Consider the following 56832-nt stretch of genomic DNA (forward strand, 5'->3'; position numbering starts at 1 on the left):
GTTATATACTTTTCTGCAGCAGCACCGGAAAAGCTGCAGTTATTGATCCGGGGTCGGATGAGGAGATGATTCTTTCAGAACTGAGCAGCCTCGGACTGGTCCTGGAGTATATTCTCCTTACCCATTTTCATTATGATCATACAGATATGGCTGCATCCTTGAGGCAAAGAACCGGAGCCCGGGTGGCCATACATGAGGCCGATGCTTCATTTTACGAAAAACAGGTGGATGAGCCCCTCAGGGACGGGGATATTATTCAGGTCGGTCAGGAGATCCGGCTGCAGGTTCTGCACACCCCTGGTCATACTCCTGGCGGGGCCTGTTATTATGGACACGGCCAGATATTTACCGGGGACACCCTGTTTGTGCACGACAGCGGACGCACCGACTTTGCCTACAGCCACAGGCCCACACTGGGGGCTTCCATCCGTAGAATCATGGAACTGCCCGAGGAGACTATTCTTATGCCCGGGCATGATTACGGCCCCACACCAACATCAACCCTTGGTCAGGAAAAAAAGCATAACATAAATGCTGTGGAGTATAGATTCCACAAGCCGTAAGATTATTCTCTCCTGCCATTTGCCTCCTGAAAATCTGTCACGATATAAGTGTTATATTTGTCTTATTGTTCCCACGCTCTGCGTGGGAACATTCCCTGGACGCTCAGCGTCCACAATGACCGCAGGAGCGGTCGGGCTACGCTCCCACGCAGAGCGTGGGAACGATAAACCCCCCAGATTATGCAAGCATTATGTAACACTTATTTTATGACAAACCCTGACTCCTGCGACTGAAAAAAGGAGTTTTTGCAGTCGATTAATTATAGTGATTACCAGCAACTATTTCATCATTTGTAAATTGGATTTACAATTTATGAAATTGGTCTTTAGGCCCTCCCTGAACCCCTGTTTGTCTCCTGCATCCCTGTCCCGTTAAACTTTCTTCAATTTAACTGGGCTTCTTCCAACTCACCGTAGTCCTAAAAAAAAGAAAATTCTCACGCAAAGACGCCCCGGTTGAATGCCCTTCGGGCTTGCTCTTCGAGCAATTCAACTGGGCAGGCAAAGTACGCAAAGTCAAAGACACCCACCTGTTCGGCGGAAACATCAATCCTCATCATTCAACTGGGCAGGCAAAGTACGCAAAGTCAAAGACGCCAAGCAGGTGTATTGTTCAAAACCGGGGCACGGTTTTGGACAAGGCTGCCTTCCTTAGCGATCTTTGCTTGCCCGGTTAAATGCGTAAGCACCTCGAAGAGGATTTAACTGGGCGCCTTTGCGTGAAAAAAATGGGTTGCGGGTGTAGCAAGCTTTACTGACTTACTCCTGAAACCCTGTCATAAAAAACAATAACCACGCGCTTCGCGTGGCAGGCCTTAGACAGGATTAACAGGATGGATAGGATAATCAGCCACCGGCCTGATGCCGCTGACTGAATTTACCATCCAGCACTCACTTTCTTCCGACATTCATGAGTGCCGGAAAAAAGTGAGTGCTGGAGTGATTACCTTTTGGCCTGGCTTCCGCCTGTCCCGTTTTACCCGGTTAAACACGGCTATGCCGTAGACCAGAGGTCTGTTTAACTGGGTGAATTGCTCGCAGAGCAAGCCCCAAGGGCATTAAACCGGGAGCCAGGACAAAAATGTTTTTCTCTTAATCAATCTCTTAATCCTGTTAATCCTGTCAAAAAAGCTCTTTTCTTTATTGGGTTGCGGGCATGGCCCGCGCTAGTTTTTTTCCGCCTTCTTGATTTAAGTCAAGGAACGGCCATTGCTGATGAGGCATAACTTATTCACGCCGGGCGGGAAAGTCCTGTTTGGAGCAGGTGCAAACCGTCCTGCCCGGTGAAGTATTAAGTTGTTCGTATTTCAAAACAGGGAGGAAAAAAACTTGGCCAGAGAAATTAGAGATATTGTCAAAATCGATGAGGAACTTTGCGACGGTTGCGGACTGTGCGTACCGGGATGCGAGGAAGGAGCCATTGAGATCCGGGACGGCAAGGCCAGACTGGTGGCGGAAAAGTATTGCGACGGGCTGGGGGCCTGCCTGGGCCACTGCCCCAGGGGGGCTATCACGGTCATTAAGCGCGAGGCGGATCCCTTTGACATGGAAGCAGTGGAAGAACGCCTGCGGGAGCAGGAAGCAGCTGGACAGTCACCACAGGAAAAGCCGGAAACAGCCTCTCGGCTTGGCTGCGGCTGCCCCGGTTCAGTCATGGCTGACTTTGCTCCGGATAAGGCACATACACCGGCGCAGGGCACTGAGAACATCCAGTCAGCTCTTACTCACTGGCCGGTACAGATCAGGCTTGTCCCCCCGCATGCGCCATTTTTAAAAGGAGCACATCTTTTGATTGCAGCTGACTGCGTACCTGTTGCCTATCCCGGACTGCACCAGGATCTTTTGCCCGGCAGGAAGATAATGCTTGGATGCCCCAAGTTTGATGACGGCCATGATTATGTTGAGCGCCTTACGGAAATATTCAGGCAGGCGGACATCAAAAGCGTAACAGTTGCCTCCATGGAAGTCCCATGTTGCGCCGGAATGGTCAAAATTGTTGAAAAGGCGGTTGTCCAGGCAGGCAAAGGCATGGCTGTTGAAGAAGTGGTCATCTCCAGGCAGGGTCAGGTTATGCCTCAGGGCAGACCCGGGGCAGAACAGTCCAGACAAAAGCATGTCCAGGTACAGCAGGGCAGTTGTGCCTGCATGTAATTATTCCACATGGGAGCGATGGTAACCATTCAGAGGGGGCAGTTGATGATTGCTTCACATTTTGCGTCAAGCGCGAAATGTGAAGATGTTGAGGCATGAGATACAGGCCTGGTGGACAGTTTTTGCAGCATTTTCCTGCATTAATCAATTATAAACAAGAGGTTACGATATTCGCTGAATGGTAACCATTCAGGGGATGCCGGAACTGGCCAGGGGACAGTCCCCGCGACACCTTTTACGCACAATTACAAAAATTACAGACGCGAAGTTTTGTGTACAAACACAGCCGGTACTTAGCGGGGGACAGTCCCCAGGCCTCGTGCCAGTAATGACCATCGAGTCCCCCCTGAATGGTTACGCTGAATGGTTTCGAGCTATTGGCTGAGAAATAATAAAAAAATGTTAAATGTTGTTAGTTTTGACTTAAGTCAAAGATTTTAAAAATACATGCGCTATTTGTATTTATACGGGAATATTCCCCAAACCAGAAAAACAATTTAAAGGAGGCTCATTATGTTTTGTTATCAATGCGAACAGACTGCCAAAGGCGAAGGGTGCACCAAGATAGGAGTGTGCGGAAAGCAGCCGGACACTGCCGAACTTCAGGACCTGCTGGTGTTTGCCCTCAAGGGCCTGTCCCAGGTGGCCATGGCCGGCCGGGAAAAAAATGTAGTGGACACCAAAGTGGGCCGGTTCATCTCCGAGGCCATGTTTTCCACCCTGACCAATGTCAACTTCGATCCGGAGCGTATTGCCGGACTGGTCAAGGATACCGTGGAGCTCCGGGATGAACTCAAATCCAAGGTGTCCCAGGCCGGCGGCAATGTCCCTGCCTCTGAAGCCGCCAGCTTCGTCCCGGAGAATACTGTGGAGGGCATGGTGTCTCAGGGGGAAAAGCATGGAGTTGTTGCTGACAAGGATCCCAACGAGGACATTCATTCCCTGAAGCAGACCGTCACCTACGGCATCAAGGGTATCTGCGCCTATGCCGATCATGCGGCCATACTGGGACAGGAGGACGACGCTGTGTACGAATACGTCCAGAGGGCCCTGGCTTCAACCCTGCGTGAGGACCTGAGTCTGGAACAGTGGATTGAACTGGCCATGGAATGCGGGCGTACGAATATCCGGGCCATGGAACTTCTGGATGCGGGCAATACCGGAACTTATGGTCATCCCGAACCTACAAAGGTGCCCCTGGGACCCAAAAAGGGCAAGGCCATCCTGGTTTCCGGGCATGATTTGAAGGATCTGGAAATGCTCTTGAAGCAGACCGAGGGCAAAGGCATAAACATTTACACCCACGGTGAGATGCTGCCCTGCCATGGCTATCCTGAACTGAAAAAGTATTCCCATTTTCATGGTCATTACGGCACTGCCTGGCAGAATCAGCGCAAGGAGTTTTCACAGTTCCCCGGACCCATTCTCATGACCACCAACTGCATCCAGAAGCCTCAGGAATCCTACAAGGACCGCATCTTTACCACCGGCCTGGTGGGCTGGCCTGGAGTGGCCCACGTCAATGGTGACCAGGAAAGCGCGTCCCTGCTGGAACGTCTCAAAACAGTGGTGGGCATGGCCAGCAAGGGAGAAAGTGAAAAGGACTTTAGTCCGGTTATTGACAAGGCCCTGAGCATGGATGGATTTGCAGCTGATGAAGACAAGGGTCATGTCATGGTGGGTTTTGGCCGCAATGCAGTCATGTCCGTAGCTGGCACTGTCATTGATGCAGTCAAGGATGGCAATATCCGGCATTTTTTCCTGGTGGGCGGCTGCGACGGAGCCAAGCCAGACCGCAACTACTACACAGAGTTTGTGGAGAAGGTGCCAGGTGATTGCGTAGTCCTGACCCTGGCCTGCGGCAAGTTCAGGTTCTTTGACAAGGATCTTGGGGAAATCGGGGGTATACCCAGGCTTCTGGACGTGGGGCAGTGCAACGATGCCTATTCCGCGGTAAAGATCGCCATGGCCCTGGCCGAGGCCTTTGAATGCGGAGTAAACGACCTGCCTCTGTCCTTAGTGCTGTCCTGGTATGAACAGAAGGCTGTGGCCATTCTATTGTCCCTGCTGGCCCTGGGTGTCAAAGACATCCGCCTGGGGCCTTCACTGCCGGCTTTTGTCAGCCCCAACGTCCTCAATTATCTTGTGGAAAATTATGACATAAAGCCCATAAAAACCCCTGATGAAGACCTTAAGGCCATCCTGGGATAAACCGGCTGTAAATAACACTACAGCGAAACTTATGACTGACCTCCGGGGACTGGCTCTCCCCGCACTTATTTTAAAACCTGTCAATCTTCCTTTAGAAAAATAAGTGCGGGGGTGCCTGTCCCCTGCTTTCCTTCTCTTACGAGCCGGAAGCAGGGCTGGAAGCCAAGCCGATTTCTCACACTGTTGGGATGTGGTTAAGAGATCAAGTTTATTCTTTTTATTGATGGGAATAGGTGAAAGCCCCTGAAATCGGTGGAAACGATTCGAGATATGCCTGCAGAAGAATAGGTCGCGGGTAACCATTCAGGGGTTCCTCGGTATTGATTGCTGGCACCAGGCCTGGGGACTGTCCCCGCTATGTACTTTTATGCAGGTTCACACACCTTAGCTTTTGACAAATTTAATCTGTGCAGGAAAGGTTTCGCGGGGACTGTCCCCGGGCCGGTTTCGGCACCCCCTGAATGGTTACGGTCGCGGCAAGCATGGTGTCCAGAATCCTCTTGCGGCCTATATTGAATCTGCTCCTCCAGTCATTAAAGATAACCACTGTTTGGTGGTCGGGAAAAATACGCTTGACTTCCCGAGCCTGCCACCACCTGGTGCTGCGCTGCAAAGCTTCCTGCATGGAAAGAGGCCTGGAGAATCTCCTTGAATCAGTTGTTACATAAATTCCGAAAGAACTTGAGGAGCCAGCGCAAATCCGAGGTCTGAATTGCTGGCTGCAAAATTTCTCGCTTCCTGGCATTGCGGATGTTCAGCGATTTCAAATGCCACCATAAAAGAAGTATCAATACCTGTCATTCAAGCATCTCCTGGAGCAGATCATCTTCAGGGGTTAAATCTTTCAGTATAGATCCAGCGTTGGCAGGAGGGGCGTCAAAAATACTCTGATCTTCTCTCAGGTAACTACGGCGGTATTCTTCCATGGCATTGCGGATAAGCTCCGAGGCAGTCCGGTTATTCTGAGCGGCATATTCCTGAAAGGCGTGGTAGGTTTCTGAGGATACATTTATGGTTATGGTTTTCATAGATATCTATTCTATGTAAATCAGCAACAAGGTCAAGCTTCGATATAAGAAGTGGATGTGCCTGCAACCTTGAAAAAAATAACGAACACCTAAGTTCCGAATTCTGTACAATAAAGGTAGGTAATTGATGGCAAAAATCCTGATCGTGGACGATGTACCGGCTAATATCAAGGTCCCGTGCCGGTTGCTGAAAGAATACCATCAGCTTATGGTGGCCAGCAATGGGGAAAAAGCCAGTTTCATAAGCACGGGTATCACCACCAGGGTGAAGTCAAGAATTCTCTTGACGCATAAAGGATACTGGTTGAAAATCAAATTTCAGAATTATATCTACAAAGGAATTTTTTTCATGGCAAGGAATCAATTTTCAGGCCCTGCGACCTTTTTTCAGGACAGGCGGCTTCCGGTAAAGGCAACTCCGGCAGGTTACAGTGCTTTAATCGATTATTTTGATCTCAGGGTCCCTTTACCCCGGACCCTTTTTGCCATCGGAGACAGGCACAGAACCATTCAGGAGCAGGGTTGGCATATACTTACTCCACGCCACACCCCATCTCCCGATATACAAAGCCATCTCAAGTTTGCCATCAAGTACGAGGGCCTGGATTTGGCCGTCCTCAAACGGCTGTTTCAGGCAACAGGTCCCAAACCCATAGAAGCAATGGTTAAATCCAGGCCCACCGGCTCATATGCCAGGCGTAGCTGGTTTCTTTACGAATGGCTTTTGGGTGAAGAGCTGAATCTTCCGGACGCCCGGACCGGCCGTTATGTTTCAGTGGTGGATCCAAACATGCAGTTTGCTATGCAGGGAAAGGGCTCACCCCGGCACCGTGTGCGCAACAACCTGCCTGGAACCAGTGCATTCTGCCCCATGGTCTTCTGTACGCAAGTTCTGCAGGAATTCATGGACCAGAAACTCAAACAGAAAACCCTGGAAATAATCGATGACGTGCCCAGGGACATCCTGGCCAGGTCATCAGTGTTTCTGTTGCTTAAAGACTCTAAGGCAAGTTACGCCATTGAAGGAGAAGGACCTTCCCATGACCGTGTTCAGAGATGGGCCAGGGCTATCGGGGAGGCCGGACAAAACGATCTGGATCAGGATGAGCTCGTCAGGCTGCAAAAAATTGTCATAGGTGATTCCCGCTTTGTGGATCTGGGGCTGAGAACCGGTGAAGGCTTTGTCGGCGAGCATGACCGGAATACTGGAGAGCCAATTCCTGTACATATCAGTGCCAAAGCTGACGATCTGCCTGAACTTGTGCAGGGACTGATTGAGTTTGAGCATAGCTCCGGACTGGAGCTTGACCCTGTAGTGGCTGCGGCGGTACTGGCTTTTGGTTTTGTGTATATCCATCCATTCGAGGATGGGAACGGAAGACTGCACCGCTACCTTATGCATCACGTGCTTTCCTCCCGGGGGTTCAACCCTCCTGGTCTTGTCTTTCCGGTTTCAGCAGTGATCCTGGAAAGGATAGAGGAATACAGGAAGGTCCTGGAGGACTATTCTGCCAGACTTATGCCCGCTATCGAGTGGAAGCCCACGGATAAGGGGAATGTGCAGGTGCTGAACGATACGGCGGATTTTTATCGTTATTTTGATGCCACCCCGCATGCTGAGTTTCTCTACGATTGTGTACGCCGGACCATTGAAAAGGATCTTCCTGAAGAAGCCCTTTTCCTTCGCCGCTATGATCAGTTCAAGGCCCGGGTGCAGTCTTTGGTTGATATGCCCGAAAATACCTTAAACCTGCTTTTCCGTTTTCTGCGCCAAAACCAGGGGAAATTATCCAAGCGGGCCAGATCAAAAGAATTTAATGCGTTGACAGATGACGAGGTCCAAAGCATTGAAGAAATTTTTCAGGAGAATGCAGGAAACGCAAGCCCAACTCTAAAAAGGAGGGCACAGGATGGATAATTTTGAAGCAAGGGGTTTGTAAATTTTGCAGCCAAGAACTTAACCCCCTGAATGGTTATGTTGGAATTTATCAGATAATTATTAATAAAGGAATAAACCAGATGAACAGACAGGAACTGATAAAAAAGGCCGCTGAAATCAAGACGCCCTCAAAGCAGGCCGCAAGGCAATTTCAGGAAGCCAGCCCTTCGCTTGTGGACGAATTGAACCAGATCATGTGTTCCAGATCAGACCTGGAAAAACTCATAGGCAAGAACAACCGGGAGATGATGCTGGACAACCACAACAATCATGCCCGTTTCATGTCCGCTCTGCTTGTGGACTACCGCCCCGAGGTCCTGGTGGATACGGTTTTCTGGGTCCTGCGAACTTACAGGGCTCACGGATTCCAGCCTGCATACTGGCCTGCCCAGCTTAATGCCTGGCTGCAGCTTTTTCAAAAGCACTTAAGCCCGGAAGCCTATGAAGAAGTAAGCCCTGTTTACAATTTTATTATAGTTAATCAGGCCTTTTTTGACAGATCAAACCCGGCCTGCCCTGAAGATCTGTAGACAGCAGGACATCCCGGATGGAACAGCTTTTCAAGGATGATGAGTATGGGAGGTATTATGGCCAATGGAGCATTTAAAGTAACCATAAATCTGCCGCATAACCTGGTAGTGGTTGCTGATGTAACCTGGTAGTGGTTGCTGATGAAGTTGCGCGTGAAAGAAAGACCAGTCGCAGCAAGGTCATCACTTCTTGCCTGCAGAGTTTAGCTGCCGAGCGTTTACATAATGAAATGGCAGAGGGATATAGGACGCTGGCAAAAGAGAACTTGAAGTTTGCTGAAGGGAGCGCCCATTTGGCTAATGAGCTACTGCCCGAGCCGTAGAGCAAGGCAGGAGACCCAGTTGTCGCCTCGGAGAATAGAGGTTTAGAACTGCTTTTTTCACATCAAAATGGCGGTTCTAAGACTGAAAATCAAGCAAAAAACGAGATGTTCTCAAATATTTTCAATATATTGTCTTGGTCCGACCCGAAAACTAAAAGAAAACTAAGCCGCTAAGCCAACAGATCCAGGATTCTCTGACGATCCCAGCCCCGGGCAAAGAGAATGCGGATCAGGCGAATCTTGGCTGCGTATCGCTCCTCTGGTTTGCCCTGGGTCTTTTTGGTCAACAGGTGCGCTGCTGTAACCAGAGCAAAAGCATTATCCGATTCAAGCAGCTGATCTATTTCCGATTCCCAGTCCAGAAGTTTGACAGCTGGAAAATCAAACCTCAGCCGGCAGCCGTAGAGTTCGTAGCCAAAGCTGTCCGGATGCCAGCCCGGACTGGTATCAGCCAGCACCGCAAGGCTGGCCAGGGGCTTGTCGTACTGATCAAAAAGCCGGTAATGGTAGGTGAACATCCGCCTGGCAAAAACATCCTCGGCTTCTCCCTGCACCTCAATATGTACGCATACCCAGCCTTCATCTCCACTCAACCTGTGTACCCGCACCAGCTTGTCCACATACCTACGCCCGAGTTCAGCATCCTTAGTCACCTGCTGTAATTCTTTGTCCAGAAAATCATACCCTGAACTCCAGTCTATGTCAGCAAAAATTCCAGGGAAATAAAACTCCATAAATTCCGGGAAATATCTTTCCAGCGCAACTTTCCAGGGGCTGTCGTATTCATCGCTCATAGGTTCTACCTCAAATTTTTAGCAACGTCGGCTGAAGCAACGATTGCTTAGTTCGCTGAAGTCTCTTGAGTCGTGCTTATCATATAATCCGTTGTTTGCCTGGGGGTCAAGATATTTGTATTCGTTTGTTTCATCACACCAGGGGCGTGACTGGCCGGCGGGTTTTCCGTTCTCGACTTGGGAGTTCGCCTGGTGTCAACTCTCGGTGGTGATTGCTGGCACCCTCTGACCAGGAGCAGTTACTTAAGGCCGGCGTGGATGACTACATGGTCTACACACTGTAATCAGTCTGCCTGAATGATATTGCAAATGCCAGTATTTCTATCGCAATCTGCTTTTCAATGCGCTCAAATTCACGTATCAGGGTAGCAACGTATTTGTTCACGGCTATCAGGAAGGTGTCATGGCCAGGTTTAGGTTTGTGACGGCGGAGCGGGCATGGACCAGAACACAGCGGCCAGGGTGTTTTCCATAGATCAGAGCAGATCTCCTCAGGTACTGATGGTGGAAAATGAACCTGTCTGCGCCTTGATCTGTGTAAAGAGTTTTTGGAGAAGTACTTGGGACGGATCTGGATAGGCCTTCAGCACGGTAAGGGCACTACCCAATCAGCTGCCCATGAAGCTTTTACTGGAGAAATGCGGACATAAGGTGAGCCTGGCCGAAGACGGACAGCAGGCCCTGGATTTGTTTGCCTCCCTGGATTTCGACTGCATTTTAATGGACATACACATGTCGGTCATGGATGGAGTGGAGGCAATCCCCGAATCTCAGACTCCCCGAATTCCCATAATAGCTTTAACCGCCTACGCCATGGACGGTGACCGGGAGAGGTTTCTGGATGCCGGCATGGATGACTATTTGGCCAAGCCGGTGCAGAAAGAGGACTTGGAAAAGGCTCTTGCCAGATATGCAGAACGAGGCTTGATGAGCTTTTGAGGACTTGTGCAAAAGAGGTGAGGGTGCCAAGGTGAGCAAAATAAAAGGCCACCTGGAAAAAAGCTCCCAGGTGGCCTGATAAAGGAGAGGGGGGTGCAAACTGATTCTGTAACCGTTGTTATAGAATCATGGTTACCAGAAAATTATAGTATAACCCCTTGATTTTATTGGCGTCCCCAGGGGGATTTGAACCCCCGTCGCCGGCGTGAAAGGCCGGTGTCCTGGACCGGGCTAGACGATGGGGACGGAACGCTTAATGGCTGGGGCACGAGGATTCGAACCTCGGCTACCAGGGCCAGAACCTGGCGTCCTGCCGCTAGACGATGCCCCAACAACCAAGAAAGAATTATGTAGTTTTTCTTGTGGGAGTTGTCAAGAAATTTTCAAAGGGCTCAGAAAAAAAATATTCAAGCGAAGAAAAAGAACAGGGCCTGCAGGATTCCAATGACGAAACCAAGTACTGCTCCGATGATTTCGATGAACCTGAACTCCTTGCGCATGATTGTGTAGAGGATCTCCTCCAGCTTGTCCATGGAAAAACTTTCCACCTTGCTGCGGACCACTTCCTTGAAGTCCAGGGTGTGCTCCAGTTCCTCGGCCACGCGCTGCAGAAGCTGGGGCAGAATTTTTTCGCTTTCACGGTGAAGCCTGCTCTGCAGGGAATCGGCTACCCTGCTGCTGAGGATGCTGCCCAACACTGGGTGTACTGAATTCAGCTTGCGGCTTAACAGGTTGTGTATGTATTCACTTAGAATATTACGCAGACGTTCACGGAACCGCGGGTCATTTATGACGTTTTGAATATCCTCGTGGGAAATGAGCTCGCGCTCCACCAGGGTCCCCAGGTTGGAAGCCAGCTCCTGCTGTCTTTTGGGGAATACCCCCTGCAGCTTCCAGCCCAGGATGTTCACCGGACGTCTGGGGTAAAAAAGCATTTTCACCGCCAGATAATTGGTGATCCAGCCTATGAGGGCTCCTATAAAGGGTGCTAAGATGAACTTGTAGTATTCCATTCTTTAAGGGACCTGGCTGTTCTTCCGGCAGTTTCCGGGCCGAAACCCGGCACCTGCATGAGTTCTTCCCGGGAGGCACCCAGGATACTTTGCAGGCTGCCGAAATGTTTCCACAGTGCTTCTACTTTTTTGGGGCCCAGACCGGGTATTTTTTCCAGGTCGCTTTGCAGGGATTTTCTGCGCAGGCTGTTGCGCATGCTGCCCAGGGCGAAGCGGTGGGCTTCATCCCGGATTCTTTGCAGGTAAAGCAGTTCCGGTGAAGCGGGCTTCAGGGAAAGTGGGTACTTGCGCCCCGGCAGATACACCTGGTCCTGAGCCCCGCCCCTGGCCCGCGTTTCGGCCTTGGCAATGGAGGCCAGGGCGAAGAGACCTTCCTGTCCGGCATCCTGCAGGGCTTTCTGGACAGTGCCCAGCTGTCCCTTTCCCCCGTCTACAAGCAAAAGATCCGGCCAGGGACTGGAAGACCGGCTCCTGCGCTTGATGAACTCGCGCATGGCCTGGTAGTCGTCCCCTGGAGATACAGAGGGCAGGTTGTAGATGCGGTAGTCCTTTTTATGCGGCTCCCCGGCCACAAAGGTCACCACCCCCATGCGGGTGTTCCGCCCGGCGTGGTGGGAGACGTCAATACACTCGATGCGCTCCGGTTCGCGCTCCAGGCCCATGACCCCGGCCAGAAAGGGAGTGCCGGCATCTCTTCGGTCTCTGGCATGCTGCTCACAGTTCTGGCGGGCGATGTTTAAAAGGCCTTTCAGGCTCTCCCCCCTGGCCCCCACAAGCCTGACCTTGCCTTTGCGGTATTCCATGAGCAGGTGCAACAGGGCCGGGTCATGAATTTTTTCCGGAAGCAGGATCTTTTCCGGGATGAAACTGTCCGGTCCGTAAAACTGGCTTAAAAGGCTGGCCAGGGTGTCTTGCAGTTCCTGGTCGTTTTCCGGGTGGTGCTCGGGCCAGAAAAAATTCTTGCTGTCCAGGACCTTGCCCTGGCGGACAAAGAGCACCCCGATGCCCATTCCGCCCTGGACATAAACAGGGGCAAACACGTCCATGTCCCCGGTGCCAGGGAAAACCACCGACTGGGACTTAGTGGTCTGCTTCACCGCTTCAATCTGATCGCGCAGCAGGGCTGCTTTTTCAAAGTCAAGCTCCCGGGAGGCTTCCTGCATGTCCTTTTCCATGCCTTTTATCAGCTCTGCGCTGCGCCCGGACAGAAACATTTCCAGCCGGCGGATCTCCCTTGAGTATTCCTCTGTGGACACATCCAGGCAGCATGGTCCGGGGCAGCGCCTGATGAAATGCTGCAGACAGGGGCGCACCCGGTTTCTGAATTTTTTGTGTCCGCATTTGCGCAGGTAAAAAAGCCTGTTGATGACCTTCATGGTCTCCCTGGCCGCTGCTGCAGAAGTAAACGGCCCGAAGTAGACTGAGCCGTCGCGCCTGGCTGAACGCGTTAGTTCCAGGGCCGGGTAGGGCCTGGATTTGTCTAAGCGGAAAAGGACGTACTGCTTGTCGTCTCGAAGGACAATGTTGTATCTTGGCCTGTGTTTTTTGATGAGGCTTGCTTCCAGGAGCAGGGCCTCTTTTTCGCTGGTGGTGGTGATGTAGTCCACCTGCAACACCCGGCCCAGCATAACCCTGGTTTTGGGTGAGGGATCCCTGGATGAGCGGAAATATGAGCTGACCCGGCTGCGCAGGTTCTTGGCCTTGCCCACATAAATAATCCGGTTCTGCTCATCCTTCATGAGGTATACGCCCGGATCCCGGGGGAAGTCGCTGGAGTTGAACTGGTATTGCATTAGTCTTAAGAAAAATAGTTTTATCCAGCGGTTATATTTAGTGCAGCGCCTGGTCCTGGTCAAGAAAAACAAAAGTGTTTTACATCCGGGGCTGTTTTTTATAGACATTTTCTGTAAATAGATTGTTTGACAGTTTTCTGAAGAAAATCCGGCCGGCCGGGCCGGTAGCAACTTATAAAAAAGGGAGTTTCAGGCGATGAAGGAAATCAGGCAGGACATTTTCAGGGCCTACGACATCAGGGGCATTGTGGACAAGGATTTTGATCCGGAATGGGTGGAAGTGCTGGGAAAAGCCTGCGGGACTTATTTTCGCAGAATGGGCCTGGATCAGGCTGTTGTGGGCCATGACTGCAGGCACAGTTCACCCGAGTACCAGGCCCGCATGATCGAGGGGCTCAACAGCACCGGAGTGGACGTGGTCTTTTTGAATATGGTGTCCACGCCGCTATTTTATTTTGCCGTGAAAAAACTGGAACGCCGGGCCGGGGTCATGATCACAGCCAGTCACAATCCGCCTGATTTCAACGGCTTCAAGGTCTGGGCGGAAGAAAGCACCATTCACAGCGAGGAGATCCAGGAAGTTTACCGCATTATGGCCTCCGGAGAATTCGCCCAGGGAAACGGCATGGCCACGGAGATGGATATAAGGCCTGTTTACCGGGAGTACATGCAGGCCCAGGGTCCCGCCGCCTCTAAGGTAAAGGTGGTTGTGGACGGAGGCAACGGTGCCGCCGGCCTGGACTGCGTGCAGGTCCTGGAGGATGCCGGGGCTGACGTGGTACCCATCTATTGTGAGCCCGACGGAAATTTTCCCAATCACCACCCTGATCCAACTGTCATGAAAAACAACGAAGACCTGGTGGCCACGGTGAAAAAAGAAAACGCCCAGCTGGGCATCGGCCTGGACGGAGACGGAGACCGCATAGGAGTGGTGGATGAAAATGGAAAAATGATTTACGGAGATCAGCTCCTGGCCATCTATGCCCGGGACGTGCTGCAGCAAAATCCCGGGGCCTGCGTCATCGGGGAGGTAAAATGTTCCCACCTGATGTTCAACGATATCAAGAAGCACGGCGGCAGGCCCATAATGTGGAAAACCGGGCACTCCCTCATCAAGGCCAAGATGAAAGAGGAAGACGCTTTGCTGGCCGGAGAGATGAGCGGACACATGTTTTTCGCGGACCGTTATTACGGGTTCGACGATGCAGTGTATGCGGCCAGGCGCATGGTGGAGATTGTGGCCAAGAAGCAGGGTCAGCCCGTGAGCGGTTATCTTGATGACTGGCCGAAGACGGTGAATACCCCGGAAATCCGCGTTGAATGCCCGGACAGCATCAAGTTCGACGTGGTCAAAAAGGCCCAGGAGTATTTCCGGCAGCATTACGACATAGTGGATGTGGACGGGGTGCGCATTGCTTTTGATGATGGCTGGGCCCTGCTGCGGGCCTCCAATACCCAGCCGGTCCTGGTGCTCAGGTTTGAAGCCGAATCCGAGGCCAGACTGCAGGAACTGCGCGAACTCATTGAAAAGCCCCTGAAAAACTGGGTGCAGGAACTGTCCTGATAGATGCGCAAGGTCTGTCTTCTGGTGCTTCTGCATATCCTGGTGCTGGGAGGGATCTGGCTCTGGCGGTCAGACCCGAATCCGGCGGTGCATCCCGGGGACCCCGCCTGGATCGGCATGACCGGGCAGGATATGCAGAAAAGCTTCAGAGGCGAACTGATGCTTCCAGGACAGCCTCCGGCAGATGTGGAAATAGACGGCCATGCCAGGGTCTCGCTGTGGATATATCTGCCGGAATCAATGCTTGAAAATCTGCGCCGGGACAGCCCTGTCAGCATCAGGCTGCAGGGCGGGGAGGAAGATGTTCTCACCGGGCGTGTATCCGGGGTGGACAGCGATTCTCGAAAGCGGGGCAGTGATACTTATTACCGCGTTCTCCTGGAGCTGGATGCAGAGCCTGGACAGATCAAGGACATGAAGATTATTGAGCCTTACATACATAATGAGCAGGGGACACAGTAAATCATGGGCATGAGCTTCTTTCCCCGTTCGGGCTCCGGCAGCAGAAGGCAGGGCAGCACTTTCAGGGTGTTTCTGCTGGTCCTTCTTTTTGTGGTGGTGGGGCTTCTTTTCTGGAAGAACTACGAGCGTTCCATGGACGTTATCCTGTCCAGCCACGTGGTCCAGGACGAGACTGAGACCCTGTCCCGGGAACAGAAGGATGAACTGTCCTCCTTTGCCAAAGGCCTGCAGGACAGGTTTGGATTCGGGCTTCAGATCAGGGTGTTCGAGCATTTTGTAGAAAAGCCTGAGCCGGATTCCCGGGTGATCTTCATGGGTATCAGCCCTGCCAACCAGGAGGTTGAAATCGTATGGCCCCCGGTCCTTAGAAGGGCTCTGCCCGACGACTTTACCCGGCACCTGGAAGAAGAACATTTTGAAGAATACTGGCAGGGGGACAACTGGCCCAGGGGGCTTTACCAGGCCCTGCAAAGACTGGGAGAGGAGCTTCTGGCCATTGAGCAGGAATAACAATACGCAGGTGGTGGATATTTATACCGACGGGGCCTGCCTGGGCAATCCCGGGCCTGGAGGATATGCCGCAATACTTAAGTGGGGGGACCTGGAAAAGGAGATTTCCCAGGGCACTCCCGGGACCACCAACAACCGCATGGAACTAATGGCCGTGCTGGAGGGCCTGAAGGCCCTGAAATATCCCTGCCGGGTGCGCATTCATACTGATTCCCAGTATATAGCCAGGGCCATAAATGAGAAGTGGCTGGAAAAGTGGCAGAGAAACGGCTGGAAAACAGCCCAGAAAGAAGACGTTAAAAACCGGGACCTGTGGGAAGAACTTGCCGCCCTGCTGCAGGAGCACAAGGTGGAATTCAAATGGGTCCGGGGGCACAGCGGGCATGAATACAACGAGCGCTGCGATAGCCTGGCCCGGCAGGCGGCCCAGGCTGTTGATGATTGATTGTTATATGTTATCTGCTGACAGGGCTTCATACGTAGAGTACAGGACCAGACTGCAAGTAATCTGGAATAATGAAGTGGTCATTATAATAACCACCCCCGGCCCCTCCTTGGCTAAGGAGGGGAGCAGTGCGTGCTGTACGCATTAATTGTCACAAAAGGTGTCTCGGGGACTGTCCCCGGGCCGGTACTCAAGGAGAAATATTGAACCAGGATTTGCATTTGCTGGATGAGCTGCAGGATAAAATCGGCTATAGATACCAGGACCCTGAGCTGCTGGTAAGGGCTCTTACTCACAGCTCCTATGCCAATGAAAGGCATATGGAGCACAATGAAAGGCTGGAGTTTCTGGGGGATGCCGTCCTGGAGTTGTGCATTTCCAATGTACTTTTTTTCAGGTTTCCCCGGGCACCTGAAGGGCATCTTACCCGGCTTCGGGCGGCCCTGGTGAGCGAGCCTACTCTGGCCAGGCTGGCCAGGTCCCTGACCCTGGGCGATTATATTTTTCTGGGCAGGGGAGAGGAGCTGCAGGGAGGCCGGGACAGGGATTCAGTGCTGGCTGATACCCTGGAGGCCATTCTGGGGGCTGTTTACCTGGATTCCGGTTATGACGGGGCCTTTGAGTGCATTGCAGCCCTATTTGAGGATTTCATCCCCGACAGGGTGGAAGCGTTGCCTGTATCCAAGGATTTCAAGAGCAGGCTGCAGGAAAAGACCCAGGGCCTGTTTCGGGCCAGGCCTGTTTATACACTGATTGACAGCTACGGGCCGGAACATGAAAAGATTTACCGGGTCCAGGTGGAGCTGCCGGACGGTACCGGCATCGAGGCCATGGCCGGCAGCGTGAAAAAGGCCGAGCAGAAGGCTGCCAGCAAGGCTCTGGAATACCTGGATTCCGTCAAGACGGCTGATGTCAGGTGACCATGGTTTTCAGGGTGGGGCCGGGGGGTCAAGTCCCGGCCCCCATGTCTTTGGTCGCCTCAGCCGTGTGGTTAGCCCATGAGCTGCATAGCCATCTGGGGCAGGGTGTTGGCCTGGGCCAGCATGGCCGTGGCACCCTGGGAGAGGACCTGGTTGCGCATGAACTGGGTCATTTCATAGGCAACATCTGCATCAGAGATGCGTGATTCCGCAGCCTGCAGGTTCTCAGCCTGGATCTGCAGGTTGGAGATGGTGCTTTCCAGGCGGTTCTGGAAGGCACCCAGGTCGGCGCGGATGCGGTCCTTCTTCTCAATGGCCGCGTCTATTTCCTCCAGGGCGTTCTGGGCGAACATAGTGGGCTTGGTATCGTTTACGTGACTGTCGAACCTCTCTGCATCCTCCTGAATATTGGGTTCACCGATCTGGGCAGATGGGTTATTTATTTCGATATCACCTTCTAAACGTGTTGAGGCGAATATAGTAGCGTCATCACCCTCAATGCCCTCTTCCTGAATTACTATTCCCTTGTGTTCATCGAAAGATGCACCTTGCACATGGTTGTCAAGGTCTATTGATTCAGCCAAAGCCTTCATAACATCATCATGGTCATCTCCTTCCTGCACTATGTATTCATATCTTTCAGTATCTCCGCCTGAAGCTTCGACGTCTATGGCGTATACTGCTCCTTCCCATAGCGGTCCACTATCAATTTTAATTTGCAGTTCATTATCTTCTTCGTTCGAAGTAGTTTTTACAACATCATTACCAGAGCTTAGCTCATAGACCATGATATCACTACTAGCAGCACCATTTATTATTATTTCGTCATCAATATATCTGGCAGAGTAGATGTCTGACTCATTAATGGCTTCAACAAGACCATCAATAACATCACCGCTATTATCATTACCTTCTGTAGTATAAGTAAAAGCTTCTCCGTTTATATTAATATGATATGTTTGACCTGAATCAATATTATATAGCTGATCAGATATACTTGATATTTTACGTTCTTCATATATTAAACTTTCTGAATGATAGAAAGTAATATCGCTATCATCAAATTCTTGCCCCTCAATTTTAATTTCTCCATCTTCCAAATCAATGTAGGTAGCATCCAATCCGGTTTGCTCATTTATATTTTGAGTCAGTCCCTGCATGACATCCTGCAAAGTATCACCTTCACGGGCCACGTATTCCACAGTTTCATTTATGTCTCCACTAACTATTTCAAGGTTATATATCATGCCTACTTCAGGTTCTGGGCCACCAAATTTTAAGGTCGTGTCTCCATTACCACTGCTTACATCCAGGGCAGTGTTACCGCTTCCTTCTACTAGTTCGAAAGCACCCACCTGGCTTGCACCATAAACTACCAAATCTCCATTTTTAACTTCGGCTTCGTAATCATCAGACTGATCTATCAGACTAGCTAATCCCTGCACCACGTCAGAAGCAGTGTCGCCGCTACCAGCCTCATATTCAAAAGTTTCTCCGTCTACAGTGGCGTGGTATACCTTACCACTGCTTACCTCACCGGTAAGTGCACCTGCTAATCCTTCAACGGCACGTTCTTTCCCGTTTAAAAATGAGTAGGCACTACTAATGTTTTCATCAATGTTTTGCCAGTCAGGCTCTTCATTATCGGGGTTTTCGTATTCATCTTGGGCCTGTTCCAACTGATTTATGGCATTTTCAAGGCTATCCTTTAGTTCACTGAATTCTTCAGTTACCTCTTCTTCTTCATAGGCCCTCAATAAATCATCTCGCATTCCTTCAAGGTAGTACTTAATGTCGTCAATTTCTTCCATCAATTCTTCTGGGTTATCAGGTTTTTCACGATTTATCTGTGAGTTAATCGCCTTTAGACTATTTTGGTTTTCAATTAACCTTTCTTCAAGATTACTTTGAAGATAGCTGTTTCCAATATCAAGCCCCCTGGCAGTGGCATCCCCCATATTGACATAGTAAAAGTCCTCTCCGTCATTGTTACGGGGACCAAAGTGTAATTTCATGGGGTTGCCGTCTTCTTCACCCAGGGTGCCGTCCAGGAGTTTTACCTGGTTGAATTCTGTGGCATTGGCAATGCGGTTAATTTCCGCCTTCATCTGCTGGTATTCCTGGTCGATGATTTCACGTTGATCAGTTGTGTAGGTCCCGGTGGCAGCCTGCTCAGCCAGTTCCTTCATGCGGATGAGCTTGTTGTCAATGACTTCCAGGGCACCGTCCGCGGTCTGGATTGCCGAGATGCCGTCATTGGCGTTTCTAACGCCCTGGTTCATGGCGGCAATATCTGCCCGCATGAGTTCCCTGATTGCCAGTCCTGCCGCATCGTCCGCCGCAGTGTCGATCCTGAGTCCTGAGGACAGCCGCCTGGTGGATGTGGCCAGGTCGCCGTAATGGTGGTCCAGATTACGCGCCGCATTCATCGCCATCATATTTGTGTTAATGACCAAAGACATGTTAATACCCTCCTTCGAGTTTTTGGAGGGTCAAAGCAATGGCGGTGCCATATAAAATTAGTTCATTAAAAACAGTATTTTATACTTATGGAAAAAAGATGGGAACGGCTAAACAGGCGAAATGCGGTAAAATCTTCCCAGTGCTGAAGATGAAAGCTTGAAGCTCAAGGCTAAAAGGTAAGATCAAACAGATGATCCGAAGTAACTGTCGGGCATGCTTAGACTGATTTTTCTGGCTTGATCGGTAACTATTCCGAGGGTGCCGGAACCAAGTAAGGTTTCTTGTCTGACAGGATGGCCCTTATTTTGCATTGAAAATCTAAAACAATGTCAAATAAAGGAGCCTGACATGAACGGAAGTCATGCTGTTTTTCATCTGGTGGACATCTCCAGGGATCTGAAGCGGGAAATAGAAGACAACCTCCCCGGTGACACTGCTGTTAATGAGGTGGACGGCTCCGATTCCCTGTCTACAGACGGTGGGAGCCAGTCCAGGATAGACATCCTCTTTTTGAGTCCCGGCAGATGGGAAAAGATGGATCAGGAAATGAGGGAATGGCTGGAAAGCCGTAATCAGCACCTGGTGCTGGTTCTTGAGGATGAGCAGCAGAAACCGGATCAGGAGTACAACGTGTCCGCTTCTTTTCTGGGTTATCTTCGTCGTCCGGTTACCAGAAACGCCTTGAAAAGTATCCGGGACAAGGCCAGGGAAGTTCAGGAGCTTTATACTGACCTGCACCTCATGGCCAAAGAGATTGTCCTTGAGCGCGAGCTTCTCACGCGTAAAAACGCACAGCTGGAATTTTTGAACCGCATTCTGACCAGCACCTCTCAGACCCTGGACCTTAAAGAAATCCTGCACCAGACTTCCAAAGAGTTTGGGACACTGCTTGGGACCACCGGGCTGGCAGCAATCTTCTGGAACTATGACAATGAGGATCTGTTTGCGGAAATATATCTGCCGGAAATCAAGTCCCTTAAAACAAGGCAGAAATGGACCGGGCACCTTATGGAAATAGTTCAGAGGTTTGAAGGCAGTATGCCCAGACATTACCATACAGTGGTCATGGGGGAGGGGGAAAATACCCTGAGCAAGCCTCCCAGTCATGCCCGGCAGATAATGCTTCCCCTGCAGGCCGGGCAGAAGACTTTCGGGGCCATTATCCTGGATGCAAAAGAGATCCTGAACCTGGGTAAAGACCAGGTGACGATAATAAACAGCGCTGCCAGGCACCTGTCCCTGAGTCTCCGCAACGCCCTGGAATACAAAGCGGTCAAGTACGAGGCCGAATTTGATGGGCTGACCTGCATCAACAATCGTCAGCATTTTGACAAGAAACTCAGAAAAGAGCTTAAAAGACACCAGAGGCAGGTGAATTCATTGAGCCTGATTATGCTGGACCTGGATCATTTTAAGACACTAAATGATACCTACGGTCATGTCACCGGAGACATGGTGCTCAGAAAAATCGGGGAAATCCTGGTGGATACCGTCAGGGAAACGGACTTTCCCGCCCGTTACGGTGGAGAAGAGTTCGTCATCCTACTGCCCGAGACCACAGAGGAACAGGCCTGGCTGCTGGGTCAGAGGATCCGCCAGAAAATCGGCCAGACCGAGTTTGAAGTGCAGGGCAAAAAATTCAGCATTACCGCCAGCCTGGGTGTGGCCTCCATAAAGCCCGGCCCTCTGACACCCAAGGATACCCTGGTGGAACAGGCTGATCAGGCGCTTTATCTTTCCAAGTTCAACGGACGCAACATGGTCTGCACCTCGGCAGACGTCTGCATGGACCAGGCTGTTTCCAATTAGAGGTTTGCAGTCAACCACCCCCGGCCCCTCCTTGGCCAAGGAGGGGAGCTATTAAGTGCCTGTAATCCAGAGCGTTCTACGCTCGCTAAGCCTGCCACGCGCTTGGAGTGGTTCAAAAACAGATGTCTGCATGGAGCAGGCTGTTTCCAATTAGAGGCTTTCAATCATTTTGTAATAAGGAAGGGATTTCATATAACCACCCCCGGCCCCTCCTTGGCCAAGGAGGGGAGCTATTAAGTGCCTGTAACCCAGAGCGTTCTACGCTCGCTAAAGCCTGTAACGCGTTTGGAGTGGTTCAAAAGCAGACGTCTGCATGGACCAGGCTGTTTCCAGGTAGAGGCTTGCAATCATTTATAATTTTGACTTTGGTCTTCTTTTTTCGGTAAACTTTCAGGCCCGGCAAAAATCAGTTGTTTACAAAACACAGCAGATGAAGGTATAGGTTTTACCGCTGTCCGGTTTTCCGGGAGTGTAGAAGGTCAAAGTTTCGCAGATTAAAATTTCAAGCCCTTTTTCATCATGTCTTCATCTGTATTCGAAATAAGCACTCAAGAGCAGGAGTACCTCAAAGAACTGGCTTTTTTGAGCATCAAGTCCAGGTTGGAAGGCAGCGAGCCTGATTACCCCCTTCCTCCCAGCGATAAACTCAAGGAAAACCTGGGCGCTTTTGTCACCCTGAAGATACAGGGCAAGCTGCGCGGCTGTATTGGAAATATTGTCGGTGAAGGGCCTTTGTGGAAAACCATCATAAGAATGGCCAGGGAGGCCGCCTTCAACGACCCCAGGTTTCCTGAACTTACCCCCGGGGAACTGGAGCAGGTGGAGCTTGAAATCTCCATTTTGAGCCCACTGGAGCCGGTACCGGACACCACACTCATTGAGCCGGGCAGGCACGGCCTGGTGGTGCGCAAAGGGCCGTACTCCGGGCTTTTGCTGCCCCAGGTGGCCCAGGAATGGGGCTGGGACCGGGAGACTTTTCTGGCTCACACCTGCCGCAAGGCGGGTCTTCACGAGAATTGCCACAAGGACAGGGACGTTGAGATATTCTGGTTTCAGGCGGTGGTCTTTTAGATTGCCGGCAAGGGAGGTGATATGCAGGGAAAAAGCAGCAAAGCTTCAGATAGAAAGGATCCTTTCCAGATATCCTGTTTTTATATCGGCGACGCCATGTGCGGCATCGATATAAACCTGGTGCAGGAAATCAATAAACAGCTTGATTTTACAGTGGTTCCCCATGCCCCGGAGTATGTCATGGGCATAATGAACCTGCGGGGCAAGATCGTCACCATAATCGACCTGAGCAAAAAGCTGGGTTTTTCCTTTTCCAGAATGGGCGATGAGACCAGGATTATCATTGTCGAATCTAAGGACGAATTTATCGGCCTGCTGGTGGACAAGGTCACCGATGTCGTTCTGGCTGACTGGGAAAAGGTTTCCTCGCCCCCGTCCAATATAAAGGGCCTCAAAGGCAAATATTTCCAGGGAGTATACAAGTCCAGGACCAAACTTGTGGCCATACTGGACATCGAGGAAGTATTGAGCAGCGAATAGCTTCCCTGTAACGCATGGACCATGCCCGGGTAACCATTCAGGGGGGCAGGTACCGGCCAGGGGGACAGTCCCCGCGACACTTGTCCTGCACAAATACAGAAATTACAGACGCAAAATTTTTTGAAGCTGCACAATCATTACTTAGCGGGGGACAGTCCCCTGGCCTTGTGCCATTAGTCAGCACCGAGGACCCCCTGAATGGTTACATGCCCGGCAGCGCCGCAGACATTCAAAACCGGATCAGGCCGGATGAACAGCTTGCCGCATCATCCTTTTGTGATCACTGAAGTACCGCTTTTATGTTTTCATGCCCCCAGGCGGGGTTAAGGCATTTTTTGCGGTGACAACAAACTTATGCCCTGAAAAAATTTCTCTGGATTCGTTCTTATGACCAACACCAACACGATCCGCACCCCACTGATTCTCATAGTTGACGATTCCCCGCTGAACAGAAGGATGCTCAGAGTGGTACTGAACAAGGCAGGCTACCGCATTCAGGAGGCCGAGGACGGTCTACAGGCCCGGGAAATGGCCCGGGAGCATCTGCCGGACCTGATTCTGCTGGATGTCATGATGCCCCACGAAGATGGCTTCGATACCTGCATCAAGCTTAAAAAACAATCCTCCACCCAGGACATTCCCATAATTTTCATCTCCGCCCTCAATGATACGGAAAATATCGTCAAGGGTCTTGAGCTGGGCGGGGTGGACTACATCAGCAAGCCCTTCGCCCAGACCGAGGTCATGGCCCGCATCAGGGTGCACCTGGAACTCAAGTTTGCCAAGGAAAGGCTGGTGGAGGCCCAGGTACAGAGGTTTGCCGACCTGAAGCAGGCCCAGGAATCTTTCCTGGTGGAGCCGGACAAGCTGCCCGGGGCCAGATTTTCATATATCTATCAGCCGGTACTGGAGGCTGGAGGAGATTTTCTGGATGTGGTTCAGACCGGTGAAAACATCCATGTTTACGTGGTTGCGGATGTTAGCGGGCATGACCTGGGCACGGCTTACATGACCTCTGCCCTGAAGGTGCTCATAGACCAGAATATAAACCCCTATACCCCCATGCATGAAAGCCTGAAGATGATCAATGCCGTGCTCAACAGGATTCTTCAGCCCACCCAGCACCTGACAGCCAATTTTTTGAAAGTCGACCGCGGACGTAACAAAATGAGCCTTTACAACGCAGGTCATCCCGCCCCGGTCATGGTATCCGGAGAGGGCAGCGAGCCCAGGATACTGGAGGCAGAAGGCGATATACTGGGGCCTTTTGAACAGGTGGAATTCACCCCCCTGGAAAAGGACATCCAGCCCGGAGACCGTGTCTTTCTTTACACTGACGGGCTTGTGGAGTCTTTCGGCGAAAATTTCATGAGCAGGGAACAAGGAATGGATAAACTTCTCCAGGCATGCAGAGAAGCCTCTGATTACCAGCTGCAACCAGCTCTGCAGCATATTTTTTCAGTGTTGCGTCCAGAAAAATCTTTACTGGAGGATGATGCCGTCCTCCTGGCTACGGAGATCTGATGTCTTCAAAATGCAGCGTGGAGGACAATTCTCTAACGTGCTTTTTTCCCGCGGACACAAGCCATGTGGAGAAAGTACTGCAGCAGCTTACCTATATTCCTTTCCTGGCTGACAGAGAAAGAGTCTTTTTTGATCTGTCCCTTGTTTTGCGAGAAGCCCTGAATAACGCCATTGTCCACGGTGCAGACCAGGACCGGAGTATGGAAGTAGAATGCCGGGTCAGCGTGGATTCAGAGGGCATAGACATTGTAGTTGTGAGTCCTGGCCATGGATTTGACTGGGAAAAGTGCCTGGAAAAACAGCTCCCTGAGTGCCCCACCCAGAGCGGCTGGGGGGTTTTTCTCATCCGGGAATATACTGATCATTTAGTTTTCAGGGATCAGGGAAAAAGGCTGGAATGCCGCATCAACCTGGACCGGTACCAGGAAAAAGATAGACAACAATTTTAAGAAAAATCAGCACGCAAAGTATCCGACTTTTTCCTCCGCGGATACTGGTCCGAGAGCAGGGCTGAATAACGGGAGCAGGTTATGAAACTCAAGGTTCTGGTGGTTGACGATACCATTGTCTACCGCAAGATTCTAAGCGATGTTCTGGCAGATTTTCCCAGCGTAGAGGTGGTGGGGACCGCCAGCAACGGAAAAATTGCTCTTAGCCGCATCGAGTCCCTGAAGCCCGATCTCATCACACTGGACGTGGAGATGCCGGTTATGGACGGGGTGCAGACCCTGGAGGAAATCCATAAAATGAAGCTCGGCATCGGGGTCATTATGGTCAGTACGCTGACCAAAAAGGGCAGTGAAATCACCATGAAGGCCCTGGAGCTAGGTGCCTTCGACTTTGTGACCAAGCCGGACTCGGAAAGCAGAGAGGAAAATATCAAGCAGATCCGCGCATCACTGGCTCCGCGGATTAACCATTTTTTGAAGCGTTTTGAGCTTAAGAAGGCCCTGAAAGGGGACCGGGCCCAGAAAAAGGAAGAAAAGCCCAGGGAGCCCAGGGAGCCGCGGCCTGCTCCACCGTCCAGGACACCGGGCCGTTCCACCTACGAAAAGTCGGATATAGTGGCCATAGGAATCTCCACCGGAGGTCCCAATGCCCTGACCAAAATGCTGCCCATGCTGCCTGGAAATCTCGGGGTGCCGGTGGCCATAGTCCAGCATATGCCTCCTCTATTCACCAAATCCCTGGCCGAAAGCCTGAACCAGAAATGCGCCCTGGAGGTCAAAGAGGTTCAGGACGGGGAAACGGTCCGGAAAAATGTTGTCTATATCGCCCCGGGGGGCAAGCAGACCAAGATAGTGGCCGGGGCCAATCAGGCCAGGATCTTCAGGGTGACCGACGATCCGCCGGAAAACAACTGCAAACCCTCAGTGGATTATCTTTTCAGATCCGTGGCCAGGGAATATAAATCCAAAGTTACCGGGGTGATAATGACCGGAATGGGCAATGACGGAACTCTGGGACTCAAGGTCATGAAGTCCTTTGGTGCAGTGACCATGGGCCAGGATGCCGACACCTGCGTGGTTTACGGCATGCCCAAGATAGCCTGGGATGCAGGGGTTGTGGACATGGAATTCCCTTTGGAGAAGATTGCAGCTGAAATAACATCCACTGTCAAAAGATGAAGATCACTCCGGATGAATTAAAGGTCCTGGCCCAGTACATTTATAATGTATCCGGGATTCACCTGGACCAGAGCAAGGCCTATCTGCTGGAATCCAGGCTGAAGCCCCTGATTGCCGAGCATAATCTTTCCAGCTACACGCAATTGTATCACAAGGCCAAGGCTGATGCCAGCAAAACACTGGAAAAGGCCATTATTGATGCAGTCACCACTAAAGAGACACTGTTTTTCAGGGACAGCGGTCCCTTTGAAGTCTTCAAGCACAAGATCCTTCCTGATATTATCGATGCCAGGTCAAAAAGGCTGCACAAGTCCATGCCGGTTAAGCTGCGCATCTGGAGCGCTGCCTGTTCCACCGGGCAGGAAGTCTACAGTATAGCCATCGCCATCAAGGAGACCATCCCGGATCTGAACAAATATCAGGTGAGCATTCTGGGCACGGATATTTCAGACCAGGCCATAGCCCAGGCCAGCTATGGCAAATATAACAAGTTTGAGATAGAGAGGGGGCTTAGCAAAGATAAGCTGCAGAAGTATTTTTCGCCTACAGAGGACGGAAACTGGCGCATCAAGGACGAGGTGCGCATGCTGGCCAATTTCCGCAAGGTAAACCTCATGCAGGCCTTTTCCGGCCTGGGCAGGTTCGACGTGATTTTCTGCCGCAACGTGGCCATCTATTTCAAGCCCGACGACAAGAAAAAGCTGTTTGAACGTCTGGCCGGGGTGCTCCAGCCCGACGGGGCGCTTATCATCGGCTCCACAGAATCCCTTTCCGGAGTGACCAGATCTTTCGTGCCCAAAAGATACCTGCGCTCCATCTATTACCAGCCGGCTTAACACCACAGCGAAACTGTGCCTGCAGCACAGTAATTCTATTTTAGTGTAAAAAACATGTAACTGTTCACCTTAATGATATGAGCTCCAGGGGTCCGGAAATTCGGCAAACAGGACGTAAAAACTCGCTCCAAGGAAGCGTAAATCAAAACCTCTTCAAGTTTTTCAACCAGAAAATCTTCAATTATATTATTTTTTGAATCAAACTTGGTGTTTAACGGTTTTGATTAATCACGCCACAGGCGTGACTACGCGTCGCTCAGATCCCGCACTTACTTTCTGGCAAATCTTGCTTTGAAAGTTGGGCAGACTTAAGAAAGTAAGTGCGGGACCCAGTTTGCCGAACCCCCGGCCCCTGGCGTTTAGTCCGCAGGTGCTTAATAATTACATAAACATTTAACCAAAAAGGATATGAAGTTCATCGAGTCAAGCAAAAAGCCAAGTCTTTTGTGCTGTAGTTTTAAGATTCAGAAATCATTTCCCTGTACCTGGAAAAGAAGTACCGGCTGTCGTGGGGGCCGGATGCTGCTTCAGGGTGGTACTGGATGGCCATGACCGGCCTGTTTTTATGCCTGAACCCTTCCAGGGTGTTGTCGTTTAAGTTGATGTGGGTCTGCTCCAGAAAATCCAGGTGGTCGATATTTACGCAGAAACCGTGATTCTGGGATGAGATTTCAATTTTGCCGGTACTCATATCTTTGACCGGGTGGTTCATGCCGTGATGGCCGAATTTGAGCTTGAAACTCGAAGCCCCCATGGCCAGTCCCAGTAGCTGGTGTCCCAGGCAGATGCCGGCCACGGGAAATTTTTCCAGCAGTCCGGAGATGATCTCAATGCTTTTGGTCATTGCTGCCGGATCACCCGGCCCGTTGGACAGGAAAACGCCGTCCGGAGCGACTTTGACCGCCTCCTGTACCCCGAAATTCCAGGGGACCACCAGAAGTTCCAGTCCCTGGGCCTTGAGCAGTCTTAAAATGTTCCACTTGATGCCATAATCATATACCAGAACCCTGCCTCCGCTGCCAGGCCAGTCATAGCTGCCGTCCTGGTTGAGGTCCGCCTGAATGGGACCCCACTCGGTCCAGGCGAATGGTTTACTGCAGCCTGCCTTTTCAGCCAGATTAAGTCCTTCCATGTGGGGAAGCTGCAGGGCTCTCTGGGCAAGCTTGCCTGGATCGTTTTCAGTGGTGGACATGACCCCGCGCATGGCCCCGTATTTACGGATATGTGTGGTCAGGGCCCTGGTGTCTATGCCCTCCATGCCCATGATCTTCTGACCCCTCAAATAATCAGGCAAAGACTGGGTGGATCTCCAGTTGGAAGGAATCTGGCAGCACTCCCTGGTTATGAATCCGGCGGCCTGGATCTTTTCCGATTCCACATCTTCGGGGTTTATCCCGTAATTGCCCATGAGCGGATAGGTCATGCAGACCATCTGCCCCATGTAGGAAGGATCTGTAAGTATTTCCTGATAGCCGGTCATGCCGGTATTGAATATGACTTCGCCCTCGGCTTCGCCCATTCCGGTAAAAGACCGGCCCTCAAACCAGGTCCCGTCTTCCAGGGCCAGTAAAGCTTTCATGTCTGTCTCTCCTGCAATAGTTGAACTGTTCTGGAAATATCTTCAGGCACGTCCACCCCGTGACAGGCATACCGGGTAACCACCACGTCAATGGGGATGCCGGCCTCCAAAAGCCGCAATTGCTCAAGCTTTTCAGTCTGCTCCAAAAAGCTTTGCTCCATCTGTTGAAACTTCTCCAGGATATCATACCGATATGCATACAGACCGATATGTCCCAGGAAAGGACCTTCTCCGTCATGGGACCAGGGAATGGGGCTGCGGGAGAAATAAAGCGCCCGCCCCCTTTGTGATATTACCACCTTGACCGTATTCGGGCTTTGCGCCTCCTGGAAATCTATCCTCCTGGCCGGGGTGGTCACGCAGACCCCGGTTGCTGATACAAAAGGCTCAAGGAGTTGGTCAAGTATTTTCGGTTCCAGGGCCGGTTCATCCCCCTGGATGTTCACCACCACGCTCTGTCGGGCCAGGCCCAGCTGCCGGGCGGCCTCCATGATGCGGTCGGTACCGCTGTGGTGCTCCGGGGAGGTCATGAGTGCAGGTACCCTTAGTTCTCCGGCTGCCTGGTAAATCCTTTCGTCGTCTGTTGCCAGGTAGACACGGTGCAGAAGTCTGCATTGCACCGCCTGCTGGTAAACATGCCAGAACATGGGCTTGCCCAGGATGTCCGCCAGAGGTTTGCCCGGAAACCTGGTAGAGGAGTACCTGGCCGGGATGATTCCGGTAAAGACTAAAGAGTTATTATCTCTGTGCCTCAAACCTCATAAACTCCCGTGTCTGGCAACGATACCGGCCAGCTCCTGTGTTCCGCCCCTGCGACTCTGCAGATATTCCTTGAACTTTTTTTCCACCTGTTCCCTGGACATGCTCTGAGGCTGCTGCAGCTTAGAGCTTAGTTCATTTTTGTCCCGGACCTGGATGAGCAGGCCGGCGTGGACAATTTCCCGGCCCACCCAGGTGAAATTGTCCCAGAAGGGTCCTACGCAGGGAACAACACCCTGACCCAGGGCTTCCAGAAAGTTCTGTCCGCCGCAGGGCATGAGGCTTCCACCCACGAAAACCGATCTGGCCATGGCATAAGCCGCTTCCAGTTCTCCGAAGCTGTCCCAGAGTATTACTCCGGCAGGGGCGGTCCCGGACTCAAGACTGGAACGCAGGGTATATGGAACGCCTTCACTGTCCAGGATTTTCTGCCAGGGCCTGATCCGGGTCATGTGTCTGGGAAAAAGGGCGATGGTGGTTTTGGGGCGGGCGCTGTAAAGTTTTTGTATTACCCTGGCGATCTGAGGCTCTTCTTCTCTGCGCACAGATCCAAGGGCTATGAGGGCGTGCTTGGGCTTGAAGAAGGAGGACAGGGGGTTCTGGACATAGGCCATGGGTTCCTTGTCCACCAGGAGGTCGAATTTGATATTGGACATGACCGATGTCTGGGCAGAAGGAAAAAGCGAGGAAAATCTTTCCCGGTCCCTTTCAGATACAGCAGCGATTCTGTCTGGACCAATGGATGCCAGAAACCTGCGCAGGGGGTAGTAGCGGCAGAAGCTCTTGAGGCTAAGGCGGCCGTTGCCCAGGACCACCGGGACATTTTTACGTCTGCAGGCATTGAGAAGTGACGGCCAGATTTCAGTTTCCAGAAGCACCAGTTTTTCCGGTCTGGCCCTGCACAGGGCCATGGCCATGATGCACATGTTGTCGAAAGGAAAGTAGGCCTTCTGAGCATCTTCCTTGATTTCGCTGTCCAGAAAATCCATGCCCTGCCGGGTATTGGTGGTGACCAGGATGTTTCTGATACCCTTGCGGTTCAGTTCGCGCACTAAGGCAGCAGCCAGTCTGGCCTCGCCCACGGAAGCCGCCTGAATCCATACCCGGAAGGGTCCCCGGGGCATGCCGAAACCCAGCCTGCCCGAGTCAATGGGAGTCTCTCTTCTGACTATGAGCAGTATGGGCAGGGCAATGACCCATAGCAGAGAATAAAGAACAAGCAGGGCCCAGTGGCAAAAGGAAATTTTTCTGGTCTTCATCTTTTCACCTCGGCTGGTTGGAGTTTAGCGCCAGGGACAAAAGCCTGGCAATGAGCTCGGTAAAACCGATTCCGGCCTGTTGTGCCGCCTTGGGTACCAGGCTCGTCCGGGTCATGCCCGGCAGGGTGTTGGTTTCCAGAATATAGATATTGTCCTGCTGGTCCAGCATGAAGTCTGAACGGCTGTAGTGCCTGAGTCCCAGAATCCTGTGGGCCTGCAGAGACATCTCCTGTATGCTCCGGCTTGCTTCCTGAGATATGGGAGCAGGGCAGATCTCTACTGCTCCGTCTGGATCATATTTGCTGTTGTAGTCGAAAAAATCCCCTTTAACCGGCTGAATCAGGATGGGCGGCAGGGGCTCATTGTCCAGGACAGCACAGCTTACTTCGTGACCGTTGATGAGTTCCTCCACCAGGATTTCATGTTCTGAGTCCACCTGGTTCAGAAAAGAATACATTTCCTCCTGGTTGTAAAATATCTGCATATCCAGGCTGGACCCTCCCTGATTGGGCTTGCAGATCACCGGCGGAGGCACATGGTGCAGGCGCCCCTGGGGGAAATACAGCCCGCCTTTGGGAGTCCTTAGACCGTGATTGGCGTAAAACTGTTTGCTCAGGGCCTTGTTCAGGGCCAGAAATGAACCCCGAACACCGGAACCCTGATAAGGCAGGCCAACATCTTCAAGAACACCCTGTATGCTGCCGTCTTCACCGGGAGCACCGTGCAGGTTTATTATAGCCGCGTCAGCTTCACGGGCCTTATTTACAAGTTCCTGGTAATCAGGGGAAAGATCTAGAAAAAGAACTTCATGCCCTAAACTTTTCAGCGCTTCCTTGATCTGTGCTGCCCCGTTCAGGGAAACCTGTCTCTCCTTGGACCACCCGCCTGCTATTAAAAGTACGCGCATTCAAATCCGCCTCAAGACTCTGGTTGAGCTGTTCCTGGATGTGCAGGGTCTGCTGCCATGACTGGCGGATAAGGCCCTGCATCCTCTCGTTGATACCGTAACGCGTGTAAATATCGGAATATCTTGTTTCCAGGCTGACTATCCGGTCATGCATCACCCGTTTGTCGCTGTAGATGATGACCAGCGGCAGGAAAAATCTGTAAATATCCACTTCTCCCGGCCAGTACACGTGGTGCATGACTCCCTGGGCAATGGCCGGGTTGCCGGTAAGTTCCATGGCCAGGCTGGCCCCGAGCTGGTTGTGGCATCCGCCATGCTCCACACAGTAAAATTTACCCACATCGTGCAGCAGAGCAGAAGCCTGAACCGCCCCGGCATCAACCTGCATTCCCTTTTGCAGGGCCAGGGTGCAGATTTCTCCGGCAACAAGGGCTACCAGGACGCTGTGATCTATGATATGCTCGGGAAGGTTGTAAAGTTCCAGGTAATGAAGGCATTCCTCCCGGGAGGGCACTTTCCACCGGGGGTCTACTGGGTAAGGAACTGGCTGGAAAGTATAAATCATTGCCTTTATTGTGGTCCCTGGGGGTTCTGGTTGTCAGCCTGCCTGCAGTCAGCCCTGATTTGCGGTTGATATCTGTACACCGGGCATGTTCTTTGAAAAAAACAAGTGACCAGACACAGAAATCATACCGGTCAAACCTGCTTCGATCTTGCATCCCTGCTAACACTGAAGCTTGAAAAAGGCAAAATAATTCTCAGGTAACCATTCAAGGGGTCCTCGGTGGTGATTCATGGCATTAGGCCCGGGGACTGTCCCCGCTAAGTTATGACTATGCAGCTTCACTTAATTTCGCTTCTGTACTTTTTGTATTCGTCAAGGAAAAGTGTCGCGGGGACTGTCCCCGGGCCGGTTAGGCCCCCCCTGAATGGTTACATTCTCAGGATCCAGCCTCTTCCTTTGTTGACCTTTTGAGACGGGCTGGTTAGTTATTGTTTTGACGTCCTGGAGAGTCCAGGCCGTGAAATGAGGCCTTGCGGGGCAGTATTGCAACAATAAAATTCAGGAGAAAATATATGTGTCTGGCCGTTCCCATGGAAGTGGTGTCCATAGAAGACAATGTGGCCCATGTGGAAGTGGGCGGAGTCAAAAACCAGGTACGCCTGGATATTGTGGACCAGATGCCGGCTGTAGGTGATTTTGTCATTGTCCACGCAGGTTTTGCCCTGAGATGCATTGACCGCCAGGAAGGCCTGGAAACCCTGAAACTGTTTCAGGACAGTCTGGGGCTTGAACTTGTCAAGTGAATTCCGGGACCCGGATCTTTGTCGCAGAGTTCTGGAACAGATTCAGCACCTGGCTGATTCACCTTTTCGTTTCATGGAAGTCTGCGGCACGCACACTGTTTCCATCTTTCAAAGCGGCATAAAGAGCCTTCTACCGGAGAACATTTCTCATCTTTCCGGCCCGGGCTGCCCTGTTTGTGTGACCCATGACCTGGAAGTAAATACTTTTCTGGCCCTGGCAAAAATGGATCTCCGCCTGGCCACCTTTGGAGACCTCATGCGTGTGCCGGGAAGCAGGGGCGACAGCCTGAAAAAGGTACAGGCAGAAGGGGCAAGGGTGGACATAGTCTATTCCGCCTTTGACGCCCTGCAGCTGGCTGTGGACAACCCTTCTGAAAACGTGGTTTTCCTGGCTGTAGGCTTTGAAACCACGGCCCCCACAGTAGCCGCCACTGTGAAAGTGGCTCTCAAGCAGCAGGTGGAAAATTTCTTCATTCTGCCCATGCACAAGCTGGTGCCCCCGGCTCTGCAGGCACTGGCTTCGGACCCGGACATAAGGGTGGACGGACTTCTTCTTCCGGGTCACGTCTCCACCATAACAGGCATTGAGCCGTTTATGTTTCTGGCCGGGGATTACAACCTTCCGGCTGTTATTTCCGGTTTCGAGCCCCTGGATATTTTGCAGTCCATCCAGATTCTGCTGCGTATGCACAAGGAAAAAACTCCTGCAGTGATCAATAGTTACAAAAGGGCGGTTGCAGATCAGGGCAACCCCAGGGCCAGGAAAGTGATGCAGGAGGTATTCAAGCCCGTGGATACCGCGTGGCGTGGACTGGGGGACATTCCGGGCAGCGGACTGTCTTTGAGAAAAGAATACCTGGGGTTTGACGCAAGGAGAAAATTTGAGCCTGCCCCGCTTCAACCTGAAACAAATACCGGGTGCAAATGCGGCCAGGTACTCAAGGGCAAAATTCTGCCGCCCCAGTGCCCGCTCTTTGCTTCCGTGTGCACACCGGCTGAGCCCGTGGGGCCGTGCATGGTTTCCACTGAGGGTTCCTGCGCAGCTTTTTTCAAATACTCATTGTAGAACGTATAAAGGAAAAATATCCATGTCCGACAGGGTCCTTCTTGACTATGGCAGCGGGGGCAAGGCCTCGCAGCGTCTCATCAGGGAGATATTTTTAAAACACTTAGGCAACCCCGGGCTGAACCGCCTTGATGACGCCGCCCTCATTGAGGATTTAAGCGGCCCTTTGGCCGTGAGTACGGACACATTCACCATTTTTCCACTGTTTTTTCCCGGGGGCGACATCGGTTCCCTGGCAGTGCACGGAACGGTAAACGACGTGGCCATGCTGGGGGCGGAGCCCAGGTACCTCAGCTGTGCCTTTCTCCTGGAAGAGGGCCTGGACATGCAGGATCTGGACAGGATTGCAGCATCCATGGGCAGGGCTGCCGCTGACTGCGGAGTACAGGTCATCACCGGCGATACCAAGGTGGTGCCTAAAGGAGCAGCGGACAAAATGTTTATCAATACCACCGGCATCGGCATGGTTATAGCCGATCCTGCTCCTTCAGGCAGCAGGGCAGAACCTGGAGATGCGGTACTTATAAGCGGCACCATGGGAGACCACGGCCTGGCCATACTGACTCACAGGCAGGGTTTGAAGTTTGAAACTGATATCCAGAGTGACAGCCAGGCCTTGAACAGCCTGACCACCAGGTTGATCCGGGAAGTGGGGGATGTTCATGTGCTGCGCGATCCAACCCGGGGAGGGCTGGCCACCACTTTAAACGAGATCGCCTCCCAGTCCGGCTGCGAAATACTTCTCCAGGAGGATCAGGTACCTGTACGCCGGGAAGTGCAGGGCGGATGTTCTTTTCTGGGCCTGGATCCCCTGTACCTGGCCAATGAAGGCAAGTTCATCTGTATCCTGCCTGAAGACCTGGCCAGCAAGGCCCTGGAGGTCATGCGCTCCCATCCTGCGGGGCGGGATGCAGCCCTTATCGGGTACGTCCGGGAAGGACAAAAGGGCAGGGTGGTGCTAAGGACTTCCCTTGGCGGCCACAGGCTGCTGGATATGCTGGAGGGAGAGCAGCTGCCCAGGATATGTTGAATGGAAGAATTTTGGGATTGGGTGATTGAGGGATTCAGGAATTTAAGAATTTAAGAATTCAGGGATTGGGGGATTGAGGGATTGAGGATTGGGGAAGTGGAGTAGTAACAGCCGGTACAATTTCAGCATGTTACAGCATGTTTTACAGGATTGCCGGCAAACTCAGCAATAGAAAAAGTTCAAGCTGAACTTGAGGTTTTACGGTATGCAGGAATGGCCTGATCCCGGTAAGATACTGATAATCATAGGTCTGGTTCTGGCGGCGGTGGGGCTTTTGGTACTGTTGAGGGACAAGCTGCCCTTTACCCCGGGCCGTCTCCCCGGGGACATTCTCATCAAGAGGGAAAACTTCACCTTTTATTTCCCCCTGGGCACCTGTATCCTCATAAGCGCAGTGCTGACCTTAATATTTTTCCTCTGGCGCAAGTAGAAGGCTTAGCAAGAGGTTTATAAGGCGTTGTCCGCAAGCTGATTAATTATTCATACGCCCCTGCTTCCATCCCTCCCATGGCTGAGAGTGGTTCGTTATGATTGATTACTTTATTTTCATGATCTCGTCTTGAACAGGATCACACCGGTGAAAATCAGGGCCACAGGCAGGGCCACCACGATTCCCCCCAGAAGACCGCCGACGATACATAAAATCATTCCGGCTTTGGCATGCCGCCGCATCCCGTAAACGCTGCCCACCAGGTAAGGTAAAAGGCCGCACAAAAATCCTATTACAAAACTGACCAGGACAAAGACCAGTATGGATGGATCATCCATGAGCTACATTCCTCCGGTTACAGGTGAAGCCACAAATGACAAAAACAGCTGCAGTCGAAAACTGGCGGGCACTGCTCAACGTTTATTCCATACGGTAATGCTTGCTTACGGCCCTGTTAATTTTCCAGGTGCAGGACATGCCCCTGGGAAAGGTCACCAGATCGCCGGCCTTGATGACCACAGGCTCTCCGTCCTCCGGGGTCACCTCAACCTCTCCTTCCACGATGTAGCATGTTTCCTGCTGATCATAGTGCCAAGGGAATTCTGATTCCTTTTCTCCCCAAGTGGGCCACTGCCAGACCCCCATTTTTTCCAGTTCTTCCCGGGGGGGATTACGGGTTATCTTTATTTCCTGCATAAACCCTCTCTTTTTTGGTTTTCAGTCAATACTGGGCATCAAGGTCCATTTGATATGCCATCCCTGTTCTTTTTCCAGGCAGATAATTCCGCCGTTTTGGAACTTTATCACTTGGTTGTCCTGGTCTCCGTTCACCAGAAGTGAAGCCAGCCGCTGCATGAAGGGAAGGTGTCCCACCAGCATAAAGTGGTTAAGCTCTTCCAGTTTATCTTTCCAGGCCTGGACATCGTCAAGGGGGCCCAGTCCCTGGGCTGCTTCTATGCTTATTGCCGGATTCAGGGTGCCGGACATTATCCGTGCGGTCTGTTCTGCTCTTTTTTTGCCGCTGTGCAGAATGCCCTGGACAGGAACCCGATAGTCCCCGGCAGTTTCAGCAATGCGGCGGACTTCTTTTTCACCCTCTGGAGAAAGGCTCTGATCAGGGTCCTGGTCCTTGGGCCTGCTTTTTCCGTGCTGAACCAGGTAAATCTGCATAAATCACCTCCCTGTGCGTATAAATACAAGTTGCTTTTTTGTATCATGTCAGAGCTTTGGATTTGGCATGGGACCGGCTCTCCCCGCACTTATTATTCAAATATGCTGAAATCTCCTGTGGCAAAAACAAGCACGGGGGACCTGTCGCCTGCTTTTTTTAAAAGCGCTGAACTGATACCCGTTTTTAAACCTGAAAGACTCGTATATATGGATTGGATCATACATTATAGTTAGTCAATGGTGATGGGGGGTGTCAAGGAGTAAAGAAATGCTTCTTATGCCGGTGAAAAGCATTCTTGACAACGCTTAAAGCTTGTGCATTGTTGCCGGGATGAAGAATAAACCCGTTTCTGAAGTATGCAATGAATTTTCTCTGGGCACCCTGGGACTTCCGGAATTTTCCCGGGTTCTTGAACATGGTTATGTGCCTGAGCATTCTGCACGTTTCATGCGGGCCATGTCCTGCGGGGAACCTTTTATTGTCCGGGACCATCTTTTCCTGGCCGGCGGGGACTGGTTGATGGCCGTTGGATATCCATTAACAGGGCCTTATCACCCTCAAAGCTTTTCAGAAGCCCTGCGGGAAAGCATAAAGCGAATCAGGCCCGCCAGGTGCTGGTCAGTGAGTCCTGCTCTTCCGGAAGATCTCTCCGGGCATTGCGTGGAGCAGGACTTTTACTATATCCTGCCGGTGGAAAGCAGGGTGCAGTCCCGCCTTCTGCGCCTTGCACAGAAGGCCTCCAGGTCCCTGGAGGTGGAGCAGGGCAGGGAGTTTACTCCGGCTCATGAGGAACTTTGGAAGGAATTTGTTCATAACCGTACTCTTCCTGCCAGGGTACGCAATATGTACCAGCGTACCGTCCATGTGCTGGCCGGTGTCCCGGAGCTTTTCCTTCTCAATGCCTGGGATGAAAACGGCAATCTTGCCGCCTGTCTGCTTCTGGATCCCGGTCCAAAGCGTTTTGTCAGCTATCTTATCGGGGCGCATTCCCGCATCAATTATGTCCCTTACGCAACCGACCTGCTCTTTCGGGAAATGATCGAGCTGTCCCGGGACAGGGGAAAGGAATTCATTCATCTGGGTCTTGGGGTAAATCCAGGCATCAGGCGTTTTAAGGTGAAGTGGGGCGGAACCGCCCACTGGCCCTTCGAGTTTGCCGCCTGGGAGGAAAAGCCGGAAGCGCATAAAGAGTCGAAAGTGCACCCTGTTCCTTTCATGGAGGACAAGTTCAAGTTTTTTTTGAACCTTCCAGAGCAGCGCAGGCTGGCCATGATCTGGGAGTTGGAAAAAAACGGACGCAGAAGCTGGATTGCCGGGGCCGCGCATTTTTATCCCTACAGTTTCCGGCTGGACATGCGCAGGCTTTTCCAGGAGGTGGATACAGTGCTTTGCGAAGGCCCCCTGGACCAGGTAAGCATGGATATCATAGCCGATTTCGGCAAGAATCCGGACCCGGATACCCCCAGGCTGTCCTCCATGCTCACGGATTCAGAGATCAAAAATCTCGAAAAAGTAGTGCTCGGCCGCAACTTCTGGAGCCGTCTATTGAACATGTCCCTGGAAAACGGCCCTGACGTACGCTATTACCTGGCTTACACTAAGCCCTGGCTGGCCTTTTTCACCATGTGGTCCTCGTTTCTCAGACGCCATGGCTGGGAGCAGTCAGTGGACAGGGAGGCCTGGGATACAGCTCAGGAAATGGGCAGATACGTTCTGGGCATGGAAACCATCTCCGAGCAGCTGCGCACACTGGACAGTATTCCTGTGGACAGAATTGTCCGGTTTTTCAGGGACTGCCATAACTGGTCAGGGCTTAAGAAGAGATATGAGACCGGTTATCTCAAGGGAGAACTGGACAGGATGTTTGGAACCAGTGCAGAGTTTCCATCCAGGACTGAAATGGTCATCAACCGCCGTGATGAGCGCTTTTTAAGTCGCATGCTCCCGTTTCTGGAGAAGGGCGGCTGCGCTGTATTCGTTGGTTCAGCACACATGCTCAACCTGCGCAGCATGCTCAGGGAGGCAGGGTTTTCCGTGCACAGGCGCAAGTAAAATGGTTGTGCTTGCATAAACTCCGGTTTAATGATCTTTTTGGTCTATGACAGACATCAGCGTTCAACCCTTAAACTCTATTCAAATAATCCATTGCAGGCATTGATTTACAGCATACTGGCGGGGTCCTCCACTGCCCTGGGGGCTTTGGCTCTCATGTTTATGGGGCCGCCTGGCAAGAGAACCATGGCCGCCCTGCTGGGATTTGCCGGCGGAGTCATGCTGGCAGTTTCCGTTTTCGAGCTAATGCCGGAAGCACTTGAACTTGGCTCCATGACTGTGCTGGTGACAGGTTTTCTGCTGGGGTGTCTCATTATGTATCTCCTGGACAGATTAATGCCCCATGCCCACCTGTCTGACAGTGAACACCTGGAGGTGGAAAACCCGGAACGTCTCGGCATTAGAAGAAGCACAATGCTGCGCACCGGCTATCTGATTTTCATCGGCATTTCCATGCACAATATTCCTGAAGGCCTGGCCATAGGAGCCGGTATTGAGTCCAGCCCGGAACTGGGCTTGATCATCGCTGTGGCCATCGGGCTGCACAATATACCCGAGGGACTCGCTGTGGCAGGGCCGCTGAAGGCAGGCGGACTTTCCAATCTGAAAGTGTTTTTGTTTACCCTGGGAGCAGGGCTTATGACCGTTGTGGGTGCAGCACTGGGGCTGCTTGTTTTCGGGATTTCGGAGATGTTTATTTCCGGAGGCCTGGCATTTGCAGCCGGAGCAATGATCTATATTGTAAGTGATGAGCTTATCCCGCAGTCCACCAGCATGCACGCACATGCCGCCAATGCAGGTCTTATAGGCGGTCTGCTTCTGGGGTTTGTACTTCTGGTATGATGCTGGGTGGAATACGGGTCTGCAGAGAGCCACTGCAGACCCGTTTTTACAAGCCTGAATGATAGAGGGTCAGTTATTCTGCGAGCTTTTTTGGAGTTTGTCCACCAGGCTCTGCAGTTTCTGGGTCTGCTTGTTCAGATCGGTTATGGCCTGCGCTGACTGGTTCATCACTCCAGCGGTTTCCTTGGATATGCGGTTTATTTCTTCAATATTCTTGTTGATCTCCTCGCTGGCCGTGGACTGCTCCTCTGTGGCCGTTGCAATGGCCTGAACCTGTTCATTGGCCCGTTTAACAAGCTTCACTATCTGGCTCAGCTGCTTACCGGATTCATTGGCCTGCTTGGTGGCTCCCTTTACTGATTCTACTGTGTTATCGACGCTGTCCATGTTCTTGTGGACTTCTTCCTGAATATTGGAAATGTATTGACTGACCTCCTGGGTGGCCTTCATGGTTTTCTCAGCCAGTTTGCGCACCTCGTCGGCCACAACGGCGAACCCACGCCCGGCGTCTCCTGCCCGCGCGGCTTCAATGGCTGCATTTAATGCCAGAAGGTTGGTCTGGTCAGCTATGTCATCTATCACGTTCATTATCTTGCCTATGCCCTCGGCATGCTCTCCCAGGGTAACAATCTGTTTTTTCAGTCCCAGGGCGTTGCGCTGCACTGTTGCAATGGCCTTGACAGCCTCATGCACTGTTTTTTCTCCGGACCTGGCGGTTTCCTGAGCCTGGGTGGATTCTTCAGCCGATCTGGAAGCATTCTGGGCCACCTCTAAAACCGTGGCGTTCATCTCCTCCATGGAAGTGGCTGTTTCAGTGGTGCGCCTGCTCTGTTCCTCAGCGCCCCGGCTGGCCTGTTCCACCTGGGAGGCCAGCTGTTCGGTGAACTGGGTCAGTTCACTGGTTATGCTTTGAACCTGGGCTGCTGCTTCCTGCAGGCTCCTTTCTCTTTCTTCTGCAGCATCCCTGGCCTCGGCCGCTTCTTCCATGGCCAGGTTGGCTTCTCTGGTCTGCTCCTCGGCCATTCGAGTTTTTTCCTGGGATTCACTTATCTTTTGTTTCAGGTTTTGCACCATTTCCTTGAATCCCTGGTTCAGCCGGCCCAGCTCATCCTCCCCGAGATCCTGAAATTCCAGGTCCAGCTCTCCCTTGCTCACCCGGGTTTCCATGTCATGCAGATATGTTATGCGGTTTATAACAGTTTTTCTCAGGAAATATACCATGGAAAATACCAGGATCAGTAGACAGCCCAGGCCCAGAAGAGCGTTCTGGATCTGATGTCTTTGCAGCAGGGCCAGGTCAGGGTCAATATCCTGCATGACCAGCATACTGCCCAGGATGGGCTGGGAACTCCCATGACAGTGGTAGCACTCCGGTTCGTTGGGGATGGAACGTACAGTCATGAAGTATGTTGTGCCGCCGGCGGTCACCATGGCTGATTCTTCAGTTTCACGGTCCAGGCTGTCAAATACCACCTGGTGTACATCCGGTTCAGGATGTACTTCATCCATGTCCATGCGGAGATTGTCTTCGCTGGTGGAGTAGGTGATATTGCCCCGGAAATCGGTAAGATATACGTTTAGATCATCGTAGAGATCGTCAATGCGGGCGAACTGCTGATGGGTGCCTTCATTGTCTCCGATAAGCATGGGCTCTTCTATGTTCAGTTCCACGAGGTCAGTGGTGCGGTATCCCTGGCTTTCAATCTGGCTCATGGTGTCAGCTCTTTGCCAGTAAGAATTGACCAGGATAAGCAGGGTGAATACCACGATGGCCAGCAGTACTACCAGGACCACCACCTTGAGCAGGATGGATCTTGAAAAAATATTCACAAATTTCATTTCCGGCCTTCCTGATTGTTTTATGGTTTTGAACTGGCCCCGGGATTTACTCGCCAGCATCTTCAAAAATAAAGAGTTGACGCTTGCTGGGGCTTAATGCGCCCCTGAATAGAGCAGGGGTTTGTAATTGATGTTGCGGACCCGTTCATCATCATGGCAGGGAGCGCAATGTTCTTCGATATTCAGGTCAGCTTCTATGAGGTGTGGATCACCGGTGAAGGCATGTTCCGAGCCGGGGCCGTGACAGACCTCGCATCCGGCGTGTCCCAGTTCCGGGGTGTCCTCGAAGCTGATAAAACCTCCAGGTTCACCGTAGCCGGTAGTGTGACACTCGTAGCATTCACGCTGCTCATCAGGGGTAAGCTTATCCAGCATAAGCTGGACATTTTCATCGGAGTTGGATTTGGAGGCGTACTCCATGAAGTTTTCATATTCCTCAATATGGCAGTCCATGCAGGCATCAGAACCGACATACTCCTTTTCAAAGGTATCCCCCAGGGACAGTCCAAGCCCCAAAAATAAAACCATTGCAGCCGATACCAGAACCAGCATGTATTTCATGGCCTCCTCCTTATCGGGAAAAACTGAACAAACAATTTGTCTTGTGCCGGAGTTATCATTCAGGCTGCAGGTTAAGACCTGTTGTCCAGTCCGGCTGCAGCTTGTCCCGGCGGATTAATTCAGGACTAGATCTGTTTTCGTGGCGTTTCGAATACGGACTGAAGCAGAAAATCAGCTTGTCAGGAAGCAGAACAAGAGCGTGTAGTGGAAAGTCTTGAAAAGGTTGCTTGCATATTTTTTCACAATTTTCAAGGTTAAAAAATGCTTTTCCCAATAATTTTCAGAGCTGACGTGTGGACCGGCTCCAGGCAGCAGAAACAGCCCTGCATGTTTTCCATTCCCATGATAATATCGATGTAACCATTCAGGGGGTCGCAGGTGGTGACTCATGGCATTAGGCCAGGGGACTGTCCCCCTGGCCGGTACCTGCCCCCCTGAATGGTTACTTAATCGGATGTCTTTCCCGTGTCTTTAGGGTTGTGCCGGGCTTTTCAAAGGGGGTGCTGGCAGAGAAGGCTTAAAATCAGGGCAGGGAGCATAAAAGATGTGACTGCAAAAATGACTTTTTGCAGTCACATCATGGTTGGTAATTCTTTGAGATAGTTGCTCTTCAAGGGGTAACCATTCAGGGGATGCCTCAAGCGGCCCGGGGACAGTCCCCGCGACACCTTTTTCAGCACAATACAAAAAGTACATGCGCGAAGTTTTGTGAGATTGCACAGTTAGTACTTAGCGGGGGACAGTCCCCAGGGCCTTGTGCAAGTAATCACCACCGAGGAACCCCCTGAATGGTTACTTCAAGGGTTATCATCGTTGTACCTGTTTAGCGCTTTTAAGGAAAGCAGGGGACAGGCACTCCGGGACCCACTTGAGCATCATTTTGTGCTTAAAACATCTCATTTTTTGGGACAAGTGGGTCCCGGAAGAGCCAGTCCCCATGCCACATGCAAAGCGCTAAACAGATACTCATCGTTCATTTTTGTATATCTTCAAGTTCTGGGAGACAGGAGTAAACAGGTCCTGTTCCTGCGGTTCGATGGATTCTTTCCGGCCCAGAATAAGCAGCCCTTCGGGATTTATGCACTCTGAAATTTTGCGGGCCATTTCCCTGCGCCTTTTACCCTGGAAATATGTAAAGACCAGGTATCTGCAGAATACCATATCCTGCTTCCCGGGCAGATGGTCTTTCAACAGGTCCAGCTTTGTGAAATTGACCATGTGCCTGATTCTTTTGTGCAGCCGGAAACCCTCCATTTCCGGCTCAAACCATTTTCTCTGCAGTTCGACCGGGACTTCGCGCAGGGTCTTACGTGGGTACCAGCCTTTACTGGCCCGGTCCAGACACGCCTGATCAATGTCCAGGGCGGTAATTGAAATGCTCGTCCTTAGAAAAACCGGTTCTATTTCATTTTTCCACAAAAGGGCCATGGAGTAAGGCTCCTCGCCGTTGCAGCATCCGATATGCAGCACTTGCAGCGGCCGGCTGGCAGGATGTGCAGCAGCCATGGCCGGAAGTACATCGGCAGCCAGGTGATCCCAGAGTTCTTTCTCCCGGAAAAATCGGCTTACAGTGACATTGAGCAGGTTGGGCAGGAAGGCTGCTTCCAGGGGGTGAGAATCTATGTAGTCAGCATACTCGGAAAAACCTCCAAGTCCCAGCTGGTAAATACGCCGGAGCACATTGCGACGGCTGGCACGCCTGTACTTGCGCCAGTCCAGATCTCTTGGAGGGCAGACCCTTTGTAAAAACTCATCAAAAATAATTTCCCTGGAAGCCAATGTCATCCACCTGCAAACATTGATAAAGCCTCCAGATTAACAGCTTTGAAGGCTTGGTGATTTTTACCGGAACTATAACCTGTATGGGCGAAAACTTCATGACAGAAAATTCCTGATCCGTCTTTCCAGCTCTGGCGCAAGCTCATTTCTGTTGTGCAGGGTAAGTTCAACAACCTCTACATCGGGCCTCTTTTTGACTGCGGTAATCAATCCTCCCCCTTTGGCTGCGACGGTTGCCAGCACTGGTATGGGGGAGTCCAGGGCTGTATAGACAAGTGCGGCGAAATTGTCAGAAAAGCACTCCATCTTTCCAATCTCGTCGATTACTATAAGTCCTGTCTGGGTGTTATCAAGTCTAAGTCGCTTTAAAAATCTGTCAAAGCCGGACACATCCACCCCGTATCTGCCCACCTGGAAATCACCGGGCAAATCGGTATGAGCCAGGATCATCCCGGGACCATCCAGGCTTACCAGTTCAAACCCCAGCCGCTTTCCTTTCTCCCGGATCTCCTGGGTGTAGAATCCGGCCGGATTAAAATCCTTCAGGCTGTGACAAAGGCTCCTGACCAGGGTGGTTTTGCCGGTGCCAGGACTGCCGGTGATCAAAATATTCAGATTTTTCATACTGCAGACTCCATAAAGATTTCTGTCTGATGGTAGCCGAGGAGGTCAAGCCCCCTTTGCCGCCTGGCTGCTGAAGCTTTGTTGTAACCATTCAGGGGGCTGCCTTGTGCCGGTAATCAACTCCGAGGCCCCCCTGAATGGTTACGCTTTGTTTTACATATAGCGCTTGACGCAAAGTGTAAAATCTGCCTCCATGCAAGGTGCATTTTGCAATTAACACCCTGTTTTTTTTGATATTATTCAGTAATATAAATTATTGTAGACAAAGTGAAATGATTTAAGGAAAGTGCAGGTTATAGGCGGTAACATTTCGTTGTGATTTCATAAATAAGCGGGTGACGTCACATGTTTTTTAGAAGAGAGCTTGCAATTGATCTGGGCACAACCAATACTCTGATATACAGTCGCGGGGACGGAATTGTTCTGAATGAGCCCTCTGTGGTATTGCTGGATAAACGCCGTAAAGAGGTTCTTGCCATAGGACAAAAAGCCAGAGATTTTTCAGGCCGGACTCACCCTAATGCCATTTCAATGCATGCCTTGAGTCATGGAGTAATCTCAGACTTTGAGGTTACCCAGATAATGATCAACAGTTTTATACGACAGGTGCTCCCTGGAAAAAGTCTTTTCAAGCCATTTATTATCGTAGGGGTTCCCTTAGAAATTACTCAACTGGATAAACGTGCTATAAGTGAAGCAATTCGATTGATGGGGGCGAAAAAAGTCAGATTAGTTAATGAACTTATGGCAGCAGCAATAGGCGCTGGACTGCCTACTGCGGAAGCTGAAGGCAGTATGATTGTTGACATCGGAGGAGGAACTACGGAGATGGGTGTAATATCCTTGTCTTCCCTGGTTGTTTATAAGTCGATAAAAGTGGCAGGAGATGATATAAATGAAGCGATTCAGAGGCACATGCGGGAAAATCATCGCCTCTTGATTGGTGAAATTATGTCTGAAAAAATAAAATGTGAAATAGGAAGAGCTGTCTTTGTAAATGATGATTTGGCCATGGAGGTTCAAGGAAAATGTTTGATAAAGAACACTCCGAAATCCATAACACTGAACAGCCATGAGGTTACAGATGCGATTCAGAATTCTCTGGATACCATTGCCCAGAATATAATAGAAGTATTGTCAGTCACTCCTCCCAGTATAGCAGGGGATATTTTAAAAAACGGCATACACTTAACTGGTGGAGGGTCCCTGCTAAACGGAATGAACCATTTCATCGCCCAGCAGACATCATTAAAGGTTATTTCAGATGATGACCCTTTTACTGCGGTAATACGGGGTGCGGGGATGATATTAGATAATCAGGACAATTTTGAAGACGCTTTTCTAATAGTACCTGATTCAAAACTTGATACCCAGAGTAGTTCAGCTTAAATAATCTGTATCTGCTTAGCACTACAGCGAAACTTATGATTGGCCTCCGGGGGTAACCATTCAAGAGGCAGATACCGGCCAGGGGGAAAGTCCCCGCGACACTTTTCCTGCACAAGTACAAAAAGTTCAGTCGCGAAATTTTGTTAAACTGCATAATTAAAACTTAGCGGGGACAGTCCCCTGGCCTTGTGCCATCAGCCACCACCGGGAACCCCCTGAATGCTTACCTCCGGGGACTGGCTCTTTTGCCGCCGAGATTTTTGAGCAGTTGACGTTTTTCCATCGGCCATGATGTGGTTGACAGCAGATAAGCAGTCATTTATATGTTTATGGCAACGCATAAACGTAAGTCCGTGCAATCTTTCAATGAAGGAGTTTTAAATGTCAGTAAAGGATGTGGCCATAATCGGACAGGGACCGGCCGGACTCTCCGCGGCCATCTACACTTCCAGGGCCGGGCTGGATACCCTTATTATCGGGTGCGCCCCAAAGGTGGCCGGAGACTATGATATAGACAATTACTTCGGCTTTCCCGCAGGTATCAAGGGCAACGAACTTATAGAGCTGGGATGTGAGCACGCTGCCAAATACGGCACGCAGCTCAGCTGCGAAAAGGTCCTGGCCATTCACATGCAGCCGGATATGACCTTCAAGATCAAGACCGACTACGGCGAATATCAGGCCCGGACGGTTATTCTGGCCACAGGCGTCAGCCGGGTCAGACCGGGTATAAAAAATATCTCCGAATATGAGGGTAAAGGGGTTTCGTACTGCGTCAGTTGCGACGGATTCTTTTTCAAGGGCAAAAAGGTCGTAGTGGTTGGAGAGGGAGTCTTTGCAGCCAACCAGGCCATTGAGCTGAAGGAGTACACTCCTTATGTAAGCATCTGCACCCAGGGCAAGGAACCTGAAATACCTGAAAATTATATGCAGCATCTCCAGGAACTGGACATCGAGATCATGAAGGGCAAAATCCAGAACCTGGAAGGGGAGCAGTTTCTGGAAAAGGCACACTTTGAAGACGGAACCACCCTGGATGTGGACGGTCTGTTTGTAGCCATGGGTGAGGCTTCTTCTCTGGATTTTGCTTATTCCTTAGGCATAACCACCCAAAAGAATTTTATAGAAGCTGATCATGAACAAAAAACCAACGTGCCGGGTGTCTTTGCCGCCGGTGATTGCGTGGGCCGTTTTCTGCAGATCAGCGTGGCAGTGGGTGAAGGCGCCATCGCCGCCCGCTCGGCAATTAAATATATCAAAGGGTTGAGAAAGCAGGAGTAGCTGCCGGAGCTTTTTTGGTGGAAGTAGGGGAGTGTGGGCGTATGGGAGTAGGGGCGTATGGAAGTATGAAAGTAGGGAAGTAAAAACTTTTAACGCGGGCTTTGCCCACAACCTAGATAAGAAAAGAGTTTTGGCCCACAGATCACACAGATTGACCACGCGAGGCGCGTGGCAGGCACAGATAAAAGAGATTGAAGAAGCATTTTTTTCCTTGCGGGAATAAGAACCCGCAAGGAAAAGGCATCAGCCGCTTGCGCGGGGGAAGATTACTCCCCGGTATCTACCGCGGATGCGGTGGAGACCATGTGCATACCAGGTTCTTCATTCCTGGTATGCACATAAAAGACCTCTCTTATCTGTGTCAATCTGTGTGATCTGTGGGCAGTAGTCTTTTTCTTAAAAAAATAAGTGAGGCACAGTCCCAGTGCCAAGCGATGAACCCCCGTCATGGCTCAAATTTTTCTTGTTTTTTGTGACAGGGTTTCAGGAGTAAGTCACTGACTGCCCATACATGATGTGACTGCAAAAAATCATTTTGTTACGCGAACTACGCGAACCACGCGAGGCGCGTGGCAGGGCGCTTGACAGACCTCTGATTTGCTGACCTCCCAAAACATAGCCATGGTGAGTTGTCATGAGAAAAAGCAACTATTCAACATGGTCCGGAAACTTTGCAAACAGGACGTAAAAACTCACTCCAAGGAAGCGTAAATCAAAACCTATACACGCGTTTGATTGCCAGGATATTTCCTATAATATGCTTTGAATCAAGTTCGGTGTTGAACGGTTTTGATTAACGCTTCCTACGTCGTTCAGACAGTTTACGCCCTGTTTGCAAAGCCCCCGGATCATGCAGCTTGACGCTTAGATTGTTCAGCTTTTGCAGGTGGCGAGTAGTTACGAGAAAATAATATTTGACATGATATAAACAACAATTTATATGTTTATACAACAGATGTAAGAGGCCTATGAAGTGACTGATTCTAAAAACAACCAGCCCAGGGAAAGCCTGCAAAATGCCGCCCAGCTGGCCAAGGCTCTGGGAGATGCCAACCGCCTGCGCATTCTCAGGTGTCTGGGAAGTGAAAGGCAGTCGGTGAGCGCCCTTGTGGAGCAGCTGGATCTATCCCAGCCCCTTGTCTCTCATCACCTGCGTGAACTCAAAAGGCTTTTGCTGGTTATTGTGGAAAGGCAGGGGCCTTTTGTCTACTACAGCTTAAACGACCCCAGGGTGTTAGATGTTCTTGATCAACTTGAACAGCTGGCTCAGCTGGTTCTGGATAAGCGCAGCAATCTTTAGAAAGGATACATTTATGAGTGCAGATACTGAAGCCCTGAAAAAAAACATCCTGGACCTGGTCCTGAATCTGGAGCCTGAAGAGGCCCTGGACGCCTTTTCCGGTGCTCTGCGGGAGGTTTTATCCAGGCTGGAAGACGAGCAGAGGGTAAGGTTTGTCCTGGCACTTCTGGAAAAAGGAGATGAGGACAAGATCTCCAGCATGGTGCATCTGTGAATGGCCAAATGCCTGGACGAAGGTGTCGATCCAACGCATATGTGTCAGAGCCTGGTGGACAGGATCTCCAGGTCCCGGGCCTTGAACAGTATTGCCGAGCCGGAACTCCTGCCTCTTTTCGAGGACTGGCTGGAAGAGCTGGAAAAGGAGTTTGTCAGGCAGGCAGAAAAGTCACAAAGCTCAGATGCCGCCCTGATGGCGGAGAAACTGGGACTGAGCATGGCCGGAGCCCAGTTTTTGAAGGCCAAGCTTGAGCAGGAAGGCAAGATCTAAAAGCCCAAGCAGCATATCCTGCAATTTCAAAACGTGGAGGAGTTATGAGCCCCAGGCGCATTATTGTTCTCATGGTACTGTCTCTGGTGATTTCCGGAACAGCCTTGTGGCTTACAAATCTGGAAATTGAATTCGAAGATGCAACCTGGGAAGAAGTGCATGAAGAAGCTGAAGCAGGCGGGTATCAAATTCTTACCACTGAAGAGCTTTATAAAATGCACCAGGAAGTCGAGGACCTGGTGATAGTGGATACCAGGCAGGAATGGGAATACCGCCTGGGACACGTTGAAAATGCAGAAAACTTTTTCATGCAGCCCTGGTTCTGGGACCGGTGGATGAAAAGAGGTGACCTGCGCGACTTTTTAAGCCAGCATGCCAGGGACAAGGAGACGGCCCTGGTCTTCTACTGAGACGGCATGGACTGAGTCGTAAGCGACTCCGCGGCCCGGGTGGCCGTAAGTCTTGGTTATGAAAACGTCTACCGTGACCCCAAGGGCTTCGAGGCCTGGGAAGAAGAAGGCTATCCCGTGCACAGCCTCCCGGCTGAAGCTCCGGCCACACCCCTTGAGGCTGAAGGCCCAGGCACTCTGGAAGGCCTGGCCCTTTTCGGCACCCTGGCAGCGGTCTTTGCCGGTGGTCTGGCCCTGAACCTGACACCCTGCGTCTATCCCCTCATCCCCATCACCGTATCCTTCTTCGGGGGCATGGGCGGTCAGGGCCGGGGCAGGCTGCTGATCCACGGCGGGCTTTACATCCTGGGCCTGGCTACAACCAACTCCATCCTGGGAGTGGCCGCAGCCCTGACCGGCGGGCTTATAGGCGGACTGCTGCAAAACCCCTTAGTGCTGGCCGGCATTGCCCTGGTTCTGCTTATCTTCGCCCTGAGCATGTTCGGATTCTGGGAACTGCGACTCCCGGCGTCTCTAAACCAGGCCGCTTCCAGGTCATTCGGCGGATATTTCGGCAGCCTGTTCATGGGATTGACCATCGGCGTGGTGGCCGCGCCCTGCATAGGCCCCTTTGTCCTGGGGCTGCTGGCCTGGGTGGCTACCATGGGCAGCCCGCTTCTGGGATTTGCCGTCTTTTTCACCCTGAGCCTTGGTCTGGGGGTCCCGCTGTTCTTTCTGGCGGTATTCTCCGGCAAGCTGCAGAGCCTGCCCCGCTCCGGTGAATGGATGATCTGGGTCAGAAAACTTCTGGGCTGGATCCTGGTGGGCATGGCTGTTTATTTTCTCAAACCGCTGCTGGGAGATCCCGCCGGGACCTTTGTCATGGCTGCTGTTTTTCTGGCCGCAGCCCTTCATCTGGGCGTTCTGGACAAGACTCAGGCCGGGTTCAGGGCTTTTGTCTGGATGAAATCCGCTGTTCTCCTGGTGGGCATGACTCTGGCGGTCTTCATTGCCGGGTCCTACGCCCTGCAGGGACCCGGAGTGGCCTGGGATGATTATTCCGAGGCGCTTCTGGAACAGGCCGGGGAAGAAAACAAACCGGTGATGCTGGACTTTTATGCTGACTGGTGCGCACCGTGCAGACAGTTAGAGAATGTAACGTTTCAGGATCAGGATGTAGTTGAGCTTTCCCGGGAGTTTATCACCATCAAGGTGGACATGACGCGCGGGGGAGTGGAACTTCATGAAAGGCTTGTGGCTGAGTACGAGGTGCGCGGAGTCCCCACGGTAATATTTCTCACCCCTGAAGGGCAGGAGATGGAGGATCTGCGTGTGGTGGACTTCATTCCGCCCGGCGAATTCCTTGGACTTATGCACAATGCTTTACAGAAAACAGAGAAGGAGTGATTATGCTCAAGGTCATGTTTTTCCTCAATGAGCCCAGGGGCAAGCCCTGAAAGAATTTTCTGAAGATGATGCCCAGGCTGGGCGAAAAATACGATGTGGAAATAGAGACGGTTTCCAAGCCCATGCAGGAATACCATACCGATGAATACTTTGAGCAGGACCTGCCTGTGGCTCCGGCAGTGATGGTAGGCGACGAGGTGGTTGTGGAAGGGGCCAACGTGGATGAGTACACAGTGGAAGAGGCCATCTGCCGTCACCTGGGGCTTCAGCCCCCGGAGAAAAAGGGTTTTCTGGGACGCATGTTCGGAAGCTGAGGCCCTGCCCGGCTGTAAAAAATCAAGGGAGTACAGAAATGGCGGAACAAAACGGATCCACCAGAAAAGGCCCCGGGCGCGGGGCTATATTAAAGATCCTGGCTCTTTTGCTGTTTATCGTTGCGGCTGTTTATTCTGTTCAGTTCACCCAGCTGCGGGAATACTTCACCCAGGAAACCCTGGTGGCCTTTCTGGAGGATATCGGATGGTGGGCCCCGGCCGTATTCAGTCTTTTATACGCCATCGGGGTGTGCCTGTTTGTTCCGGGAACTCTTTTGGCTGGTGTGGGAGCAGCCCTGTTCGGTCCTTACGTGGGCTTTGTCTTCGTCTGGATCGGGGCCATGCTGGGGGCCAGCACCGCATTTTTTATCGGGCGCACCCTGGGCCGGGAATTTGCCGCCTCCCTTATAGGCGACAGGCTTAAGAAATACGACGAGGCTATAGAGAGAAACGGCTTTGCAACTGTACTCTATCTGCGCCTGATCTACTTTCCTTTCACCCCCATGAACTTCGGGATGGGCCTGACCAGGGTCAGGTTCTGGGATTATTTCTTCGGCACCGCCTTTGGAATAGTCGTGGGGACATTTATTTTTACTTTCTTTATCGGTACGCTGCGCGATGTATGGCTGTCCGGGGAATGGAGCGGGCTTCTTTCCTGGCAGGTATTTCTATCCGTGGTCCTGTTTGCTTTTTCCCTATATCTGCCCAGGCTGGTAAAAAAGATAAAGGGTGAAAACGGGGCTCAAGAATAAAATCCTCAAAAAAGGTTCTGCATCCCCTTATACGCAGGGTAACCATTCAGGGGGTACCAGCAATTGCTACCGAGAATAGACTTGAGGCATACTCCCCAGCCGTGAGCGGCAAAGCCGCCCGTGAGCAACGAAGTTGCCCGTGCCAAAAAAATCTTCTTAGGCACGGGAAGCCTTCAGGCTTCACACCCGACAAAAAATACGCTTTGCTGTCCTGCGGAATTTTAGCGGGCAGGCGGGTGTTCCGCACACACGGTTTTGAAGAATAAATATCCCCAGCAAGGCATTACCCGCCTGGCAGACAGGTAAATCGGCATATCTCCCCCCTGAAGGGTTACTACGCAGGGTATCCGGGACGGCGGGATATTTAACTTGACTGAACAGGTGAAAAAAAGCATTCATTCAGTCAGTTTTGAACCGATACTGACGCCGACCCCGGCAAAAGCATTTTCATGGCGAGAGGCTGTGAATTTTCTTTAAATATCAGGCAGGGAGTACTGGTATGTTTTTTTCAAGGAAGCAGGAAGGTTTTTCCTTTCTGGGATTTGTTGTTGTTCTGGCCCTGATTGCTTTTTTGCTTATGATAGCAATTCCCCAGTACCTGGAATACCGCGACAGGGATCAGGATAACACAGGCTTGCTGGATGATCCTGTAAAAATTTCTCAGGCCTGGGATAAGGAAATAAGTAATAATAACCTGTACGTTGTCTTATCCAGCACTCACTTTTGAATACTATTATTTACCTGGTACTTCTCCATTGTCAAAAGTGAGTGCCGGATCGAAAAACGTTCCCACGCAGAGCGTGGGAACGATAAAGAAGAGTTTTATCTTTGAAAAGGGCTTAAATATTACCATGAATTAAACATTATCCGGCGGCTGTGCAGCATAAAGGGTAACTATAAAGAATTTGACCGTTTTTTTCTTTTGAATTAAGCGGGGCTGATTGTGAAATTTCTGTATATTTTACTAGCCCTGGCAGCCGGTATAATGATGCCGGTGCAGGCCGGCATCAACGCGTTGCTGGGAGCCCAGATCAAAAGCCCCATCATGGCCGCAGCAGTATCCTTTACAGTGGGTGCTGCATTCCTGATCCTGCTTTGCATCATGCTTCGCATCCCTGCACCGGCTATGTCGCTCTGGGGCAAGCTCCCCCTCTGGATGTGGACCGGAGGTCTGCTAGGGGCTTTTTTTGTGACCACCACAATTATTCTGGCTCCCAAGCTTGGGGCAGTAACCCTTCTGGCTTCACTGATCACGGCCCAGATGACCGCTTCTATTATTCTGGACCATTACGGTCTTATCGGCTATCCTGTACAGCCAGTAAACATGGGACGGGTTCTCGGGGTCATATTCCTGATTCTGGGAGTCCTCCTTGTGCAGAGATACTGACACAAATCCTTGATATCTGGAGGTTTAAATGAGTTTGGAGCAACAGGTCAAAGATGTTTCCCGCAAGGCCCGGGATGCCGGCAGGCTTATGGCCAGGGCGGACTCGGAAAAGAAAAACAGGGCCCTGGAAATACTGGCGGATTTGCTGGAGCAAAATAGCGCAAAAATCTTTGAGGCCAATATCAAAGATATCCAGGAGGCGGAAACAAGGGGGTTGGACAAAGCCAGGGTGGAGAGGCTCAAACTCGATTCCGGCGCCGTAAAATCCATGGCCGGAGCCTGCAGGGAAGTGGCTGCCATGCATGATCCCGTAGGAGAAATCGAGTCCATGCACAAAAGACCCAGTGGTATTACTGTGGGCAGGATGCGCATCCCCTTAGGCGTGGTGGCCATTATTTATGAATCCAGGCCCAATGTCACCATTGACGCGGCTATATTGTGCCTCAAGGCGGGCAATGCCATAATTTTAAGGGGCGGATCCGAGGCGGCCAATTCCAATGAGGCTCTGGCCGGGCTTATATCCACAGCTCTGGCCCAGAGCGGGTTGCCAGAAAGCGGAGTCTGCTGCCTGCCCTCCACTGACCGGGAAGCGGTACGCATAATGCTCAAGCAGGACGACTGCATAGACGTGGTCATCCCCAGGGGTGGTGAGGGGCTTATCCGTGCCGTGGTCCAGGATGCGACCATGCCCGTGCTCAAGCATTACAAGGGAGTATGCCACATCTATGTGCACAACGACGCCGACCTGGATCGAGCTGTAGATATTATCCAGAACGCCAAGGTTCAAAGACCCGGAGTGTGCAACGCCCTGGAGTGCCTGCTTGTGCACTCTGACGTTGCCGGAAACTTTCTGCCCCGTTTGAGCTACAGGCTGGCAGGTGACCAGGTGGAATACAGGGCCTGTGAGAGGTCCCTGCCTCTTCTCGGAGACGCTGCCAGGCCTGCTTCTCCTGAGGACTTCGGCTGTGAATTTCTGTCCCTGACCATGGCTGTGCGGGTTGTAGACAGCCAGGACCAGGCCCAGGAGCATATAGATAAATACGGATCAGGACATTCCGAGGCTATCCTGACCAGGGACTATTCCAGTTCCATGCGATTCATGCGGGAAGTGGATGCTTCAGCGGTCTTTGTAAACGCCTCCACCAGGTTCAATGATGGCGGACAGTTCGGACTGGGAGCTGAAATAGGCATATCCACCTCCAAGCTGCACGCATACGGACCCATGGGAGTGCGGGAACTCACCAGCACCAAGTTTGTGGTCCTGGGTGAAGGACAGATACGTTGTTGAGCATAGGGCATGGGGCATAGGGCATGGGGAAGATGGCATGGAGCATGGGGCATGGGGAAGATGGCATGGAGCATGGGGCATGGGAAAGAAGTATGCAGGTATGGGAGTATCGGTGTATGGGAGTGGGAAAAGGCTGTGTTCGGGTGTGGGAATCTGGGCTTTTTGGAGTATGTAAACCTGGATTTTGAGATGGAAACCCTCGCATGAATCAGCATCAGGAACATATTGAGCACAGGGCGGAGGAGCTTCGCCGGGAAATCAACCTGCATAATTATTATTATTATGTCCTGGATGATCCGCTGATAAGCGACGTCGAATATGACCGGATGCTGGCGGAGCTGAAAGACCTGGAAGAAAAGCATCCCGGGCTTAAGCATTCCGGATCGCCCACCATGAAAGTCGGTGCCCCGCCGGCAGGGCAGTTCGAACACAGGGAGCACTCCCTGCCCATGTACAGTCTGGACAACAGTTTTTCCCTGGAAGAGGTCCGGGAGTTTGTTCAAAGAATCAAGAAGCAGATTCCGGACGCGGACCCGTATTTCTGGGCGGAGCCAAAGCTGGACGGACTTGCGGTGGAGATAATTTATGAAAACGGACTGTTTGTTGCCGCCAGTACCAGGGGGGACGGGTACGTTGGCGAGGATGTCACGGACAATATCAGGACCATCAGAAATCTGCCCCTGACCCTTTTTTATACCGAATTTTTTCCGGAATACCTGGAGGTGCGCGGCGAAGTGGTCATTCCCAGGCAGGAATTCACCCGTCTCAATGAGGACAAAGCCCGGAAGGGGGAAAAGGTCTTTGCCAACCCCAGAAACGCAGCAGCCGGGTCTGTGCGTCAACTTGACTCCAGGATTACAGCTTCCAGGCCTGTTTATTTTTTTTCCTACGGTACAGGTATAAGCAGGTTCAAGTCCGGGGCCGGCTGGCAGAGCCAGGAGGAAATAGCCCGGGGACTCAATGCACTGGGTCTGCCTGTGGTTCCGGGAGGGCGGATCTGCAGGGATCCGGCAGAAGTGGAAGAATGCTACAGAGAACAGCTGGACCGTCGCGAACAAAGCGACTTTGAAATAGACGGCCTGGTTATCAAGGTCAACGATATAGGCCTGCAGCAAAGACTGGGCTTTACCTCCAGGGCTCCCAGGTGGGCCATGGCCGTTAAGTTTCCGGCCCTGCAGGGCAGAACTAAGCTCAAGGATATCCAGGTGCAGGTGGGAAGAACCGGGGTGCTGACCCCGGTAGCCATACTCGAACCCCTCAACCTGGGCGGAGTTGTGGTTTCAAGGGCCAGCCTGCATAATGAAAACGAGATACGAGCCAAGGACCTCAAGGTCGGGGACACGGTCCTTGTTCAGCGCGCAGGCGACGTTATCCCGGAAGTAGTCCGCCCGGAGACCCGGGAAAGAGACGGTACCCAAAAAGAGTTTGTTTTCCCGGAAAAGTGTCCGGCATGCCAGAGCCCTGTTGCACGCATAGATGACGAAGCCGCCATTCGCTGCCTGAACATGTCCTGCCCGGCCAGGCTGGAGCAGCAGCTTATATATTTCGCGGGCAAACAGGGGCTGGATATTGAAGGCCTGGGCAGGCAATGGATAAAAGTCCTGGTAAAGAAGGGGCTTTTATGCAGTCCGGCGGATATTTTCCGGCTAAGCCTTGATGATCTCCTGCCCCTGGATAAAATGGGCAGGAAGCTGGCGCAAAACATGCTGGACTCCATCAGGCTTGCGGCTCAAAAAGCCACTTTGCCACGGCTGATTGCAGCCCTGGGCATCAGGCATGTGGGAGTGGAGACCGCCAAGAGACTGGCTGCTAATTACAAAGATCTGGATGAACTTGCTGCTGCTGAGAAGAACAGCCTGCAGATGATTGAAGATATAGGCCCGGAGGTGGCTTCATCCATCGCCGGATTTTTCGCTAACCCTCAAAACAGAAAGCTGCTGGAAGAGTTTAAGGAAATCGGCCTTTGGCCTGAGCATGCAGCCGCCGCCGGAGAGGATCTTCCCCTTAAAGGAAAAAAGCTTGTTTTCACCGGCGGCATGCACAATCTTTCCAGGGACAGGGCCAGAGAAATAGTGGAGAAGCTGGGAGGAAAGGTATCCGGTTCTGTTTCCGGCAACACAGACATGGTGATTGCCGGGGACAACCCCGGTTCAAAGCTGAGCAAGGCCCGCGAGCTGGGCCTGGATATCTTAAGCGAACAGGAGTTCCTGGACCTGATAGAAAACTGGTCCGCCAGCGCCTGAGCCCTGCTTATGCGCCTTTGAACATGCTCAAGGTTCAAGAAGAACTTCAGGGTTTGCGGATTTTCATTGCAGTTCATGCCTGCTCTTCCCCTTGCAAAAAAAGTTATGCTTAGCAGTCAATTGTTTTGAGTTAAGAAAAAATACGCTATACTGGACAGGATCAAATCAATATATTTCAAGGAGGCTTTATGCAGACACAGGTAATAGTCATGGGAGCCAAAGGCCGCATGGGAAGCACTATTTCTAAGCTGGCCATGGAGGATTCTCAGCTTGACCTGGTGGGAGTGGTTGAAAGAGAGGACAATCTGGACGGCCTGGACAGCTTGTCGTGCAAAGTGGACAGCGATCTTTCCAGGATACTGGATTCTTTTCCAGGTGCAGTAGTGATTGAT

General features: G+C 51.6%; 56 protein-coding genes, 2 tRNA genes and 2 pseudogenes (1 of these 60 cut by a window edge). 38 read left to right on the top strand and 22 right to left on the bottom strand.

All coding sequences use genetic code 11. The features are described from left to right. From DTHIO_RS02220 to hcp, 3 genes are all read left to right on the top strand, one after another. Window positions 1-563: MBL fold metallo-hydrolase (locus DTHIO_RS02220; RefSeq protein ID WP_040417804.1), on the top strand; the 563-nt coding region annotated here is incomplete at its 5' end. Between the two features lie 1329 nt (window positions 564-1892). Continuing rightward, window positions 1893-2714: an ATP-binding protein gene (locus tag DTHIO_RS02225; protein WP_008868722.1), complete on the top strand. Its 822-nt coding sequence runs from the start codon at window positions 1893-1895 to the stop codon at window positions 2712-2714. A gap of 513 nt (window positions 2715-3227) precedes the next feature. Continuing rightward, window positions 3228-4925 (top strand): hydroxylamine reductase, encoded by a 1698-nt coding sequence (hcp, locus tag DTHIO_RS02230; RefSeq protein ID WP_008868723.1) that lies wholly within the window; start codon window positions 3228-3230, stop codon window positions 4923-4925. Window positions 4926-5325: 400 nt separating this feature from the next. Here hcp and DTHIO_RS02235 read toward each other — a convergent pair whose 3' ends face one another. From DTHIO_RS02235 to DTHIO_RS02240, 3 genes are read right to left on the bottom strand one after another with little or no spacing between them, the layout of a single operon-like run. After that, window positions 5326-5550 carry a hypothetical protein gene (locus tag DTHIO_RS02235; RefSeq protein WP_008868724.1) on the bottom strand — a complete coding sequence of 75 codons (225 nt, stop codon included), beginning with the start codon at window positions 5548-5550 and terminating at the stop codon, window positions 5326-5328. Between the two features lie 35 nt (window positions 5551-5585). Further along, window positions 5586-5726: a hypothetical protein gene (locus DTHIO_RS21325; RefSeq protein WP_008868725.1), complete on the bottom strand. Its 141-nt coding sequence runs from the start codon at window positions 5724-5726 to the stop codon at window positions 5586-5588. After that, entirely contained in the window at window positions 5723-5953 is a 231-nt protein-coding gene (locus tag DTHIO_RS02240; RefSeq protein ID WP_008868726.1) for a DUF6290 family protein, read from the bottom strand. Before DTHIO_RS02240 ends, DTHIO_RS21325 begins: the two co-directional genes overlap by 4 nt. 349 nt (window positions 5954-6302) lie before the next feature. On the opposite strand from DTHIO_RS02240, the gene DTHIO_RS02245 reads away from it, so the two are divergent. After that, window positions 6303-7871, top strand: coding sequence for a Fic family protein (locus tag DTHIO_RS02245; RefSeq protein ID WP_144311419.1), 1569 nt, complete (start codon window positions 6303-6305; stop codon window positions 7869-7871). Between the two features lie 101 nt (window positions 7872-7972). Then, a complete protein-coding gene (locus DTHIO_RS02250; RefSeq protein WP_008868728.1) occupies window positions 7973-8422 on the top strand; it encodes a hypothetical protein in 450 nt (149 codons plus the stop codon). 493 nt (window positions 8423-8915) lie between these two features. Here the strand turns inward: DTHIO_RS02250 and DTHIO_RS02255 are convergent, their stop codons facing one another. Then, on the bottom strand, window positions 8916-9539 hold the full coding sequence (locus tag DTHIO_RS02255) for an RpnC/YadD family protein (protein WP_008868729.1): 624 nt from the start codon (window positions 9537-9539) through the stop codon (window positions 8916-8918). A 438-nt stretch (window positions 9540-9977) separates the two neighbouring features. Here DTHIO_RS02255 and DTHIO_RS21330 point away from each other — a divergent pair, with 438 nt between their 5' ends. Both DTHIO_RS21330 and DTHIO_RS02260 read left to right on the top strand, forming a co-directional pair. Further along, window positions 9978-10118, top strand: a complete 141-nt coding sequence (locus DTHIO_RS21330) for a hypothetical protein (protein ID WP_153305059.1) — start codon at window positions 9978-9980, stop codon at window positions 10116-10118. Between the two features lie 39 nt (window positions 10119-10157). Beyond that, window positions 10158-10478, top strand: a complete 321-nt coding sequence (locus DTHIO_RS02260; RefSeq protein WP_040417412.1) for a response regulator — start codon at window positions 10158-10160, stop codon at window positions 10476-10478. A 168-nt stretch (window positions 10479-10646) separates the two neighbouring features. On the opposite strand, the gene DTHIO_RS02265 is transcribed toward DTHIO_RS02260, so the two are convergent. The 4 genes from DTHIO_RS02265 to uvrC all read right to left on the bottom strand — a co-directional run bounded on the left by DTHIO_RS02265 (window position 10647) and on the right by uvrC (window position 13284). Then, window positions 10647-10724 (bottom strand) — tRNA-Glu (locus DTHIO_RS02265). An 11-nt stretch (window positions 10725-10735) separates the two neighbouring features. Further along, window positions 10736-10809: transfer RNA gene (locus DTHIO_RS02270), tRNA-Gln, on the bottom strand. A 76-nt stretch (window positions 10810-10885) separates the two neighbouring features. Then, window positions 10886-11491, bottom strand: coding sequence for a DUF445 domain-containing protein (locus DTHIO_RS02275; protein WP_008868730.1), 606 nt, complete (start codon window positions 11489-11491; stop codon window positions 10886-10888). Beyond that, window positions 11467-13284 carry an excinuclease ABC subunit UvrC gene (uvrC, locus tag DTHIO_RS02280; protein ID WP_008868731.1) on the bottom strand — a complete coding sequence of 606 codons (1818 nt, stop codon included), beginning with the start codon at window positions 13282-13284 and terminating at the stop codon, window positions 11467-11469. The genes DTHIO_RS02275 and uvrC overlap by 25 nt, the downstream gene beginning before the upstream one ends. Window positions 13285-13480: 196 nt before the next feature. On the opposite strand from uvrC, the gene DTHIO_RS02285 reads away from it, so the two are divergent. The 5 genes from DTHIO_RS02285 (at window position 13481) to rnc (ending at window position 17185) form a co-directional block, all read left to right on the top strand. Continuing rightward, a complete protein-coding gene (locus tag DTHIO_RS02285; protein WP_008868732.1) occupies window positions 13481-14848 on the top strand; it encodes a phosphomannomutase/phosphoglucomutase in 1368 nt (455 codons plus the stop codon). Window positions 14849-14851: 3 nt separating this feature from the next. After that, window positions 14852-15310, top strand: a complete 459-nt coding sequence (locus DTHIO_RS02290; protein WP_008868733.1) for an HlyD family secretion protein — start codon at window positions 14852-14854, stop codon at window positions 15308-15310. Between the two features lie 9 nt (window positions 15311-15319). Further along, window positions 15320-15820: a TPM domain-containing protein gene (locus DTHIO_RS02295; protein ID WP_144311420.1), complete on the top strand. Its 501-nt coding sequence runs from the start codon at window positions 15320-15322 to the stop codon at window positions 15818-15820. Continuing rightward, window positions 15807-16265 (top strand): ribonuclease HI, encoded by a 459-nt coding sequence (gene rnhA / locus DTHIO_RS02300; protein ID WP_008868735.1) that lies wholly within the window; start codon window positions 15807-15809, stop codon window positions 16263-16265. Before DTHIO_RS02295 ends, rnhA begins: the two co-directional genes overlap by 14 nt. A gap of 221 nt (window positions 16266-16486) precedes the next feature. Further along, the gene (rnc, locus tag DTHIO_RS02305; RefSeq protein ID WP_008868736.1) at window positions 16487-17185 is read left to right on the top strand and encodes a ribonuclease III; all 699 of its coding nucleotides are present in this window, start codon (window positions 16487-16489) and stop codon (window positions 17183-17185) included. Between the two features lie 71 nt (window positions 17186-17256). Here rnc and DTHIO_RS22215 read toward each other — a convergent pair. Together DTHIO_RS22215 and DTHIO_RS22220 are read right to left on the bottom strand one after the other, a co-directional pair. Beyond that, window positions 17257-17532: pseudogene (locus tag DTHIO_RS22215) on the bottom strand (flagellin); the annotation flags it as partial. A gap of 1500 nt (window positions 17533-19032) precedes the next feature. Beyond that, window positions 19033-19647, bottom strand: a pseudogene (locus DTHIO_RS22220) (flagellin N-terminal helical domain-containing protein); the annotation flags it as partial. Between the two features lie 349 nt (window positions 19648-19996). Here DTHIO_RS22220 and DTHIO_RS02315 point away from each other — a divergent pair. From DTHIO_RS02315 to DTHIO_RS02350, 7 genes are all read left to right on the top strand, one after another. Continuing rightward, entirely contained in the window at window positions 19997-21457 is a 1461-nt protein-coding gene (locus DTHIO_RS02315; protein ID WP_008868738.1) for a sensor domain-containing diguanylate cyclase, read from the top strand. A 519-nt stretch (window positions 21458-21976) separates the two neighbouring features. Further along, window positions 21977-22528 (top strand): AmmeMemoRadiSam system protein A, encoded by a 552-nt coding sequence (amrA, locus tag DTHIO_RS02320; RefSeq protein WP_008868739.1) that lies wholly within the window; start codon window positions 21977-21979, stop codon window positions 22526-22528. A gap of 21 nt (window positions 22529-22549) precedes the next feature. Then, on the top strand, window positions 22550-23008 hold the full coding sequence (locus DTHIO_RS02325) for a chemotaxis protein CheW (RefSeq protein ID WP_008868740.1): 459 nt from the start codon (window positions 22550-22552) through the stop codon (window positions 23006-23008). 387 nt (window positions 23009-23395) lie between these two features. After that, window positions 23396-24532: a SpoIIE family protein phosphatase gene (locus DTHIO_RS02335; RefSeq protein WP_008868741.1), complete on the top strand. Its 1137-nt coding sequence runs from the start codon at window positions 23396-23398 to the stop codon at window positions 24530-24532. Beyond that, window positions 24532-24981 (top strand): ATP-binding protein, encoded by a 450-nt coding sequence (locus DTHIO_RS02340; RefSeq protein ID WP_008868742.1) that lies wholly within the window; start codon window positions 24532-24534, stop codon window positions 24979-24981. The genes DTHIO_RS02335 and DTHIO_RS02340 overlap by 1 nt, the downstream gene beginning before the upstream one ends. Before the next feature lie 81 nt (window positions 24982-25062). Beyond that, window positions 25063-26160 (top strand): protein-glutamate methylesterase/protein-glutamine glutaminase, encoded by a 1098-nt coding sequence (locus DTHIO_RS02345; protein ID WP_008868743.1) that lies wholly within the window; start codon window positions 25063-25065, stop codon window positions 26158-26160. Beyond that, complete coding sequence (locus DTHIO_RS02350) at window positions 26157-26996, top strand: CheR family methyltransferase (RefSeq protein ID WP_008868744.1); 840 nt, start codon at window positions 26157-26159, stop codon at window positions 26994-26996. Before DTHIO_RS02345 ends, DTHIO_RS02350 begins: the two co-directional genes overlap by 4 nt. Before the next feature lie 457 nt (window positions 26997-27453). Here the strand turns inward: DTHIO_RS02350 and carA are convergent, their stop codons facing one another. Genes carA through DTHIO_RS02375 form a run of 5 tightly spaced genes read right to left on the bottom strand, consistent with a single transcriptional unit; the run spans window position 27454 to window position 32065 of the window. Then, window positions 27454-28575 carry a glutamine-hydrolyzing carbamoyl-phosphate synthase small subunit gene (gene carA, locus DTHIO_RS02355; RefSeq protein WP_008868745.1) on the bottom strand — a complete coding sequence of 374 codons (1122 nt, stop codon included), beginning with the start codon at window positions 28573-28575 and terminating at the stop codon, window positions 27454-27456. After that, window positions 28572-29330, bottom strand: a complete 759-nt coding sequence (kdsB, locus tag DTHIO_RS02360; protein ID WP_008868746.1) for a 3-deoxy-manno-octulosonate cytidylyltransferase — start codon at window positions 29328-29330, stop codon at window positions 28572-28574. The genes carA and kdsB overlap by 4 nt, the downstream gene beginning before the upstream one ends. A gap of 3 nt (window positions 29331-29333) precedes the next feature. After that, a complete protein-coding gene (locus DTHIO_RS02365) occupies window positions 29334-30593 on the bottom strand; it encodes a 3-deoxy-D-manno-octulosonic acid transferase (protein WP_008868747.1) in 1260 nt (419 codons plus the stop codon). Window positions 30594-30597: 4 nt separating this feature from the next. Next, a complete protein-coding gene (locus tag DTHIO_RS02370) occupies window positions 30598-31500 on the bottom strand; it encodes a D-alanine--D-alanine ligase family protein (RefSeq protein ID WP_008868748.1) in 903 nt (300 codons plus the stop codon). Continuing rightward, complete coding sequence (locus DTHIO_RS02375; RefSeq protein ID WP_050775111.1) at window positions 31400-32065, bottom strand: HDIG domain-containing metalloprotein; 666 nt, start codon at window positions 32063-32065, stop codon at window positions 31400-31402. Before DTHIO_RS02375 ends, DTHIO_RS02370 begins: the two co-directional genes overlap by 101 nt. 512 nt (window positions 32066-32577) lie before the next feature. On the opposite strand from DTHIO_RS02375, the gene DTHIO_RS02380 reads away from it, so the two are divergent. The 4 genes from DTHIO_RS02380 to DTHIO_RS02395 all read left to right on the top strand — a co-directional run bounded on the left by DTHIO_RS02380 (window position 32578) and on the right by DTHIO_RS02395 (window position 35334). Further along, on the top strand, window positions 32578-32808 hold the full coding sequence (locus tag DTHIO_RS02380) for a HypC/HybG/HupF family hydrogenase formation chaperone (protein ID WP_008868750.1): 231 nt from the start codon (window positions 32578-32580) through the stop codon (window positions 32806-32808). Further along, window positions 32792-33874 (top strand): hydrogenase formation protein HypD, encoded by a 1083-nt coding sequence (hypD, locus tag DTHIO_RS02385; protein ID WP_008868751.1) that lies wholly within the window; start codon window positions 32792-32794, stop codon window positions 33872-33874. Before DTHIO_RS02380 ends, hypD begins: the two co-directional genes overlap by 17 nt. 22 nt (window positions 33875-33896) lie before the next feature. Further along, entirely contained in the window at window positions 33897-34904 is a 1008-nt protein-coding gene (hypE, locus tag DTHIO_RS02390) for a hydrogenase expression/formation protein HypE (protein ID WP_008868752.1), read from the top strand. Between the two features lie 205 nt (window positions 34905-35109). Continuing rightward, window positions 35110-35334 carry a DUF2905 domain-containing protein gene (locus DTHIO_RS02395; protein WP_008868753.1) on the top strand — a complete coding sequence of 75 codons (225 nt, stop codon included), beginning with the start codon at window positions 35110-35112 and terminating at the stop codon, window positions 35332-35334. 116 nt (window positions 35335-35450) lie between these two features. Here the strand turns inward: DTHIO_RS02395 and DTHIO_RS02400 are convergent, their stop codons facing one another. The 3 genes from DTHIO_RS02400 to sixA all read right to left on the bottom strand — a co-directional run bounded on the left by DTHIO_RS02400 (window position 35451) and on the right by sixA (window position 36504). Continuing rightward, the gene (locus tag DTHIO_RS02400) at window positions 35451-35672 is read right to left on the bottom strand and encodes a hypothetical protein (RefSeq protein ID WP_008868754.1); all 222 of its coding nucleotides are present in this window, start codon (window positions 35670-35672) and stop codon (window positions 35451-35453) included. Window positions 35673-35754: 82 nt separating this feature from the next. Further along, window positions 35755-36030 (bottom strand): cupin domain-containing protein, encoded by a 276-nt coding sequence (locus tag DTHIO_RS02405; RefSeq protein ID WP_008868755.1) that lies wholly within the window; start codon window positions 36028-36030, stop codon window positions 35755-35757. A gap of 21 nt (window positions 36031-36051) precedes the next feature. Beyond that, a complete protein-coding gene (sixA, locus tag DTHIO_RS02410) occupies window positions 36052-36504 on the bottom strand; it encodes a phosphohistidine phosphatase SixA (protein ID WP_008868756.1) in 453 nt (150 codons plus the stop codon). Window positions 36505-36835: 331 nt separating this feature from the next. Here sixA and DTHIO_RS02415 point away from each other — a divergent pair, with 331 nt between their 5' ends. After that, entirely contained in the window at window positions 36836-38557 is a 1722-nt protein-coding gene (locus DTHIO_RS02415) for a TraB/GumN family protein (protein WP_008868757.1), read from the top strand. A gap of 102 nt (window positions 38558-38659) precedes the next feature. After that, on the top strand, window positions 38660-39400 hold the full coding sequence (locus DTHIO_RS02420) for a ZIP family metal transporter (protein WP_208596362.1): 741 nt from the start codon (window positions 38660-38662) through the stop codon (window positions 39398-39400). Between the two features lie 69 nt (window positions 39401-39469). On the opposite strand, the gene DTHIO_RS02425 is transcribed toward DTHIO_RS02420, so the two are convergent. The 4 genes from DTHIO_RS02425 to DTHIO_RS02440 form a co-directional block, all read right to left on the bottom strand. Further along, the gene (locus DTHIO_RS02425) at window positions 39470-41239 is read right to left on the bottom strand and encodes a methyl-accepting chemotaxis protein (RefSeq protein WP_008868759.1); all 1770 of its coding nucleotides are present in this window, start codon (window positions 41237-41239) and stop codon (window positions 39470-39472) included. 93 nt (window positions 41240-41332) lie between these two features. Next, window positions 41333-41800 carry a cytochrome c family protein gene (locus DTHIO_RS02430; RefSeq protein WP_008868760.1) on the bottom strand — a complete coding sequence of 156 codons (468 nt, stop codon included), beginning with the start codon at window positions 41798-41800 and terminating at the stop codon, window positions 41333-41335. A 966-nt stretch (window positions 41801-42766) separates the two neighbouring features. Further along, the gene (locus DTHIO_RS02435; protein ID WP_008868761.1) at window positions 42767-43585 is read right to left on the bottom strand and encodes a CheR family methyltransferase; all 819 of its coding nucleotides are present in this window, start codon (window positions 43583-43585) and stop codon (window positions 42767-42769) included. Window positions 43586-43675: 90 nt separating this feature from the next. Continuing rightward, window positions 43676-44203, bottom strand: coding sequence for an NTPase (locus tag DTHIO_RS02440; protein WP_008868763.1), 528 nt, complete (start codon window positions 44201-44203; stop codon window positions 43676-43678). Window positions 44204-44548: 345 nt separating this feature from the next. Here DTHIO_RS02440 and DTHIO_RS02445 point away from each other — a divergent pair, with 345 nt between their 5' ends. From DTHIO_RS02445 to dapB, 13 genes are all read left to right on the top strand, one after another. Continuing rightward, window positions 44549-45592: a rod shape-determining protein gene (locus tag DTHIO_RS02445; protein ID WP_008868764.1), complete on the top strand. Its 1044-nt coding sequence runs from the start codon at window positions 44549-44551 to the stop codon at window positions 45590-45592. A gap of 381 nt (window positions 45593-45973) precedes the next feature. Continuing rightward, the gene (locus DTHIO_RS02450; protein ID WP_008868765.1) at window positions 45974-46873 is read left to right on the top strand and encodes an NAD(P)/FAD-dependent oxidoreductase; all 900 of its coding nucleotides are present in this window, start codon (window positions 45974-45976) and stop codon (window positions 46871-46873) included. 973 nt (window positions 46874-47846) lie between these two features. Beyond that, a complete protein-coding gene (gene tsoR / locus DTHIO_RS02460; RefSeq protein WP_008868766.1) occupies window positions 47847-48173 on the top strand; it encodes an ArsR/SmtB-type metalloregulator TsoR in 327 nt (108 codons plus the stop codon). 13 nt (window positions 48174-48186) lie between these two features. Continuing rightward, window positions 48187-48660, top strand: a complete 474-nt coding sequence (tsoA, locus tag DTHIO_RS22795) for an LULAXC motif selenoprotein TsoA (RefSeq protein ID WP_334290380.1) — start codon at window positions 48187-48189, stop codon at window positions 48658-48660. Between the two features lie 44 nt (window positions 48661-48704). Then, window positions 48705-50456 (top strand): rhodanese/DsbD fusion-like selenoprotein TsoB, encoded by a 1752-nt coding sequence (gene tsoB / locus DTHIO_RS02480; protein WP_337833155.1) that lies wholly within the window; start codon window positions 48705-48707, stop codon window positions 50454-50456. Window positions 50457-50458: 2 nt separating this feature from the next. Continuing rightward, window positions 50459-50770, top strand: a complete 312-nt coding sequence (gene tsoC / locus DTHIO_RS02485) for an NEPxGxxU motif selenoprotein TsoC (RefSeq protein WP_337833156.1) — start codon at window positions 50459-50461, stop codon at window positions 50768-50770. A gap of 38 nt (window positions 50771-50808) precedes the next feature. Continuing rightward, window positions 50809-51522, top strand: a complete 714-nt coding sequence (locus DTHIO_RS02490; protein WP_008868772.1) for a TVP38/TMEM64 family protein — start codon at window positions 50809-50811, stop codon at window positions 51520-51522. Between the two features lie 499 nt (window positions 51523-52021). Beyond that, on the top strand, window positions 52022-52249 hold the full coding sequence (locus DTHIO_RS02495) for a type IV pilin protein (protein WP_008868773.1): 228 nt from the start codon (window positions 52022-52024) through the stop codon (window positions 52247-52249). 216 nt (window positions 52250-52465) lie between these two features. Next, the gene (locus tag DTHIO_RS02500; protein WP_040417421.1) at window positions 52466-52909 is read left to right on the top strand and encodes a DMT family transporter; all 444 of its coding nucleotides are present in this window, start codon (window positions 52466-52468) and stop codon (window positions 52907-52909) included. Window positions 52910-52937: 28 nt separating this feature from the next. Then, complete coding sequence (locus tag DTHIO_RS02505) at window positions 52938-54197, top strand: glutamate-5-semialdehyde dehydrogenase (RefSeq protein ID WP_008868775.1); 1260 nt, start codon at window positions 52938-52940, stop codon at window positions 54195-54197. A 51-nt stretch (window positions 54198-54248) separates the two neighbouring features. Then, complete coding sequence (locus DTHIO_RS21335; protein WP_008868776.1) at window positions 54249-54404, top strand: hypothetical protein; 156 nt, start codon at window positions 54249-54251, stop codon at window positions 54402-54404. Next, window positions 54401-56440, top strand: coding sequence for an NAD-dependent DNA ligase LigA (gene ligA, locus DTHIO_RS02510; protein ID WP_008868777.1), 2040 nt, complete (start codon window positions 54401-54403; stop codon window positions 56438-56440). The genes DTHIO_RS21335 and ligA overlap by 4 nt, the downstream gene beginning before the upstream one ends. Window positions 56441-56628: 188 nt before the next feature. Then, a protein-coding gene (dapB, locus tag DTHIO_RS02515; RefSeq protein WP_008868778.1) for a 4-hydroxy-tetrahydrodipicolinate reductase crosses the window boundary here: on the top strand, window positions 56629-56832 show its 5' end (the start). It continues 579 nt past the right edge of the window; 204 of the gene's 783 nt are visible here — the first part of the coding sequence; the start codon lies at window positions 56629-56631; its stop codon lies off the right edge, out of view.

This window comes from Desulfonatronospira thiodismutans ASO3-1 (assembly GCF_000174435.1).
In the GTDB taxonomy this organism is placed as follows: domain Bacteria; phylum Desulfobacterota; class Desulfovibrionia; order Desulfovibrionales; family Desulfonatronovibrionaceae; genus Desulfonatronospira; species Desulfonatronospira thiodismutans.

Excerpts from the sequence above, each read along its gene's own strand:
- DTHIO_RS02490 (WP_008868772.1), top strand. The coding sequence starts at position 50,809 with ATGGCGGAACAAAACGGATCCACCAGAAAAGGCCCCGGGCGCGGGGCT.
- ligA (WP_008868777.1), top strand. The coding sequence starts at position 54,401 with ATGAATCAGCATCAGGAACATATTGAGCACAGGGCGGAGGAGCTTCGC.
- DTHIO_RS02250 (WP_008868728.1), top strand. The coding sequence starts at position 7,973 with ATGAACAGACAGGAACTGATAAAAAAGGCCGCTGAAATCAAGACGCCC.
- amrA (WP_008868739.1), top strand. The coding sequence starts at position 21,977 with ATGTCTTCATCTGTATTCGAAATAAGCACTCAAGAGCAGGAGTACCTC.
- DTHIO_RS02445 (WP_008868764.1), top strand. The coding sequence starts at position 44,549 with ATGTTTTTTAGAAGAGAGCTTGCAATTGATCTGGGCACAACCAATACT.
- DTHIO_RS02395 (WP_008868753.1), top strand. The coding sequence starts at position 35,110 with ATGCAGGAATGGCCTGATCCCGGTAAGATACTGATAATCATAGGTCTG.
- DTHIO_RS02495 (WP_008868773.1), top strand. The coding sequence starts at position 52,022 with ATGTTTTTTTCAAGGAAGCAGGAAGGTTTTTCCTTTCTGGGATTTGTT.
- DTHIO_RS02425 (WP_008868759.1), bottom strand. The coding sequence starts at position 41,239 with ATGAAATTTGTGAATATTTTTTCAAGATCCATCCTGCTCAAGGTGGTG.
- DTHIO_RS02235 (WP_008868724.1), bottom strand. The coding sequence starts at position 5,550 with ATGCAGGAAGCTTTGCAGCGCAGCACCAGGTGGTGGCAGGCTCGGGAA.
- DTHIO_RS02285 (WP_008868732.1), top strand. The coding sequence starts at position 13,481 with ATGAAGGAAATCAGGCAGGACATTTTCAGGGCCTACGACATCAGGGGC.
- DTHIO_RS02380 (WP_008868750.1), top strand. The coding sequence starts at position 32,578 with ATGTGTCTGGCCGTTCCCATGGAAGTGGTGTCCATAGAAGACAATGTG.
- DTHIO_RS02415 (WP_008868757.1), top strand. The coding sequence starts at position 36,836 with ATGAAGAATAAACCCGTTTCTGAAGTATGCAATGAATTTTCTCTGGGC.
- DTHIO_RS02275 (WP_008868730.1), bottom strand. The coding sequence starts at position 11,491 with ATGGAATACTACAAGTTCATCTTAGCACCCTTTATAGGAGCCCTCATA.
- DTHIO_RS02290 (WP_008868733.1), top strand. The coding sequence starts at position 14,852 with ATGCGCAAGGTCTGTCTTCTGGTGCTTCTGCATATCCTGGTGCTGGGA.
- DTHIO_RS02240 (WP_008868726.1), bottom strand. The coding sequence starts at position 5,953 with ATGAAAACCATAACCATAAATGTATCCTCAGAAACCTACCACGCCTTT.
- DTHIO_RS21330 (WP_153305059.1), top strand. The coding sequence starts at position 9,978 with ATGGACCAGAACACAGCGGCCAGGGTGTTTTCCATAGATCAGAGCAGA.
- DTHIO_RS02365 (WP_008868747.1), bottom strand. The coding sequence starts at position 30,593 with ATGAAGACCAGAAAAATTTCCTTTTGCCACTGGGCCCTGCTTGTTCTT.
- DTHIO_RS02315 (WP_008868738.1), top strand. The coding sequence starts at position 19,997 with ATGAACGGAAGTCATGCTGTTTTTCATCTGGTGGACATCTCCAGGGAT.
- DTHIO_RS02430 (WP_008868760.1), bottom strand. The coding sequence starts at position 41,800 with ATGAAATACATGCTGGTTCTGGTATCGGCTGCAATGGTTTTATTTTTG.
- DTHIO_RS02245 (WP_144311419.1), top strand. The coding sequence starts at position 6,303 with ATGGCAAGGAATCAATTTTCAGGCCCTGCGACCTTTTTTCAGGACAGG.
- DTHIO_RS02450 (WP_008868765.1), top strand. The coding sequence starts at position 45,974 with ATGTCAGTAAAGGATGTGGCCATAATCGGACAGGGACCGGCCGGACTC.
- hcp (WP_008868723.1), top strand. The coding sequence starts at position 3,228 with ATGTTTTGTTATCAATGCGAACAGACTGCCAAAGGCGAAGGGTGCACC.
- DTHIO_RS02340 (WP_008868742.1), top strand. The coding sequence starts at position 24,532 with ATGTCTTCAAAATGCAGCGTGGAGGACAATTCTCTAACGTGCTTTTTT.
- DTHIO_RS02375 (WP_050775111.1), bottom strand. The coding sequence starts at position 32,065 with ATGATTTATACTTTCCAGCCAGTTCCTTACCCAGTAGACCCCCGGTGG.
- DTHIO_RS02435 (WP_008868761.1), bottom strand. The coding sequence starts at position 43,585 with ATGACATTGGCTTCCAGGGAAATTATTTTTGATGAGTTTTTACAAAGG.
- DTHIO_RS02350 (WP_008868744.1), top strand. The coding sequence starts at position 26,157 with ATGAAGATCACTCCGGATGAATTAAAGGTCCTGGCCCAGTACATTTAT.
- DTHIO_RS02505 (WP_008868775.1), top strand. The coding sequence starts at position 52,938 with ATGAGTTTGGAGCAACAGGTCAAAGATGTTTCCCGCAAGGCCCGGGAT.
- DTHIO_RS02255 (WP_008868729.1), bottom strand. The coding sequence starts at position 9,539 with ATGAGCGATGAATACGACAGCCCCTGGAAAGTTGCGCTGGAAAGATAT.
- uvrC (WP_008868731.1), bottom strand. The coding sequence starts at position 13,284 with ATGCAATACCAGTTCAACTCCAGCGACTTCCCCCGGGATCCGGGCGTA.
- DTHIO_RS02325 (WP_008868740.1), top strand. The coding sequence starts at position 22,550 with ATGCAGGGAAAAAGCAGCAAAGCTTCAGATAGAAAGGATCCTTTCCAG.
- DTHIO_RS02345 (WP_008868743.1), top strand. The coding sequence starts at position 25,063 with ATGAAACTCAAGGTTCTGGTGGTTGACGATACCATTGTCTACCGCAAG.
- carA (WP_008868745.1), bottom strand. The coding sequence starts at position 28,575 with ATGAAAGCTTTACTGGCCCTGGAAGACGGGACCTGGTTTGAGGGCCGG.
- DTHIO_RS02405 (WP_008868755.1), bottom strand. The coding sequence starts at position 36,030 with ATGCAGGAAATAAAGATAACCCGTAATCCCCCCCGGGAAGAACTGGAA.
- DTHIO_RS02335 (WP_008868741.1), top strand. The coding sequence starts at position 23,396 with ATGACCAACACCAACACGATCCGCACCCCACTGATTCTCATAGTTGAC.
- DTHIO_RS21325 (WP_008868725.1), bottom strand. The coding sequence starts at position 5,726 with ATGACAGGTATTGATACTTCTTTTATGGTGGCATTTGAAATCGCTGAA.
- DTHIO_RS02370 (WP_008868748.1), bottom strand. The coding sequence starts at position 31,500 with ATGCGCGTACTTTTAATAGCAGGCGGGTGGTCCAAGGAGAGACAGGTT.
- DTHIO_RS02295 (WP_144311420.1), top strand. The coding sequence starts at position 15,320 with ATGAGCTTCTTTCCCCGTTCGGGCTCCGGCAGCAGAAGGCAGGGCAGC.
- DTHIO_RS21335 (WP_008868776.1), top strand. The coding sequence starts at position 54,249 with ATGGGGAAGATGGCATGGAGCATGGGGCATGGGAAAGAAGTATGCAGG.
- DTHIO_RS02440 (WP_008868763.1), bottom strand. The coding sequence starts at position 44,203 with ATGAAAAATCTGAATATTTTGATCACCGGCAGTCCTGGCACCGGCAAA.
- DTHIO_RS02260 (WP_040417412.1), top strand. The coding sequence starts at position 10,158 with ATGAAGCTTTTACTGGAGAAATGCGGACATAAGGTGAGCCTGGCCGAA.
- hypE (WP_008868752.1), top strand. The coding sequence starts at position 33,897 with ATGTCCGACAGGGTCCTTCTTGACTATGGCAGCGGGGGCAAGGCCTCG.
- DTHIO_RS02400 (WP_008868754.1), bottom strand. The coding sequence starts at position 35,672 with ATGGATGATCCATCCATACTGGTCTTTGTCCTGGTCAGTTTTGTAATA.
- sixA (WP_008868756.1), bottom strand. The coding sequence starts at position 36,504 with ATGCAGATTTACCTGGTTCAGCACGGAAAAAGCAGGCCCAAGGACCAG.